Source organism: Bacillus sp. S2(2019), from assembly GCF_005144805.1.
In the GTDB taxonomy this organism is placed as follows: Bacteria; Bacillota; Bacilli; order Bacillales; family Bacillaceae; genus Bacillus; species Bacillus altitudinis.
The window spans coordinates 55,723-113,393 of sequence record NZ_SWFL01000002.1 but is presented as its reverse complement, the minus strand read 5'-3'; the positions used below and the strand labels follow the sequence as shown (position 1 = coordinate 113,393).

Annotated in this window: 64 protein-coding genes and 1 pseudogene (2 of these 65 only partly in view); 39 read left to right on the top strand and 26 right to left on the bottom strand. The window is 41.0% G+C overall.

What is annotated here, in order from left to right:
* The 4 genes from esaA to FBF75_RS05745 form a co-directional block, all read left to right on the top strand.
* Positions 1-2,852: the 3' portion of a type VII secretion protein EsaA gene (gene esaA, locus FBF75_RS05760; RefSeq protein ID WP_136944516.1), read on the top strand. Its footprint begins 46 nt before the window's first position; only the last 2,852 of its 2,898 coding nucleotides appear in the window; the start codon falls outside the window, past its left edge; the stop codon is at positions 2,850-2,852.
* Positions 2,833-3,330 carry a type VII secretion protein EssA gene (essA, locus tag FBF75_RS05755; protein WP_017367967.1) on the top strand — a complete coding sequence of 166 codons (498 nt, stop codon included), beginning with the start codon at positions 2,833-2,835 and terminating at the stop codon, positions 3,328-3,330. Before esaA ends, essA begins: the two co-directional genes overlap by 20 nt.
* A gap of 97 nt (positions 3,331-3,427) precedes the next feature.
* On the top strand, positions 3,428-4,171 hold the full coding sequence (locus FBF75_RS05750) for a (S)-benzoin forming benzil reductase (RefSeq protein ID WP_026050140.1): 744 nt from the start codon (positions 3,428-3,430) through the stop codon (positions 4,169-4,171).
* 144 nt (positions 4,172-4,315) lie between these two features.
* Entirely contained in the window at positions 4,316-4,849 is a 534-nt protein-coding gene (locus FBF75_RS05745) for an HD domain-containing protein (RefSeq protein WP_007500462.1), read from the top strand.
* Here the strand turns inward: FBF75_RS05745 and FBF75_RS05740 are convergent.
* A complete protein-coding gene (locus FBF75_RS05740) occupies positions 4,846-6,330 on the bottom strand; it encodes an esterase/lipase family protein (RefSeq protein WP_017367965.1) in 1,485 nt (494 codons plus the stop codon). The genes FBF75_RS05745 and FBF75_RS05740 overlap by 4 nt on opposite strands.
* Before the next feature lie 180 nt (positions 6,331-6,510).
* Between FBF75_RS05740 and FBF75_RS05735 the strand changes: the two genes are divergently transcribed.
* From FBF75_RS05735 to FBF75_RS05695, 9 genes are all read left to right on the top strand, one after another.
* The gene (locus FBF75_RS05735) at positions 6,511-6,747 is read left to right on the top strand and encodes a YuzF family protein (protein ID WP_135226218.1); all 237 of its coding nucleotides are present in this window, start codon (positions 6,511-6,513) and stop codon (positions 6,745-6,747) included.
* Between the two features lie 184 nt (positions 6,748-6,931).
* Positions 6,932-8,035, top strand: coding sequence for an AI-2E family transporter (locus FBF75_RS05730; RefSeq protein WP_008345881.1), 1,104 nt, complete (start codon positions 6,932-6,934; stop codon positions 8,033-8,035).
* A 68-nt stretch (positions 8,036-8,103) separates the two neighbouring features.
* Positions 8,104-8,325: a spore germination protein gene (locus FBF75_RS05725; RefSeq protein WP_008345880.1), complete on the top strand. Its 222-nt coding sequence runs from the start codon at positions 8,104-8,106 to the stop codon at positions 8,323-8,325.
* A 101-nt stretch (positions 8,326-8,426) separates the two neighbouring features.
* Positions 8,427-8,648: a spore germination protein gene (locus FBF75_RS05720; protein WP_076821018.1), complete on the top strand. Its 222-nt coding sequence runs from the start codon at positions 8,427-8,429 to the stop codon at positions 8,646-8,648.
* Positions 8,649-8,742: 94 nt separating this feature from the next.
* Positions 8,743-8,991 carry a YueH family protein gene (locus tag FBF75_RS05715; RefSeq protein ID WP_008345876.1) on the top strand — a complete coding sequence of 83 codons (249 nt, stop codon included), beginning with the start codon at positions 8,743-8,745 and terminating at the stop codon, positions 8,989-8,991.
* A 27-nt stretch (positions 8,992-9,018) separates the two neighbouring features.
* Entirely contained in the window at positions 9,019-9,426 is a 408-nt protein-coding gene (locus FBF75_RS05710) for a YueI family protein (RefSeq protein ID WP_007500468.1), read from the top strand.
* Between the two features lie 60 nt (positions 9,427-9,486).
* A complete protein-coding gene (locus tag FBF75_RS05705; RefSeq protein WP_025207909.1) occupies positions 9,487-10,038 on the top strand; it encodes a cysteine hydrolase family protein in 552 nt (183 codons plus the stop codon).
* A 17-nt stretch (positions 10,039-10,055) separates the two neighbouring features.
* Positions 10,056-11,525, top strand: coding sequence for a nicotinate phosphoribosyltransferase (locus FBF75_RS05700; protein WP_007500472.1), 1,470 nt, complete (start codon positions 10,056-10,058; stop codon positions 11,523-11,525).
* Positions 11,526-11,665: 140 nt separating this feature from the next.
* Complete coding sequence (locus FBF75_RS05695; protein WP_025207907.1) at positions 11,666-12,892, top strand: EAL and HDOD domain-containing protein; 1,227 nt, start codon at positions 11,666-11,668, stop codon at positions 12,890-12,892.
* 36 nt (positions 12,893-12,928) lie between these two features.
* On the opposite strand, the gene FBF75_RS05690 is transcribed toward FBF75_RS05695, so the two are convergent.
* A complete protein-coding gene (locus tag FBF75_RS05690) occupies positions 12,929-13,282 on the bottom strand; it encodes a YuzC family spore coat inner layer protein (RefSeq protein ID WP_019744042.1) in 354 nt (117 codons plus the stop codon).
* Between the two features lie 505 nt (positions 13,283-13,787).
* Between FBF75_RS05690 and degQ the strand changes: the two genes are divergently transcribed.
* The 6 genes from degQ to FBF75_RS05660 all read left to right on the top strand — a co-directional run bounded on the left by degQ (position 13,788) and on the right by FBF75_RS05660 (position 18,606).
* A complete protein-coding gene (gene degQ / locus FBF75_RS05685) occupies positions 13,788-13,928 on the top strand; it encodes a degradation enzyme regulation protein DegQ (RefSeq protein ID WP_003213123.1) in 141 nt (46 codons plus the stop codon).
* Between the two features lie 151 nt (positions 13,929-14,079).
* Positions 14,080-15,003, top strand: coding sequence for a polyprenyl synthetase family protein (locus tag FBF75_RS05680; protein ID WP_008345863.1), 924 nt, complete (start codon positions 14,080-14,082; stop codon positions 15,001-15,003).
* Positions 14,981-15,151 (top strand): competence pheromone ComX, encoded by a 171-nt coding sequence (gene comX, locus FBF75_RS05675; RefSeq protein WP_008345861.1) that lies wholly within the window; start codon positions 14,981-14,983, stop codon positions 15,149-15,151. The genes FBF75_RS05680 and comX overlap by 23 nt, the downstream gene beginning before the upstream one ends.
* A gap of 13 nt (positions 15,152-15,164) precedes the next feature.
* Positions 15,165-17,471 (top strand): sensor histidine kinase, encoded by a 2,307-nt coding sequence (locus FBF75_RS05670; protein ID WP_017367961.1) that lies wholly within the window; start codon positions 15,165-15,167, stop codon positions 17,469-17,471.
* Positions 17,472-17,551: 80 nt separating this feature from the next.
* Positions 17,552-18,193: a two-component system response regulator ComA gene (comA, locus tag FBF75_RS05665; protein WP_007500477.1), complete on the top strand. Its 642-nt coding sequence runs from the start codon at positions 17,552-17,554 to the stop codon at positions 18,191-18,193.
* A 23-nt stretch (positions 18,194-18,216) separates the two neighbouring features.
* The gene (locus FBF75_RS05660) at positions 18,217-18,606 is read left to right on the top strand and encodes a hotdog fold thioesterase (RefSeq protein ID WP_017358943.1); all 390 of its coding nucleotides are present in this window, start codon (positions 18,217-18,219) and stop codon (positions 18,604-18,606) included.
* Positions 18,607-18,696: 90 nt separating this feature from the next.
* Here the strand turns inward: FBF75_RS05660 and mnhG are convergent, their stop codons facing one another.
* From mnhG to FBF75_RS05625, 7 genes are read right to left on the bottom strand one after another with little or no spacing between them, the layout of a single operon-like run.
* Entirely contained in the window at positions 18,697-19,071 is a 375-nt protein-coding gene (gene mnhG / locus FBF75_RS05655) for a monovalent cation/H(+) antiporter subunit G (RefSeq protein ID WP_003213369.1), read from the bottom strand.
* Positions 19,055-19,336: a Na(+)/H(+) antiporter subunit F1 gene (locus tag FBF75_RS05650; protein ID WP_008345849.1), complete on the bottom strand. Its 282-nt coding sequence runs from the start codon at positions 19,334-19,336 to the stop codon at positions 19,055-19,057. The genes mnhG and FBF75_RS05650 overlap by 17 nt, the downstream gene beginning before the upstream one ends.
* The gene (locus tag FBF75_RS05645) at positions 19,336-19,815 is read right to left on the bottom strand and encodes a Na+/H+ antiporter subunit E (RefSeq protein ID WP_008345848.1); all 480 of its coding nucleotides are present in this window, start codon (positions 19,813-19,815) and stop codon (positions 19,336-19,338) included. Before FBF75_RS05645 ends, FBF75_RS05650 begins: the two co-directional genes overlap by 1 nt.
* A 6-nt stretch (positions 19,816-19,821) precedes the next feature.
* On the bottom strand, positions 19,822-21,300 hold the full coding sequence (locus tag FBF75_RS05640) for a Na+/H+ antiporter subunit D (RefSeq protein WP_025207904.1): 1,479 nt from the start codon (positions 21,298-21,300) through the stop codon (positions 19,822-19,824).
* Entirely contained in the window at positions 21,293-21,634 is a 342-nt protein-coding gene (locus FBF75_RS05635; RefSeq protein ID WP_003213576.1) for a Na(+)/H(+) antiporter subunit C, read from the bottom strand. Before FBF75_RS05635 ends, FBF75_RS05640 begins: the two co-directional genes overlap by 8 nt.
* Entirely contained in the window at positions 21,634-22,065 is a 432-nt protein-coding gene (locus FBF75_RS05630) for a Na(+)/H(+) antiporter subunit B (RefSeq protein WP_008345843.1), read from the bottom strand. Before FBF75_RS05630 ends, FBF75_RS05635 begins: the two co-directional genes overlap by 1 nt.
* Complete coding sequence (locus tag FBF75_RS05625) at positions 22,062-24,473, bottom strand: Na+/H+ antiporter subunit A (RefSeq protein WP_136944515.1); 2,412 nt, start codon at positions 24,471-24,473, stop codon at positions 22,062-22,064. Before FBF75_RS05625 ends, FBF75_RS05630 begins: the two co-directional genes overlap by 4 nt.
* Positions 24,474-24,692: 219 nt before the next feature.
* Between FBF75_RS05625 and FBF75_RS05620 the strand changes: the two genes are divergently transcribed.
* Positions 24,693-24,902, top strand: a complete 210-nt coding sequence (locus tag FBF75_RS05620; RefSeq protein WP_017358947.1) for a hypothetical protein — start codon at positions 24,693-24,695, stop codon at positions 24,900-24,902.
* A 71-nt stretch (positions 24,903-24,973) separates the two neighbouring features.
* Here FBF75_RS05620 and FBF75_RS05615 read toward each other — a convergent pair whose 3' ends face one another.
* The 7 genes from FBF75_RS05615 to malK all read right to left on the bottom strand — a co-directional run bounded on the left by FBF75_RS05615 (position 24,974) and on the right by malK (position 33,964).
* A complete protein-coding gene (locus FBF75_RS05615) occupies positions 24,974-26,311 on the bottom strand; it encodes a 2-hydroxycarboxylate transporter family protein (protein WP_017367956.1) in 1,338 nt (445 codons plus the stop codon).
* A 179-nt stretch (positions 26,312-26,490) separates the two neighbouring features.
* Positions 26,491-27,450 carry an ABC transporter permease gene (locus FBF75_RS05610; protein WP_008345835.1) on the bottom strand — a complete coding sequence of 320 codons (960 nt, stop codon included), beginning with the start codon at positions 27,448-27,450 and terminating at the stop codon, positions 26,491-26,493.
* Positions 27,451-28,497: an ABC transporter permease gene (locus FBF75_RS05605; protein ID WP_017367955.1), complete on the bottom strand. Its 1,047-nt coding sequence runs from the start codon at positions 28,495-28,497 to the stop codon at positions 27,451-27,453.
* Positions 28,490-30,025, bottom strand: coding sequence for an ABC transporter ATP-binding protein (locus FBF75_RS05600; protein ID WP_008345830.1), 1,536 nt, complete (start codon positions 30,023-30,025; stop codon positions 28,490-28,492). The genes FBF75_RS05605 and FBF75_RS05600 overlap by 8 nt, the downstream gene beginning before the upstream one ends.
* Positions 30,026-30,184: 159 nt before the next feature.
* Positions 30,185-31,267 (bottom strand): BMP family lipoprotein, encoded by a 1,083-nt coding sequence (locus tag FBF75_RS05595; RefSeq protein ID WP_008345828.1) that lies wholly within the window; start codon positions 31,265-31,267, stop codon positions 30,185-30,187.
* Between the two features lie 395 nt (positions 31,268-31,662).
* On the bottom strand, positions 31,663-32,370 hold the full coding sequence (locus FBF75_RS05590) for a response regulator (RefSeq protein WP_008345826.1): 708 nt from the start codon (positions 32,368-32,370) through the stop codon (positions 31,663-31,665).
* Positions 32,363-33,964, bottom strand: a complete 1,602-nt coding sequence (gene malK / locus FBF75_RS05585; protein WP_017367953.1) for a malate sensor histidine kinase MalK — start codon at positions 33,962-33,964, stop codon at positions 32,363-32,365. Before malK ends, FBF75_RS05590 begins: the two co-directional genes overlap by 8 nt.
* 185 nt (positions 33,965-34,149) lie before the next feature.
* Between malK and FBF75_RS05580 the strand changes: the two genes are divergently transcribed.
* The gene (locus FBF75_RS05580; RefSeq protein ID WP_017367952.1) at positions 34,150-34,707 is read left to right on the top strand and encodes a YufK family protein; all 558 of its coding nucleotides are present in this window, start codon (positions 34,150-34,152) and stop codon (positions 34,705-34,707) included.
* A gap of 43 nt (positions 34,708-34,750) precedes the next feature.
* On the opposite strand, the gene FBF75_RS05575 is transcribed toward FBF75_RS05580, so the two are convergent.
* The 3 genes from FBF75_RS05575 to FBF75_RS05565 all read right to left on the bottom strand — a co-directional run bounded on the left by FBF75_RS05575 (position 34,751) and on the right by FBF75_RS05565 (position 38,368).
* On the bottom strand, positions 34,751-35,161 hold the full coding sequence (locus FBF75_RS05575) for a thiol-disulfide oxidoreductase DCC family protein (RefSeq protein ID WP_017358953.1): 411 nt from the start codon (positions 35,159-35,161) through the stop codon (positions 34,751-34,753).
* 18 nt (positions 35,162-35,179) lie between these two features.
* Positions 35,180-37,081 (bottom strand): transglycosylase domain-containing protein, encoded by a 1,902-nt coding sequence (locus FBF75_RS05570; protein ID WP_017367951.1) that lies wholly within the window; start codon positions 37,079-37,081, stop codon positions 35,180-35,182.
* Between the two features lie 108 nt (positions 37,082-37,189).
* A complete protein-coding gene (locus tag FBF75_RS05565; protein ID WP_241698631.1) occupies positions 37,190-38,368 on the bottom strand; it encodes an MFS transporter in 1,179 nt (392 codons plus the stop codon).
* A gap of 218 nt (positions 38,369-38,586) precedes the next feature.
* Between FBF75_RS05565 and kapD the strand changes: the two genes are divergently transcribed.
* Entirely contained in the window at positions 38,587-39,204 is a 618-nt protein-coding gene (gene kapD / locus FBF75_RS05560; protein ID WP_008345814.1) for a 3'-5' exonuclease KapD, read from the top strand.
* Here kapD and kapB read toward each other — a convergent pair.
* Positions 39,201-39,593, bottom strand: a complete 393-nt coding sequence (kapB, locus tag FBF75_RS05555; protein WP_017358956.1) for a kinase-associated lipoprotein KapB — start codon at positions 39,591-39,593, stop codon at positions 39,201-39,203. The genes kapD and kapB overlap by 4 nt on opposite strands.
* A gap of 93 nt (positions 39,594-39,686) precedes the next feature.
* Here kapB and FBF75_RS19630 point away from each other — a divergent pair, with 93 nt between their 5' ends.
* Positions 39,687-39,863, top strand: coding sequence for a hypothetical protein (locus FBF75_RS19630; RefSeq protein ID WP_008345810.1), 177 nt, complete (start codon positions 39,687-39,689; stop codon positions 39,861-39,863).
* Here the strand turns inward: FBF75_RS19630 and FBF75_RS05550 are convergent, their stop codons facing one another.
* Positions 39,864-41,156 (bottom strand): sensor histidine kinase, encoded by a 1,293-nt coding sequence (locus FBF75_RS05550; protein ID WP_136944514.1) that lies wholly within the window; start codon positions 41,154-41,156, stop codon positions 39,864-39,866. It abuts the gene before it with no gap.
* Between the two features lie 133 nt (positions 41,157-41,289).
* Positions 41,290-42,465 (bottom strand): MalY/PatB family protein, encoded by a 1,176-nt coding sequence (locus FBF75_RS05545; RefSeq protein ID WP_025207896.1) that lies wholly within the window; start codon positions 42,463-42,465, stop codon positions 41,290-41,292.
* An 83-nt stretch (positions 42,466-42,548) separates the two neighbouring features.
* Between FBF75_RS05545 and FBF75_RS05540 the strand changes: the two genes are divergently transcribed.
* Positions 42,549-42,809, top strand: coding sequence for a DUF1871 family protein (locus FBF75_RS05540; protein ID WP_025207895.1), 261 nt, complete (start codon positions 42,549-42,551; stop codon positions 42,807-42,809).
* Here the strand turns inward: FBF75_RS05540 and FBF75_RS05535 are convergent.
* A complete protein-coding gene (locus tag FBF75_RS05535; protein WP_017358960.1) occupies positions 42,806-43,630 on the bottom strand; it encodes an alpha/beta fold hydrolase in 825 nt (274 codons plus the stop codon). The genes FBF75_RS05540 and FBF75_RS05535 overlap by 4 nt on opposite strands.
* 178 nt (positions 43,631-43,808) lie before the next feature.
* Here FBF75_RS05535 and FBF75_RS05530 point away from each other — a divergent pair, with 178 nt between their 5' ends.
* The 3 genes from FBF75_RS05530 (at position 43,809) to yugI (ending at position 46,094) form a co-directional block, all read left to right on the top strand.
* Positions 43,809-44,309, top strand: coding sequence for an Lrp/AsnC family transcriptional regulator (locus FBF75_RS05530; protein ID WP_007500517.1), 501 nt, complete (start codon positions 43,809-43,811; stop codon positions 44,307-44,309).
* The gene (locus FBF75_RS05525) at positions 44,310-45,503 is read left to right on the top strand and encodes an aminotransferase (RefSeq protein WP_008345797.1); all 1,194 of its coding nucleotides are present in this window, start codon (positions 44,310-44,312) and stop codon (positions 45,501-45,503) included.
* A gap of 198 nt (positions 45,504-45,701) precedes the next feature.
* Positions 45,702-46,094 (top strand): S1 domain-containing post-transcriptional regulator GSP13, encoded by a 393-nt coding sequence (gene yugI / locus FBF75_RS05520; RefSeq protein ID WP_008345795.1) that lies wholly within the window; start codon positions 45,702-45,704, stop codon positions 46,092-46,094.
* Between the two features lie 66 nt (positions 46,095-46,160).
* Here yugI and FBF75_RS05515 read toward each other — a convergent pair whose 3' ends face one another.
* Positions 46,161-46,397: a DUF378 domain-containing protein gene (locus tag FBF75_RS05515; protein ID WP_008345792.1), complete on the bottom strand. Its 237-nt coding sequence runs from the start codon at positions 46,395-46,397 to the stop codon at positions 46,161-46,163.
* Between the two features lie 144 nt (positions 46,398-46,541).
* Between FBF75_RS05515 and FBF75_RS05510 the strand changes: the two genes are divergently transcribed.
* The 5 genes from FBF75_RS05510 to FBF75_RS05490 all read left to right on the top strand — a co-directional run bounded on the left by FBF75_RS05510 (position 46,542) and on the right by FBF75_RS05490 (position 51,244).
* Positions 46,542-47,705: an iron-containing alcohol dehydrogenase gene (locus tag FBF75_RS05510; protein ID WP_017358962.1), complete on the top strand. Its 1,164-nt coding sequence runs from the start codon at positions 46,542-46,544 to the stop codon at positions 47,703-47,705.
* Between the two features lie 119 nt (positions 47,706-47,824).
* Positions 47,825-48,997 (top strand): iron-containing alcohol dehydrogenase, encoded by a 1,173-nt coding sequence (locus tag FBF75_RS05505; protein WP_058213663.1) that lies wholly within the window; start codon positions 47,825-47,827, stop codon positions 48,995-48,997.
* A 126-nt stretch (positions 48,998-49,123) separates the two neighbouring features.
* Positions 49,124-50,479, top strand: coding sequence for a glucose-6-phosphate isomerase (locus FBF75_RS05500; RefSeq protein WP_017367943.1), 1,356 nt, complete (start codon positions 49,124-49,126; stop codon positions 50,477-50,479).
* Between the two features lie 115 nt (positions 50,480-50,594).
* Positions 50,595-50,813, top strand: a complete 219-nt coding sequence (locus tag FBF75_RS05495) for a spore germination protein (protein WP_008345782.1) — start codon at positions 50,595-50,597, stop codon at positions 50,811-50,813.
* 29 nt (positions 50,814-50,842) lie between these two features.
* Positions 50,843-51,244, top strand: a complete 402-nt coding sequence (locus FBF75_RS05490) for a YugN-like family protein (protein ID WP_008345780.1) — start codon at positions 50,843-50,845, stop codon at positions 51,242-51,244.
* Here the strand turns inward: FBF75_RS05490 and FBF75_RS05485 are convergent.
* On the bottom strand, positions 51,241-52,227 hold the full coding sequence (locus FBF75_RS05485; RefSeq protein WP_017358964.1) for a potassium channel family protein: 987 nt from the start codon (positions 52,225-52,227) through the stop codon (positions 51,241-51,243). The genes FBF75_RS05490 and FBF75_RS05485 overlap by 4 nt on opposite strands.
* Positions 52,228-52,353: 126 nt before the next feature.
* Between FBF75_RS05485 and FBF75_RS05480 the strand changes: the two genes are divergently transcribed.
* From FBF75_RS05480 to FBF75_RS05455, 6 genes are all read left to right on the top strand, one after another.
* Positions 52,354-52,578 carry a YuzI family membrane protein gene (locus FBF75_RS05480; protein ID WP_008345775.1) on the top strand — a complete coding sequence of 75 codons (225 nt, stop codon included), beginning with the start codon at positions 52,354-52,356 and terminating at the stop codon, positions 52,576-52,578.
* A gap of 81 nt (positions 52,579-52,659) precedes the next feature.
* A complete protein-coding gene (locus tag FBF75_RS05475; RefSeq protein WP_024719711.1) occupies positions 52,660-53,334 on the top strand; it encodes a zinc metallopeptidase in 675 nt (224 codons plus the stop codon).
* Positions 53,335-53,382: 48 nt separating this feature from the next.
* Complete coding sequence (locus FBF75_RS05470) at positions 53,383-54,675, top strand: hemolysin family protein (RefSeq protein WP_007500537.1); 1,293 nt, start codon at positions 53,383-53,385, stop codon at positions 54,673-54,675.
* A 135-nt stretch (positions 54,676-54,810) separates the two neighbouring features.
* Positions 54,811-55,212 (top strand): secondary thiamine-phosphate synthase enzyme YjbQ, encoded by a 402-nt coding sequence (locus FBF75_RS05465; RefSeq protein ID WP_008345770.1) that lies wholly within the window; start codon positions 54,811-54,813, stop codon positions 55,210-55,212.
* A gap of 14 nt (positions 55,213-55,226) precedes the next feature.
* Positions 55,227-56,258, top strand: a complete 1,032-nt coding sequence (locus FBF75_RS05460) for an NAD(P)H-dependent flavin oxidoreductase (protein ID WP_017358965.1) — start codon at positions 55,227-55,229, stop codon at positions 56,256-56,258.
* Between the two features lie 24 nt (positions 56,259-56,282).
* Positions 56,283-56,531 (top strand): hypothetical protein, encoded by a 249-nt coding sequence (locus tag FBF75_RS05455; protein WP_017358966.1) that lies wholly within the window; start codon positions 56,283-56,285, stop codon positions 56,529-56,531.
* Positions 56,532-56,552: 21 nt separating this feature from the next.
* Here FBF75_RS05455 and FBF75_RS05450 read toward each other — a convergent pair whose 3' ends face one another.
* Complete coding sequence (locus FBF75_RS05450) at positions 56,553-57,293, bottom strand: protein-glutamine gamma-glutamyltransferase (RefSeq protein ID WP_008345763.1); 741 nt, start codon at positions 57,291-57,293, stop codon at positions 56,553-56,555.
* A gap of 156 nt (positions 57,294-57,449) precedes the next feature.
* Between FBF75_RS05450 and FBF75_RS20040 the strand changes: the two are divergent.
* Positions 57,450-57,671, top strand: a pseudogene (locus tag FBF75_RS20040) (cache domain-containing protein); its annotated part runs 828 nt beyond the window's last position; the annotation flags it as partial.

The following is a 57,671-nucleotide window of genomic DNA, read 5'->3' as shown; positions in this document are numbered from 1 at the left end:
TACTGATTCTCGTCTTGCCGGTTCTATTTTTCCATCTCATTGGGGATGATCCGGCAAAACAGAAAAAGAATGCCACACGTAACATAGCCGTGGTCAATGAGGATATGGGGGCGAGCGAAAGTGAAAATACCGCTCGTTTCGGACAGGATGTGGTGGCGGCATTATCAGAGCGTCCAGATTACACATGGACAGTCGTCAATCGAAGTGCGGCAGAAAATGGCCTGAAAAATAGAAAGTACGATGCAGTTCTCTATATTCCATCTGACTTCTCTAAAAATGTGCTGAGCTATGATAAGGATCATCCAGAGAAGGCATCTATCCAATTCTCAATCCAAGATCAGCTCAATGCAGTGAATAAAGAAAAAGTACAAAGAGAGCTAGAAAATGCTCAAAAGAAAATGAATGAACAAATGTCGACTTTATATTGGAGTTTTGTATCACAGGAAATCGGCAATGTCAGAGAAGAGTTTGAGCATATTGTTGGCAAAGAGGTCGAATTCCAAAACACGATGTACAACTTCTATAAGCCAAATTCAAACAAACTATCTGATGCCGTCCAGCAGCAGAAGAAACAAATACAAGAACTAAAAAATGCGATGGCCGATTCACAAAAACAGTATAAAGACGGTTTAAGTACAACAGAAGAAGCGAAAAGCCAGCTAAAGGATTTCGTAAAAGTAGTCGATCAATATCAGCAGTATCAAGACAAACAAAAGGATCTCTTGATCAAAGCGCAATCGACAAGTAAAAAACAAATCCAGCAAGGACTCAAACAGCTTGCGGAGATCCAAAACCAAAATGCCCGCAGCTTTAGCGATCAAATGGGCGGACTCAAAACCGACATCAATGGGGTCCAAAGTCAGCTCAAAACAACGGACAGCGCAATTCAATCTGTTCAAAAGGCAAGAGAAGACGCAATCCCTAAGCAATCGTCGGGATTAACGGACCTTGTGAAGGCGTCTCAAGAAGAACTGTTGAAGAATTATGAAGGTCAATACTTAGAGGCCTATAAAAGTAAGATCATCGCCTTGCAGAATAAGCTAGAAGCAAAAAGGCAAGAGCTAATCAACGCACCCGAGCAGCCAGCTGATCCTGATGATGACGGGCAATCAGATCAAGATAACGAGAACCCAGAAGAGATTGGCATTAACTTAGATGATGAAACAAATGAACTCTCGCAAATTTCATCGGAAATGAAAGATCTAGCCGATCAATTAGAAGATCAGACTGCACCTCCTACTAATGAAGATGATAAAGAGAGTGAAAATGGTCAGGATGCTGTTCAGCCAGATAACAGCGGCACGAATCAATCAAAAGACGACCTAAAAGCACTGTCTAATCGTTTAGAAGAAGTGAAAAAGAAGATTCAAGAAAAAGCGGCCGCTCATAACGACCAATTGAAAGACAAAGTAAGTCAAATGAGTAAGGAGCTTGAAAGCCTCACGAAAAAAGTAGAGAAGCTTGAAAAGATGATTCTAAGGTTACAAGATCGATATAACGTCATTCCGAATGAAATCAAAAATCAGGAATCCTCTATTTTAAACAAAGTGCAAGAGCTGAAACGAGTAAACTCGCCGATTGGCAACACTGTGAATACGAAAATATTTGATCAAGAGTTTAAAACAAATTCAACAAGCACCAAAAAGTTAATGGAATACTCCAATCAACTGTCTCAGCTAGAGATGATGCTTGGGAACCTATATCAACCAACAAACAATTCATCTCTACTAGACACAAAAGGAGATGAAATCCAGTCCATCCTTTCCATCAAAAAAGAAGAAACGGAAAACTGGGATACACTCAAAAATCAAATGCTGACGTCAAATGATGATGTGTCTACCTTTATTGATGAGATGCAAAAATTCTCAGATGGCTACGCAGAATACATTTCGACTCAGCAGGCAAGCATGGAACAGGAGTTAAATGCCATTTCTGAAAGTGCGGACACAGTAGCTGAACAAATGGCTGATCAAGGAGATGCGGTGTATACGGCAGACCTTGCGGGCAGTTCGATTGTTGTGAGTGCACAGGATTCAATTGGTCAGGAAGTGCTTCGTCTTTCTGAAAATATGAGTTCGTTAACCGACCGCCAAAAAGGGGTGGCGGATTATACGAATAATATTGAAGAAAGTGTCACAACCGTTCAAGAAAAAGCAGATACGTTGAACGAAAACTGGAGTAAGAATGTCAATTCTACGAAGCTTGTTCAACAAGATTTGAAGGGTATTTTAGGCAACACTTTAGACGATCAAGGCAACAGCAACTATGTGTATAACCATTTAGCCAATCCGCTGAAAATTAGCGGCGATGTGCCAGAAGAAAAAACGCAGACTGTACCGCCAGTAGTCATTTTGGTTATTGTCATGATCAGCAGTTTGTTGATTGGCTTTTTTAGCTCGTACTATACGTCAGCGCCAATGCTGGTCAAAGGTGCACTGTTTGGTATTTTAAATCTGTTAGTCGGGCTCATGATCAGCCTGTTTGGACTCAACATTTACAAACTAGCTGATGACCAAGCCATTCAATGGTCCATCTTTACGATTTTGCTGCTAGTGGCATGCTCTGCCTTTATTCGCACAGCTTTCCTTTTCGGTTCAATTGCCGGATGGATGGCAGCAACGGCGCTTATATTCTTCTTTGTTGCACCGTTAATTGATTTGGTCATGCCAAACTTCCATTTTACAAATCCAGTGACAGACGTGTATCTGTCTATCCAATATGGAAATGGAGACAACTTCGGTATGGGCATCACAGGGCTACTGATTTTAACGATATTGTTCATGGTCATTCCACTAGTGAAGAAGCTATGGAAAGACAAAACAGAGGAACGTGATGTCACTCATGAGGCTTAATCTATTCGTCAAAGGGATGGCACTTGGTGTCATATCCCTTTTTCTCCTCAGTCCTGCTGCTTTTGCTGCTACAGGTGAAGATACGGATACGAATGTCAAGCCGAATGAATATCAAGAAAAGAACCTCAATATTAATTCGAGTATATTGAGGGATCAAACGAAATACGAACAAAGCAAAACAACATCTAAAGTCAAAACGGACATTCACTTTGCTGACCCGCCTAAGACCTCTGGTGGTCAACTTTCGCCACAAATTTTTAGTGATCTGAAAGAAAATCCGCCTAAAACGCCAGCTCGTATGATGAAAGAGATGAATATCTCTTTCAGCGATTCGGCTGTATCAACGCCTTCTGGCGATGATCATGAAAAGCAGAGATCGGCGCTTCTGCCAATCATTTTTGGCATCTTGATCGCCTGTGGCATCATTGTCATGATCATTCTGATTCCAAAAGTGAATGTGAAGACGGAAAAGAAATAGCCTGCCTTTTGAAAAGGGCAGGCTTTTCTTTATGCAGATTGCTTGATGTGATACCGATTCACTATTTAAAATAGTGTTATCAAGGGAGGAGATTGTCATTCGAATTTCAATCGTCACAGGCGGATCAAAAGGATTTGGTTTAGCACTTGTCAAACAGCTACTTTCACGTGGGGATAACGTGTATACCGCTGCAAGAAGTGAGTCGCCACTATCCCACCCACACCTCACGCATTCACAGGTTGATCTCACTGATGAGGAATCGGCTGCAAAGTGGCTTCAGGGCATCTTGTCCTCGCAAACTCTCGCAGACGCTGATGACATCTTGCTTGTCAATAATGCAGGAATGGTGACTCCTATCAAACGTGCAGGGCAAGGCGGAGAGGATACGCTTCATCAGCATTATACGCTGAACCTTGTCATCCCTGTTTTGCTCAGCCATGTGTTTGTGAGGGAGACACAATCTCTTGATGGGAAGAAAACCATCGTGCATCTTTCTTCTGGGGCAGCTAAAAACCCGTACAAAGGATGGAGTGCCTATTGCAGTTCAAAAGCAGGGCTTGATATGTTTATGAGGACTTTACATGAGGAACAGCAGGACGAAGCATATCCTGTCACCACGTTTTCCTTTTCACCCGGTACGATTGATACGGATATGCAGGGAGAGATTCGGAAATCTTCCAAACAGGACTTTGAACAAATTGAGCGGTTTCAGCAATTACATGAAACAGGTACGCTAAAGAGCCCAGATGAAGTGGCCGGTATTTTACTAGACCTACTAGCAGATGACCCAGCTAGCGGTTGTGTATACGATGCCCGTGAGTATGAAAAAAAGCAGTCATAACGGCTGCTTTTTTCGTATTGTACAAGCAAAGACAGCTTATCGAGCATAAGCTAATTTTGAGACTCATCGGAAATATGACAGAACATTTGAGTTTCTTTTCAGAATATGTTAGGATGCTAAAAATATAGATAAGGAGGGGTTTCCATGAGAAAGGTTACATTAATGGATGTTTACACCCATCCAGTCGCTCAAAAATATTTAAATCGTTCAGGAAAAGCCCACGCCATTGCTTGTGCTTATCACGCATTCAAACTGGCGATGCAGGCGGGGATTAACCCGGATCTTGCTGTGAAAGCAGCACTCTTGCATGACATCGGCCACTATGAATGGTATACAGCAGGCGGAGAATGGGATTACGAGACATATAGACGAAATGATATTCATGCCATTAAAGGGGCAGAGCGGGCACATAAACTGCTCATACGGCTCGGCGAGGAACCAAAAGCAGCCAAAGAGATTGCCCTTGCGATTTTGCTTCACACAGATTCATATTTGCCAGAGGGCGACCTGCATAAGGACACACTCCAGCAAATTGTGAAGAAAGCAGATGAAATGGACGAAGAGCCTGGTGGACACCATCATTACAGACAAATAGATGAATCACTTGCGCTCAAAAAAATTGCTGATTTGGATGAGAAGGTGCAGCAGGCGCTTCAGCCCATGAAACGCTCTGTTTAATATGGAATATCTCCATGAATCGTTCCGTGCTGATCCACATACAATGTGCGGATCACAGTACGGTTAAATGCCGACGTCCCTGACGCAGTGAGACCTGTGTAATGAACCGTGACGGAATAAGCACCTTCTTTTTTCAATTGAACGGCAGATGAAGAGCTCGTTTTCAGTGGATGATCCAACTCGGCATCTTTAAAATAAGTGGTCTCTACAGTTTTGCTTAATCGTTTAATCAGCTTGCTCGAATGTGTCGATGCATCTCCTGATTTCGCTGCAGCGATTTTGATTTCTTCATTCAATGGTGAATCAAAGGATACAAGTAGCAAATAAGGATCCTTTTTTCCTGAATTTGATCGAATCGTCCATTTTCCTGGAACGGGTTTATTGATTTGCACATGGTGTGAATAGGCGCCTTCATATGGGAATGATGCTTCGGATGTCGTCAAATTGGTTAAGACATCTCCATTTGGCGCAACGATTTCCGGATTGGCTTCCTGTCTTTCATTTAACCACTGAATCGATAGGCCATTCGTTCCTTCCTCTACATAGAACGCTTCTGTTTTATCCTTTTCACTTTCTCCACCTTTCACATAAACGTTTGTATTTAGCTCCGAAGAGACTGGTTCTTGCTCTTGTTCGTCTTCACTTTCAGCGCTTGCGGTACTTGCACGCAGCTGTGCCTGAAATACGGGGAACATGCTTGTGCCGTTTTTGATCGAAAAGTGATCCCATTTTCCTGTTAAAATATTGTTTGCATATGCTAGCTTTGTGCTGCTGACCGTCACAGCGCCATCGTTTGCACCAAAGCTTTTTAAATACATGCCGCCTAAATAAAGCACTCCGCCAAAGGTTCCCCAATCTGAACCAGAATAGGTTACATACTTATGAGGGAACGTCTCCAGCTGGTCGGTTTCACTTCGAAAAGCTGCCATCATCCCGGTTTGCAGAGAATAGAGCGCGTCGCTCTTTTGTCCAAGGATTTGCGCAAGCCAGCTTCCGCCTTTGCTATAGGCTAAATCCGCAAGCGGCGTCCCATAGTGTGGAGAGCCAAGTGTGATGACTTTCTCTACATATGGATGAGCGTTGTAATACACGAGGGCAGCCTGCGTATCCACTCCGCCTTTACTATGACCGATTATGATCAGTTTTCTGCCGAAAAATTCATAGATTTCTTTTAACTTTTCTGCTAATAGTTTCCCATTCTTTTTCATGTCCTGATCTGGATACAAATCTATGAACGCGCTTTCGTATCCGTTCAGAACAGCTTGTTTTGCCATATCGTTTCGATCAGACCATGTGGAGGAAGAACTGTTTATGCCATGAACAAAAACAAGTGGGGGTTTTGACAGGTCTTTTTGTACCGGTTCTTCTCCTTTAAACCACTTCCCTGGTGTACCAGGTGCATCTCCAATTGTGCCTGCGTGCGCATAACTTGCAGAGGATAGTAAGAGCATGACAGCAACGATACAGATTAATTTTTTCAAGATCATTCACCTCTTCAAATAATTTAAGATGTTGGCAGCACCAATCTATTATACTTCTAAAAATTGTAAAAAAATATGAAATGTAAAAATACGGTAATAATGTTGTGGGTTTGCTGAGTGACACTCACATGGGTCATTGCATACGCTGTGGGTAAATACACAAGTAAAGGGGCAGGTAGCATGGCACAACAAGGAAGACCACAGCTTGTTTCATTAGTTGATCCATATGTTTATCAAACATTGCAGAAAGTAGTCGGTATGAGATTGATTGTTCAAACAGTGAAAGATACAGTACGTGGAAAGTTGAAGGAAGTGATGCCGGATCATATTGTGATTGAGGCGGGGGCAAAATCAGTGTTTTATGTGCGGATCCAGCAAATCGTGTCGGTGATGCCTGATCACAGTGAAAGAGTGTAACAAGCAGACGCACAGGTGTCTGCTTTTTTCAATGCTTACAGAATGTATATCTGGAAAAAGTGCATGATATACCAATTGTTCTTTTTTTTTCAAAAAATATGGTTCTAAAACAAGAAGCAGTTGACAGAAGGTGGGTTGAATAGTAGTTTTTTAATAAGGTCAATACGTAACAGGAGGAGCATCTTTGTTAAAATCTAAAGTTCATTTTTGGACATTCCAAATATTACTGGTTTTACTGATTGTGTATGTATCAACAAAAGTTTCATTTTTATTTCAGCCGATCATTTTATTTGCTTCAACGTTGTTTGTTCCTATTTTACTGGCAGGTATTCTCTTTTTCATCTTTAATCCGATTGTTCGATTTTTGTCGAAGAAGATACCTAGGACGCTCGCCATTCTGATTATTTATCTCCTATTCATCGGGCTTATCACGTTTGTTGTCAATGCTGCTGGACCTGTCATTGTCACGCAGGTGGGTGGACTTGTCAAAAGCTTCCCGGGGTATGTCACGGACATGCAGAAATTTATCAACGATTTCTCGCATTCTAAAACATTTACGTGGATGATGAACCAAGATTATGTGTCTGTTTCGAAGTTTGAACAGTCGATCGTTTCGACATTAAAAGATTTACCGGAAAATATTGCTTCCAGTATGTCGGCGGTGTTTGGCGTGATTGCAAATATTGCCCTCGCTGTCATTACCGTTCCATTCATTTTATTTTACATGCTAAAAGACGGGCATAAGTTTCCGGACAAGCTCGTTCAATTTTTGCCAATGCCTTACCGTAAGGAAGGATTGAAGATTTTTAAAGAATTAAACGATACGCTTGCTGCTTACATACAAGGGCAAATCGTTGTTTGTTTATTTGTCGGAGTTGCTTGTTTTATCGGATACTTATTAATTGGTGTGAAATATGCGCTCATTCTCGGCATCATTATTGCGGTGACAAATGTCATTCCATATCTTGGGCCATATCTTGGTGCGGCGCCAGCTGTGCTCATTGCTTTTCTTGATTCGCCTGGAAAAGCGGTTGTGACTGTTATTGTCATTCTTGTTGTTCAGCAGATCGATGGAAACGTCATTTCTCCATTGATCATTGGAAAACGTCTCAACACACATCCGTTAACAATTATCTTGCTATTAATTGGGGCAGGAAGTTTTGGCGGAATCCTTGGCATGATTTTTGCCGTTCCTGTCTATGCGCTGCTGAAAGCCATCACACTCAATATTGTCAGATTGGTTCAGCTGCGTCAGCGCTCTCGAAAAGAACAGCATTTAAACGTTTAGGGCAGATGCACAACTTTTCCCTTTTTGCATAACATAACTCACATAAGCGAATAGGGAGGAGAAGGAAGATGCCTGCGATTGTTGGACCCATCCATATTGAGTCTTTAGGCGGAAACGGCTCGGCTACTTTTGGTGACGTTCTCGCCATTGCCCCTTTGGCTGTAGATCACTCGACCGGTGGAGCGGGCGCTTTTAATTCAGGTGATTATATGTCCCTGACAAGCGATCCGAATGCCACCATGCTTTGGGACTTTACACTGTTTGGCCAGCCTCAATCATTTAATGCATAAAAGACAGCTGATCATATGACATATCAGCTGTCTTTTTTATGTTGGATAGACACGTATTGTTCCGCTAGGCATATGATGAGGGTAGTAAAGGTGGTGGAAAGATGCCAGCAATTGTTGGACCCATTCATATTGACCGTGTCATAGGAAACGGTTCTGCACATTTCGGCGATGTGTTTGCCATTTCGCCAAAAAGTGTAGATCATTCCGCTGGTGGTTCAGGCACCTATAATGCAGGAGACTTTGTTCAATTTTTCAACAATCCGAACGTCACATTTGTGTGGGATTCAAACCTGATCAGCCAGCATAAGAGCTTTAACGCATAGCCAGCTTTGAAAGGGTCTCCTTTTCAGAAGCTGTCTTTTTTTATGGTACAATGGATAGAAGAAGGAAGAAGAAAAAGGGGGGAAAACACGTCAAATGAAAATAAGAAAAGCGCATCTGACAAGCGGGCAACCAACAACCTACAATGTATATTTACATGAAAATAAAAAAGAATATAAAACGCTTGTCGCTGTACCTGATATGGAATGGAGTATTTCTATTGCGTATGAAGACGAAAAAACGCAGCTTGAGCAAGCACTAGAACAATCTTTAAATAAAAGAGTAGAAATAGACGAAGCCCGTGAACTCGCACAAAAAATTGTGCACTGGGTCACAGAAATGTAAATTCAGAAACCAGGAGTGAACACAGCAATGAAAGAAGAATCCGTAGACTTTTATTTGCAGCAAGGGATATTTGGACATGCTGAAACAAAACCAGATGAACGAAGAATGTTTCTCGGCTCATTAAGAGAACGTGCACTTCTCGCTCTGACAAAAGGACAAGTATCGAGACATAAATCGTATCAAGAGGTAGAGCAAGTATTGAAGGCAAACCGAGAGGCCACTGTTCTTTTAAATGGTGAATTGTCATATGCTTCTTATTCTCCATATGTCAAAATGGCAAATGCCGCTGGTTGTTCTTTTAAAGTGGTCAACCATCACGAGTCACATTCACCTTTTGGGCTTGTGATAGAGGTGCCGCATGCGATCAATCAAGAGCACATCTATATAGAAGATGAGCTTTTTCAAAAAGCTTTTTCTCGTGAATCTGTTGAATAGGTTTCCCTAGTGAAATGAATAAGCTATAATGATTCAAAAGAGCATATGGGAGAGATGCGGATGGGCAAAGCATTGATTTGTATTGATTATACAGTTGATTTTGTTGCAGACGATGGAAAACTGACGTGCGGAAAGCCTGGACAGGCGATTGAGTCGAAGATCACAGAGATCACTTCTTCATTTATTGATGAAGGACACTTTGTTGTTTTTGCCGTCGATCATCATGAAGAGCAAGATCCATATCATCCAGAGACAAAGTTATTTCCGCCCCATAATATTCGCGGGACAGAAGGAATTGAACTTTACGGAAAACTAAGTTCACTATTTCACACGTCAACACATTTAAAACATGTCTATTATATGGAAAAAACAAGATACTCTGCTTTTGCAGGCACTCAATTAGAAATGAAACTGCGCGAGCGTGGCATCACTGAACTTCACCTAGCCGGAGTGTGTACCGATATTTGTGTACTTCATACAGCTGTTGATGCGTACAATAAAGGCTTTGAACTTGTGATTCATGAGAATGCCGTGGCGAGTTTTAATGAAGCGGGGCACGAGTGGGCACTTTCTCACTTTGAGCATACGCTTGGTGCGAAAGTGGTTAAGTAAGGGAAGGAGAATGGAAGTTGGAGCATCGGTTTATTGACGACAGTTTATCACTACATACAGATCTTTATCAAATTAACATGGCAGAAACGTATTGGAGAGACGGCATTCATGAGAAGAAGGCAGTCTTCGAACTCTTCTTTAGAAAGCTTCCATTTGACAACGGCTTCGCTGTATTTGCTGGTTTAGAGAAAGCGATTGAATATTTATCGGACTTCTCCTTCACCGAGAGCGACCTTGCATATTTAAAAGATGAACTCGGTTATAAAAGCGATTTCATTGAATACTTAAGCGGATTGTCTTTTACAGGGACACTTCATTCAATGCGAGAAGGAGAAATTGTCTTTGCGAATGAACCTATTATGCGCATCGAGGCAACACTTGTTGAAGCGCAGCTAATTGAAACGGCGCTGCTCAACATCGTGAACTTCCAGACGCTAATTGCAACAAAGGCGGCTCGTATTAAAGGAATCATTGAAGATGAGACAGCATTAGAATTCGGAACAAGACGTGCGCATGAAATGGATGCAGCCATGTGGGGAGCAAGAGCAGCACTGATCGGCGGATTTCAGGCAACAAGTAATGTCCGTGCAGGGAAACGCTTCAATATTCCCGTATCAGGCACACATGCCCATGCCCTTGTACAAGCATATCGCGACGAATATACTGCATTTAGAAAATATGCCGAAACACATACAGACTGTGTCTTTTTAGTGGATACATATGATACGGTCAGATCAGGCATTCCAAATGCGATTAAGGTAGCGAAAGAATTCGGAGACAAGATCAACTTTATTGGGGTCAGACTTGATAGCGGAGACCTTGCCTACTTGTCTAAAAAGGCGAGAACGATGCTGGATGAAGCTGGATTCCATGACGCAAAAGTCATTGCATCAAGCGATCTTGATGAACACACCATTATGAACTTAAAAGCACAAGGTGCAAAAATTGATGTATGGGGTGTTGGAACGAAACTGATTACCGCATTCGATCAGCCAGCTCTTGGTGCTGTATATAAGCTTGTATCGATTGAAGAAAACGGTCAGATGAATGACACGATCAAAATTTCTTCTAACCCAGAGAAAGTGACAACACCAGGCCGTAAACGAGTGTATCGCATTATCAATCAATTGAATCATCACTCTGAGGGAGACTACATTGCCCTTGAAGAAGAAGATGTTCAAAGTGAAGATAAGCTGAAAATGTTCCATCCAGTTCATACATTTATCAGCAAATTTGTGACAAATTTTGTGGCAAAGGACCTTCATGTCCCAATTTTTGAACAAGGGAAGCTGGTGTATGATAATCCAGATATCCAAACGATTCAAGCATATGTGCAGGACAGTCTCGGACTCTTCTGGGAGGAATACAAACGAATCAGCAAACCAGAAGAATACCCAGTCGATTTGAGTCAAAAATGCTGGGATAATAAGATGCAGTTTATCCATGATGTGAAAAATAAAATCAAAAAAGAGCTTTATGAAAGCTGATTACCCCGGGAAAGGAGATCATCAAGCCAGATGGTCTCTTTTTTTTCATGTTGGACGATTCAAAATGAACCTTATGGGCAATCATTTGGTATACTGAAAGCACATCTTGTTTGTCATTGCATAAAGGAGGAATGGAGCAGTTGAGGGTGTTTGTTGCAAGGCAGCCTATTTTTAACAGAAAAGAACAAGTCGTATCATACGAGCTGCTTTATAGAGATAGTGAAACCAATACATATAGCGCTGAAGATGGTGATCAAGCGACAACGGACCTCATTATCAATAGTTTTTTAAACATTGGCATCGAAACACTGACAGAAGGAAAACGATGCTACATCAATTTCACCGAAAGCTTGCTTTCGTCTGATCTGCTCACTTATTTTGATCCACATCAGCTTGTGATCGAAATATTAGAAAATGTACCGATTACCCCGGCACTTATTATGAGATGTAAGCAATTAAAAAAGTGGGGATACACGATTGCGCTCGATGATTTCTTTCTGAGCGGAACACATTTTCATGACAAGTTACTCGATGAACTCCTCTATTGCATTGATATTTTAAAAATTGATTTTCTGAAAACAACATGTAAAGAACGAAGAGACATTTTACATACATATAAAAAGTATCGACTTCGATTCCTTGCTGAAAAGGTAGAAACGCGAAAAGAATATGAAGAAGCGTTAGAAGCTGGCTTCCATTTGTTTCAAGGATATTTCTTTAGTGAGCCGCACGTCATTTCGGGACGAGCCTTATCGACTAGCTTCCACGCATACCATCAGCTATTGAATGAGCTGAGCAAGGAGCAGCCGAATATTCAGACCGTGACGCATTTTATAGAAAGTGATCTTTCTCTTTCATATCAATTATTAAAAATGCTGAATTCTGGCGGCATGAGACGTCTTTATCAAATCAAGAGTATTCGTCAGGCGATTATCCTGCTTGGGTTTAATGAAATACGGCGATGGATCTTTATCCTTTCATTTAAAGAACTAAATGTCCAAGCCAACTCAAGCCAAAAGGAAATCATCAAAATGTCGTTCATTCGTGCCAAAACGTGTGAACTCATTGCTAGTCGGACTGAACGAGAGCATCCCGCTTCTTATATGCTAACAGGTATGTTTTCACTCATTGATACGCTTGTCAGGGCGGACATTACTGAACTTGTGAAAGAACTGCCTCTTTCGGATGAAGTAGGTGAGGCACTGCTTGGCTATGAAAATGACTATTTCCTTGTGTTAGAGATTGCCAAACGTATTGAACGAAATGAATGGGATGATGAGATGTTAGGTGGAAGTCTCCCTAAGCAGGAAGCCTACGGCTGTTATATAGAAGCCATTGAATGGTGTCATAAAATGTTTGAATCTTAAGAAAAGCCGCTCCCACTAGAGCGGCCTTTTTCTTTGTTATCCCCACTGTAAAAGTAGAAAAAGCCTACTGGAAGAGAGGGATAAGTAGATGCGGATGCCTTCTGGACTAAAGCGGATATCGATATTGCTTTTCACCCCAATCTGCTTCAGCATTCGAATCACACTTGCGGTGTCAGCACGTTCAGCAGCTTCCATGATTCGCTGTCCAAACGAAAGCGAACCGGAAATCTGCTGTGTAATGAGGGATGCATCAGCCACGAGACGGGTTGATTCCTTTGCAGCCTTTTGAAACGCATGAGCATCTACTGGAGGAAAAGTCATAGGTGTTCGCGGGTATGCGTTCCCCATTGCGGGAACCTGCAAAGGCGGATAAGGAACATAGTAAAACACATGGTCACCTCTTCTCTCATTGAAGTGAATTTGGACGGATATCTGTTCTAAATGTATGAAGAAAATCCGAATAAAGAATCAAAATGATCTTTCTACCTTTGCATATTCATCATAAAAATAGGTACTTTTGCGGTCAATTTCGGTGAATGTCGCCAAAAAATTGCGGTGTCTACAGTAGAGCCTGTCGTCTGACCTATAACATGAAAAACCGAGGAAATAGAGGGGATCGTATGTTCTGTATCGTGAGAATTGTGACGAATGATGCCTGTTCATGTCGGAAAAATGACGTATTTCCTTTGAAATTGAGATAAAAGTATCATTTGAAAAGTCTGAAAATGATGAAAAAAGACCTATTGAATTTTGCGGTATCACGCACACATTTTGTGCATACTTTTCGGTGAAAAAATACTCAATAGCATTTACACTGTTAGTAACAGATCAAATACTTATGACCCAATCAACATACACAAATACATTGATCTTCCAAAAAAGGAGAGTGGAATCGATGGAAAAGTATGAAATCGAAGAACTTAAACAACTATTATGGAAACTTGAAAACGAAATTAGAGAAACAACGGCTTCTCTTCATAACATTAACAAAAGCATTGATCAATACGACAAATATGAATATGTGAAAATTTCTTAAAGACTTGATAACCATCAAGTCTTTTTTTTATCCAAATACATACAAAAAAAGGATATATTATTATATAATTGTTAAATAGTGATGTCAGTGGACATTTGCTTATTTCTTTTTAGTAAAATAAGAGGCGAGAGGGTGAGGATCAAGATCGAGTATGCTAAACTATCTAGAGAATACAAAAATCAAGCAGAAAATGTCTGATTTTATTCAACATGCAGTCAGGCAAAATGATTTACAAAAGCTGCTTCTCGAATTTACAGATATAAAGAATGAATTTCCTTTTGGGCAATTGGCTTACCAACATTATGAGGCATTTGGCGGACAAGACAAGCAAGCGATTACAAAACTGGCAGCAGGGATTGAACTTCTCATCTTATCTGCCGATATATTAGATGATATTGAAGATCAGGACAATGATTCGTATCCTTGGATGAAATGTCAGAGCGGAATTGCGATTAATGCGGCGAATGTTCTCTTTGCATTGAGTTTTGATGTGTTTTCAAAGCTTGATCATGGAGCGAAGCTTTTAAACAATGTATATTCTTATTCCATTCAGTCAATGCAAGGGCAGCATATAGATATGACACTGGAGCCAGAGAATGAGCAGGATTGTTTAAATATCATGAAGTTAAAAGCAGGGTCACTGTTTGTATTACCTTGTGTGTTAGGTGTTGTTTTGGCAACAGGTTCTTTTGAAAAGAAGGTAGAAGAATATGCTTATTACCTAGGAATGGCGGAACAGCTTGAAAATGACTATCTAGGTCTTTTTAATAAAGATAATATTGACTTTAAAAGAATGCAAACATTACCGCTAGTTTACTTGAAAAATGAATTTAATCCTTCCAGTTCTGACTTGCTCAGTTATTTTCAATCAAAGGATAAGAGTGCCGGCTCTGAAGAATTAAAGGATAAATTAAAAAAATCTGGTGCTCAGCAATATGTATTTATTATGAGAAACCTTCTCAGAAATAAGTTTAAAGAAGCATTCAAGAAACTACATTTAGAGGCTTCAAAAAAGAAAAAACTGATACTTTTTTTAAATGGAGATGGAGAAGATGAAAATTCAGGAATTGGTTAGTTATTTAGTGGAGAATCCTTCAACATTAAATCAAATCGCTAATGGGAACGCATCATTGCTTCACGTTGATCAAGAAACTGCAAGTATTATTGTTGACGGATTTCGGAAAGAAGACGTTATTAAAGCAATCATATGGGCAACTGCTTGAGTAGATAAATATTATGAGAAAGTTTTACTCTAAGTTAACAGTTATATTAGTTATCCTTAGCTTCATCTATGTGATTTACATCTCTTATATCAACGTATTTAATATTTTTGTTGGAGCAGCTGTTAAGGAAAATAGTCAGGGTCAACTTGAGGTAGTGGATGTCGATAATTTTACAGATAGCTATCTAGCTGGAGTTAGGAAAGGCGATATCATACTTGAAGTGAATGGGAATAAAAAACCAGTTGAAGAAGTTAAAAGAGGTTTTTTAGCTAATGTTAAAAGTTTAGTCGTTGATAGACATGGTGATAAAATTGATTTAGAGAATGTAAGGTTATTGAGTCAAGCGAATCTGTTTATTTATCTAATACCAGTCATTCTTTATTCCATCTGTCTATTTTGTATATTTATGATTTTAAAAATGAATAAAGCAAACCAAAAAGAGTCAGCTTATATTTTAGCTTTATTTCTTTTGGCGGTGTCTATAGGTTATGTAAGTTCTGGTGGTTCTGGAAAAGGTGAGGCTATCAGTCGTATTCTTGTAATCGTTACAATGAATATTGTACCTCCACTATATATGCACTTTATGTATCAATATTTAAAAGAATTAGGAACAGAGATTATTCGTCGTCGAGTTCTTTTTTATTTGTATCTAGTTCCAGTGACTAACGTTTTATTAGTTTTATTCTATAAAAATAAAGCAGGACCAGTAGATCTATTAGCATATGTCAATTTACTTTCATTTTTTGTTCTGGCTTTCCTTTCGATTATTATCACTATAAGGGCTGCTAAAAAATTGAAAGACAATGAAGTCAGCAATGTACTTCGAGCATTTGCACTCATTTTAATCTCAGCATTCAGTCCATTCATGCTATTTTTTATCATTCCTTATTTTTTTGGTATATATTTTATTTCACCGTATGTTGTTGCATCGTTTGTTCTTTTAATTCCTTTTTTCTTAGTCTATCAATTTATGTCAAATAAGCTATATAATGTTGATTTCTTTATGGGAAGGATTAAATACTACGGTTTTTTAGCAATTACACCAACAATACTAGTGGTTGTTCTTTTTGATTTTATTCAAAAGCCAAATGCAAATTTCTATACAGTGAAATTTACGATTATCACGTACATTCTTATGCTTACCGTCTTCTACTTTAAAGAAATTATCGATTTCCGTTTTCGATTGAAGCGTTTTTCAGAGAAGCATAATTATCAGGATAGTGTATTTAAATTTACACAGCTTATTCGTGAGGCGTCATCACTTCATCAAGTATTGTATCATTTAAAATACACCATCTTAGAAGTACTTGTTGTGAACAAAGCCTTTGTGCTTGAAGTGAAGGCAGATGGACAAATTGTTGAAATTGATGAATCAATAGAAGAAAGCCAGCTATGGAAAGAGTATGTGGACCAATTTCAAGATATTTTAGGTGAAGTTGGTAAAATCATCGGGCTTGATAAAGGGTTTATGATGAAAATTGGTGAGCGGGGCGGTCACTCGTTTGTGATTTGCTGTTTATCTAATTTACGGACACCTAAGCTGACCCGCGATGAAATTTCATGGCTGAAAACATTGGCATTTTACACAAGTGTCAGTTTAGAAAATGTCGTCAAGATTGAAGAATTGATGGAGCATCTTGAGGATTTGAAACAGCGGGAAGCCAATCCCGCCTGGCTGAAGAAAGTCATGTTCGCCATGGAAGAAAAGCAGCGCTCAGATTTAGCGAGGGATCTTCATGATTCTGTGCTGCAGGATTTGATTTCACTGAAGAGACAGTCCGAGATGTTCTTAACCAATTTCCAAAACAACCAATGCCCAACATCTATTGAAAATTCGCTGATCTCTTGGAATGAACAAATGTCTAAGGTGATTCAAACCACGAGAGAAACATGTCATGAACTTCGGCCGCAGCTCCTCTATGATTTGGGGTTAGTGAAGGCAATTTCGAAGCTGACTTCGCAAATTCAAGAGGAAGCGCCATTTCATATTAGGCTGAATACAACCCGCTTTGATAAAGAACTGGACATTGATATTGACTCACAGCTGAATATTTACCGGATTGTGCAGGAGCTGTTATCCAATGCGTTGAAGCATTCTAAGGCCAGCCAAGTCTTAGTGATGCTCATTTGTATTAAAGATCAAGTTGTTCTCCATTATGAGGACGATGGAGTCGGATTTGATGCAAGCCAGCTTGATCAGCACACGATGAGCATGGGTCTTTCTGGCATAAGGGAACGAGTCAAAGCTCTAAATGGAAAGCTTCAAATTCACACAGCACCTGAAAAAGGGCTCAAGGTGAAAATTGAAATGGAATTGTAACGATTTCTTAAGGAATAAGACTTGGCATCTGCCAAGTCTTTTATATAAAATGGAAGTGAGTGATTTAAAGGGAGGAAGACATGAAGAAGATATTGGTCATTGATGATCATCCGGCTGTCATGGAAGGGACAAAAAGCATATTAGAATCAGATCAGCAGCTATCAGTCGATTGTTTAAGTCCTGATGCAGAAGGCGCCTTTTTAAAGACGCATGACTTTTCCATCTATGATGTGATCTTGATGGATTTAAATCTCGGGGATATCAATGGAATGGACATTGCCAAACAAATTCTAGAAACGAATCAACAAGTGAAAATTATCATTTATACAGGATATGAAGTAGATGATTATTTCGAAGAGGCCATTCGAGCTGGATTGCATGGTGCAATAAGTAAAACAGAGACAAAAGACAAAATTATTGAATACATACACCGCACATTGCAAGGAGAAGTTGTCATTCAGCTATCCTATTTAAAGAAATTAATTTCACAGCAGCAAGAGAAGCCAGAACAGGCGCAGCAGACGGATCATGAGCTGTTAACAGAGCGTGAATGCTTAATCTTAAGAGAAGTGGAAAAAGGGTACACAAACCAAGAGATCGCCGATGTGCTTCATTTGAGCAAACGCTCGATTGAATACAGTTTGACCTCCATCTTTAATAAGCTGAATGTTGGATCTCGAACAGAAGCGGTGTTAATTGCAAAATCGGAAAGTGTCCTGTAAACGTGTGAAGGGAGAGGGCCTTGATGGATGTGAGTGGTTCAAATACACTGCTTGAGGCACTGGGGATTGAGATTGTGGAATGCAATACGTCACGATGCGTGGCGACAATGCCAGTCGATCACCGAACAAAACAGCCATTTGGATTACTGCACGGAGGAGCATCAGCTGCTCTAGCAGAAACAGTGGCAAGCATGGGTGCTGCTGCTCATTTGGATTTAACGAAGCAGGTTTGTTCAGGTATTGAAATCAATGCCAATCATTTAAAATCTGTACGTGATGGAGTGGTGACAGCTACAGCTGTTCCTGTACATGTAGGACGGCGTACAATGGTATTCCAAATCGATATAAAAGATGATCGAGACCGTCATATCTGTACGTCAAGATGTACACTCGCTGTCATTGATCGCATATAAAAAAGCTCCCGGTGCAGCGGAAGCTTTTTTTAATACCCTTTTATGAACATGCGGGTAAAGTGAACAAGACCTGAATGTCAGGTTCTTCATTTATAAATAAGAGTCTTCTTTTCGTTTAATGACAAAGTTACGGAAACCGCCATAATCATCTTGGACACTTCGTTTGTCCATTTTCACACCAGTGTTGTAAGCGGCTCTTCCGATCAAATGAGCGCCGACTGGTGCGGTCAGAAAGATAAAGACAATCCCAAGCAGGATTTTCGCAGAGATGATCCCTGCAAGAAACCATTCATGAAAGAACACACCAACTAAAATGAGAACAACACCAAGTGTCGATGCTTTTGATGCAGCATGCATACGTGTGTAAACATCCGGCAGGCGAAGGACACCAATGGCTGAAATTAAACAGAGGATGGCGCCAAGCAGAATAAAGAAAATTACGATCGCTTTAGCGATGACGATCATTTTCAATCACTTCCCCTTTCTCAAGGAATTTGGAAAAAGCGACAGTGCCGATAAAGGCAAGAATACCGAGCAGTAAAATAATTTCAAAGAACGTCGTGGTTTTCAGTAAGATAGACACGATGGCTGTCATCCCAATTAAATTGATTCCTATCGCATCAAGCGCACTAACGCGATCAGGGATAGAAGGTCCTTTGATGACCCGTATGACAAAAAGCAAAGTAGACAGCGCAAGAATTCCAAGTGACATTTGCAAGATCAGTTCCATTACTTACCGCTCACCTCCTGAATCGCTTTTTCAAATGATACCCGAATATCGTGGATGGCTTTTTCAGCATCTTCAATATCCATCGCATGAATATATAAAATCGAACGATCATCCGAAATATCGATGACCAGTGTACCAGGTGTTAATGTAATCATATTAGCCAGTATGGTGATTTCCCAATCTGTTTTTAAATCTGTACGAAAGGCGAAAATACCAGGCTTGATCTTAAGCTTTGGAGATAACACCGTCTTAAGTACACTCAAATTGGCAAGAAGCAGCTCTCTGATAAAAATGATGACGAGCTTGAAAATCGCATAAAGGGCATAGCCGTAAAAACGTTGCGGGAAGAATCGCCGTAGCATAAAAATGGCGATCATCCCTAGTGCAAAGCCTGATACAAAGTCTGCAGCTCTGTATGTATCATTCATAAACATCCATGTAAAGGCGAGGAGAGCGTTTAATAATATTTGAAAGGCCATGTTCATCTACTCCTTCAGCACAGCTTGAATATATTTTTCTGGTGTTGAAAGCATTTCCGCAGCTTGATTGATATAAGGTGCAATGAATTCTGTGCCTAATCCAATCGCAAGCGATAAGATAACAAGCAGTACCCCAGGATACACCATTCCTCTAATGGATGGCTTTCTTCTTCGCATATCCTGTTCCTCTCCCCAAAACGCGAGCATGAAAATCCTCATAACAGAATAAAGGACAAGAAGACTGGACAGTAAAACAAGGATAGAGAACGTCATGTACCCAGCAGAAAACCCACCTTCAACAATTTTCAGCTTGCCAACAAATCCACTTAGCGGAGGAATACCCGCAAGTGATAAAGCCGATATGAAGAACATCCAGCCGAGTAGAGGCTGGGATTGAATCAGCCCACCCATTTTTTTCAGATGGTTGGTTCCAGCATACACAAACAGTGCCCCTGCAAGCATAAATAGAGCTCCTTTGATCACCATATCGTGAATGAGGTAATAAATGGCGCCTTGGAGTGATGCCGGTGTATTGGCCGCAATCCCAAACAAAATGACACCAACAGCTGTGACAATGTTATAAATCACAATTTTTTGCACATCAGAATAGGCGATAGAGCCAATGACACCGAATATAACCGTTAGAGCGGCCAGCCAAGCCATTAGTGTATGTGTAAAACCTGTATCATGTATAAAGATGAGCGTAAAGACCCTGGCAATCGCATATAGCCCGACCTTTGTCAGCAGTGCGCCAAACAAAGCTGAAATCGCTGCCGGCGGTGCATGATAAGACCCTGGCAGCCAGAAATAAAGCGGGAAGACCCCAGCTTTTAAGCCAAATACGATCAGGAACAGAATGGCAATCACGGTGATTAACCCTGTTTGCCCAGATTCAGCTATTTTCACACTTAAATCAGCCATGTTCAGTGTGCCTGTGACTGCATATAAACACGCTACGCCAACAATAAATAATGCCGATGAGATAATATTAAACACAATGTATTTCAGTGATTCACGAAGCTGAGGCTTTGAACCACCCAGAACAATGAGCATATAAGATGCCATCAGCAATAATTCAAAGAAGACAAACAGGTTGAAAATATCTCCCGTTAAAAAGGCACCGCTGACGCCAGCTAACAAGAATTGGACACCAGAATAATAGAACAGCCGCTCTCTTTCTTTCCCAATCGTTTGAAAAGAAAAAAGAACTGTGACAAATCCAACAATGGAAGCGGTCAGCACAAGAAGCGCAGCAAACTGATCGGCCACAAGGGCAATGCCAAACGGTGCTTTCCAGCCGCCCAAATAAAGGGTTTGTATGCCGTTTGTGAAAATCGTTTGGACCAAATAGACATTACAGATAATGGCTAAAAGAGATGCAAACACACTAAAGCCTCTCGACAGCATGGTGTTTTTATTCATAAAGATCAATAATGTAGCAGCTAGTAATGGTATTAATATAGGCAGGATCACGAGATTATTCATGCTGATCATTTCCTCTCATTTGATCCATGTCATCTGTTCTCAGCTCTTGGAAGGCACGGAAGGCCATCACGAGCAAAAAGGATGTTACACCAAAAGCAATGACAATGGCTGTTAAAATTAATGCTTGTGGCAATGGATCTACATAGGATGTGAGCCCCTCTTTCAAAATAGGAGGTGCTCCCTTTTTTAAGCCGCCCATTGTTAATAGAAGCAAATGGACGCCGTGACTTAAAACGGCAGTACCGACGATGACCCGCAGAAGGCTTTTTGAAAGCATTAAATAGGTCGCTGCCATAAAAATGATTCCGACGATAATAGACATTAGAAATTCCATTATTCCTTCTCTCCAATCGTTTGAATAATGGTCATGGTGACACCAACAACAACTAAATACACACCGATATCAAACAGGACCGCTGTCGCCAGTTCTGTTTTCCCTAGAAACGGCAGTTGGAAATAATCAAATGCATGGGATAGGAAAGGTGCTCCGAACAGAAAAGATCCCATACCTGTTAGGATGGCAACGAGCAAACCGACACCAGCCACATAAATAAAGTCAAATGGTAAAATGCGTCTGACTGTTTTAAGGTCGTAGGCTAAAAGCAGAAGGACGACAGCACCAGCACTCATCAAACCGCCAATGAATCCTCCGCCAGGATTGTTATGTCCTGCAAGAAATAGGTGAAGTGAGAAAAGCAAGATGATGAATGCTGTAATTTTAGTTGTGACTTGTAAGAGCATATCATTCGTATCAATCTTTCTCATCGCCGTACGCCTCTCTTCCGTTTTCCTTGTGCTTTTACCTTCAATAATCCATAAATACCGAGTGCCGCAATGGCCAGCACTGTAATCTCAAAGAGTGTATCAAAGCCCCTGAAATCGACAAGAATGACATTGACAATATTGTCTCCGCCAGCCAGTTTGTAGCTGTTTTCAATGAAGTACGTTGAAATCGTGTCAAGAGACTGCTGGCTTGTTGAAGCGAAAGCAAGACAGGTGACAACGACTCCAACACCTAATGAGATGATCAAATTTGTTAATTTAAACCTTCGTGTTTTTTGCTTCAGACTCAGCTTTGGCAAATGATAGAAGCAAAGTAAAAACAGCGCGACAGAAATGGTTTCAATAATGAGCTGTGTCAGCGCAAGGTCAGGTGCTCTGAAAATCACGAAGAACAATGACAGCGTGTAGCCCATAACACCTAGCGCAATAATAGCTGTTAAGCGTGAACGAGCAAATACAGTCGTGACTGTCGCTGCGACCATCACAAGTGAAAGGATGGCTTCGTACGTGCCGATTGATGCAGCGTGCTCAGTTTGAAATGAGAAGGCTTGCTTGTAGAACATCACGCTGCCAAGCACGATAATCATAAACCCAAATACATAGACAAGATAGTCACGAAGGAATCCTGTCATATAACTGTTTGTTAGGCGGTAAGCCCCTTTTTCTACACCTATAAGTGAACGATCATATAAAGCGTTAAATGACCATTTTTCCTTAAATATGTTGTACATTGGGCGCCATTTTGACAGCGTTAAATAGCCAATGGTACCGAGCGCAACTACACCAATTGTCATGTAAAGCTCTGGCTGGAATCCATGCCACGCTTCAATTTTTACGGCAAAGCGGCTTCCTGTTTGAATGGCTTCAGGAATGATCGCTTGCATGGCAGGTTCAATGACTGAATAGGCAAGAATATTAGGGAAAAAGAAGAACGTGACCACAAGTGCAGCTAAAATAATTGGCGGGATCAGCATACCAATTGGTGCTTCATGCGGTTTTTTCTCCAATTGATCGACATTCAGACGGCCTCTAAATGTTTTGAAGACGATCATCATACTATAGATGAACGTAAACACACTAGCGAGCCAAGCGATAGCAGGGAAGATAGCCCCCCATGTTGACACATCCGTAAAGCTGATCTCAGAAATCCGGATCATACTTGTGAAAAATAGCTCTTTACTTAAAAACCCATTAAAAGGCGGGAGTCCAGCCATCGAGAATGTACCAATTAACGTAATCGTAAAGGTAATTGGCATGATGGTCATTAATCCACCTAATTTGCGAATATCACGTGTACCTGTTTCGTGATCGATAATCCCTGCTGCCATAAAGAGACTACCTTTAAAGGTTGCGTGGTTAATGAGATGAAAAATAGCAGCAAGAACGGCTGCGCCAAAAAAGGCAGGGTTGTTTTCATGAATGGCAGCTGCGCCTACTCCTAGCATGAGCATAATCATACCGAGTTGACTCACTGTCGAGAAGGCCAGAATGGCTTTCAAATCATTTTGCCGAACGGCGTGGAAAGATCCCCAGAATAGTGTGATAAGTCCGACAATCGAAATGGTCCAAAACCACACCTCTGATATAGCAAAAATCGGACTAAAGCGGGCAACCAGATAAATACCGGCTTTGACCATAGTAGCAGAATGTAGATAACTGCTTACAGGGGTTGGTGCTTCCATAGCATCAGGCAGCCAAATATAAAATGGGAACTGCGCTGATTTCGTGAAGGCTCCTAGTAAAATGAGAACCATCGCAGGGATGAAATAAGGTGATGCCATAATGAGCTGAAGCTGATTGACTGCTTCGCGAATACTGAATGAATCAGTGATCAGGTAAATGAGGATGAAGCCACCAAGCATAGCTAATCCGCCAAACACAGTAATAAGCAGTGATTTGGTTGCTCCGTAACGAGAACGCTCACGCTTATACCAATACCCAATTAAGAGGAAGGAAGAGATACTTGTTAGCTCCCAGAACAAATAAAGTACGACCATGTTGTCAGAGAGGACAACACCGAGCATAGCGGTCATAAACATTAATAAATACGTATAGAAAGAGCCAAGCTGTTCTTTTTCCTTTGATAAGTAGAAAATACTGTACAGTACCACAAGTGCACCAATACCTGTGATGAGTAAAGCAAATAACAGGCTGAGACCATCTACATACACAGTGAAATTCATCCCTAGAGAGGGAATCCATTCAGCTTGTGAGAACAACGTTCGTCCATTCGAGGTGATCTGAAGCATTTGGATGAAATAGGTAAATAAAAGAATAGGCAAGATGAGAACAAACCATCCTGTATGTATACGCCTTACGTATTTAAAGAGAAAAGGGACGACAAAGGCAAGTAAAAAAGGTGATAGGATGGCGAAGTGAATAAGCTGCAAGAAAATGAACCTCCTTTGATCAATATAAATTCACGTTCTAAAGAACTGGTAACTAAAATTATAGCGTAAATACAGACATAGTGCATTGGTTTGAACTGATTTACGGCAAATCGAAATTGTTTTGAGTTCTTTTGACCACAAAAAATATTTTATCAAAAATGAAACTCGTTGTATATTGTTTTGTATTTCGTACATGCTTTTCTTAAAGGAGCTGATCAAATGAAACGAAAGATCGCCATCAGCTTAAGCATATTCTGCACGATTTTAGGAGGAGCATTCTTGATTGAACGAAATGATCAAAAAAGGTGGCAGGCCGGGAGTGAATGGCCGCTATTTTCTGAACATCTCCTCCATATGACCTATCCGCAGGCGAAACAGTATCCTTTTCAGCCTCGGGAGTATATACGAATTGTATTAGCTGATGAATGAGGATGTATGGGAGAAAAGAAATATAAAAAAAGCATGTCCCTTATGAAAGGGACATGCTTTTTGTTTCTTTTTTAAGTAAACATTCTGAGTAAGATTGTTGCGCAAATAACGGTTGCTGCTCCGCCAAGACGTGTAGAGACTTGAGCGAAAGGCATAAGGCCCATTCTTCCAGAAGCTGAAAGAATTGCAACGTCACCAGTACCGCCTAATCCACTGTGACAGCCAGTCACAATTGCAGATTCAACTGGATACATGTTCATGAATTTACCAACAAAGTAACCAGAACCAACCATGCCTAGAACAACAGCAATACATACACATACGAAAGGAATCGAAATAACAGTGGCCACATCATCAAGTGGAATGTATAGAATTCCTAAACCAACCATTAGAGGCCATGTAAAGCTTTTCGATACAAACTTGTAGAACTGCTGTGAGCCGTTTTGCAAATGCTGAGGCATCACGTTTAAGTATTTGATTAATGCAGCAAGAACAATCATTAAGATTGGACCTGGAATATGAACAAAACTTTCTAATAAGCCGCCAAAGATAAAGGTTGTACAAGCAACAAGTACACCTGCACCCATTAAGCTGAAGTCAACTTTAGTATCCATGTCAGGCTGTTCAAAGATTTCATTTGCTTCTTTTGATTTAACAAGTCTTCCGTTCCCGTTTAGTTCAGGACGTTTTTCACCAAGCTTTTTCATTGCGCCAGCACAAATGATGGCAATGACGTTCCCAATGACAGCAGCCGGAATCAATTGAGAAATTAATGACTCTGCTGATACACCAAGAATTTGCGAATAAGCAATTGATAATGGCAATATCCCTTCACCGACACCACCGGCAATAATCGGTACAATGATAAAGAAGAACGAATGATGTGGTGTGTAACCAACTAGAAGACCCACTAGAATTCCAGCAGCTACAGCTGTAATTGTACCTGCAACAAGAGGAACAAACATACGAATAAGGCCTTGTACTAAAACAGTTCGTTGCATCCCAAGAATACTACCTACTACAAGAGCAGATATATAGAAGTATAGGAAGTTCGACGTTTTCATCAGAGACGTAACCGCTTCCAACGAGTTTGGATTCAGAACATGAAAAAAGACCAGGAACGATGGTACGAATAAAGAAAGAATCGCCGGTCCACCAATATCTTTTAAGATTGGAATACGTTGTCCTACATCTCCTAGGAAAATCCCCAAAATCATAATAACAGCGAAACCACCAAGCATATTTGCTGGAATTTTATTAAAATAAGCGGCAGTTAAAATAATCGCTGCAAGTACTATATACACAGGTAGATCAATAACACCAATTTTCCAAGAAAGAATTTTTCGGAAAACGCTTTTATTATTGTCAGAATCGTTTGTAATCGATTTCAATTGTTGTGTATTAGCCACATAAACACCCCCAAATGCTATTTGTCTCAATTGTAGAAGATTCTGTGACACTCATCTATTTATTAAACTAAATTAAGTGTAATAAAAGTAAAATAAACAGGGGTTTTGTCGTTTTTATCATACAAAAATCCCCTGAAGATAGTTTGTCCTTCAGGGGAGTGCTCATACATGGTATTTATTTATCGTTTTCCTTTTAAATAAGGAGTACCAAGTGCTTTTGGAGCGTCTGCTCGTCCAATGAAGCCAGTAAGAGCTAGGATCGTCAGCACATATGGTGCAATGAGCATGTACACGTTCGGGATATCTTGAAACAGCGGAAGCAGAGAGCCAATGATGCTTAAGCTTTGTGCAAATCCAAAGAATAAAGCAGCGCCCATAGCGCCAAATGGGTGCCATTTCCCGAAAACAAGGGCGGCTAACGCAATGAAGCCTTGTCCTGTAATGGTGGCGTGTGAGAAATCAAGAGCGATGGTCGATGCATACACAGCTCCGCCAAGACCGCCAAATAGACCACTAATGAAGACGCCGATATAGCGCATTCGGTATACCTTGATTCCCATTGTATCAGCTGCCATTGGATGCTCTCCGACTGCACGAAGTCGCAAGCCAAACGGCATTTTAAATAAAACAAACCAAGCGACAACCGCAAGAACTAATGCGAGAATGGACGTATAATACACATCTTTAAAGAAAATATCACCAATGATCGGAATGTCACTTAAAAGGGGAATATCTCCTTTATAGAAAGGTTCTGTAATTTTATCCGTTTGTGCTTTGCCATAAATCAGTTTGACAACAAACAGCGTAGCACCAAGGGCAAGCATGTTAATCGCAACACCACTGACCGTTTGATCTGCTCTGAACGTAATAGTGGCCACAGCGTGAATGAGTGAGAACACGCCGCCAATGGCCATACCAACAAGTAGACCGAGCCACGGGGTCAAGGCACCAAACGTATCAGCAAACATTAAGTTAAAAATAATACTAGAAAATGCTCCGACGACCATCAAACCTTCAAGACCGATATTGACGACACCTGATCTTTCTGAAAAGACGCCTCCAAGAGCGGTTAAAATAAGTGGTGCAGCATATACAAGTGTAGCCGGGACGATGATTTCAAGAATTTGCAGAAATCCCACTTATTTTCCCCCCTTTTTCTTCAATTGTTGAATGACAAGACGGATGATATAGCTTGAGGCAACGAAAAGAATAATGATCGCAATCACAATATCAACGACCTCAGTCGGTACGCCAGATTCAAGCGGCATGTTTAAAGCACCGACTTTCAATCCACCAAGCAATAATGCCGCTAAGACGACACCAATAGCTGTGTTTCCGCCTAATAAGGCAACAGCGATTCCGTCAAAACCAACGCCAGTGAATGATCCTTTAATCGAAGCATATTCAAATGTTCCGAGTCCTTCCATCGCACCTGCAAGACCTGCAAAGGCACCAGAAATGAGCATCGCATAAATGATGTTGCGTCGAACGTTCATCCCAGCATAATGAGAGGCCTGCTGGTTCATCCCAACTGCGCGTAATTCAAACCCTTTAGAGGTTTTCTGGATAATAACCCACATGACAACAGCCGCAATAATGGCAACAAAAATCCCATTATGCATTCTAGAGAAATCAGTGATCTGCTCAAAAAAACCAGATCGAAGGGAAGCTGTTGCATCAATTTTTTCTGTTTTATCTTTATTGTTTGTTAAGACATTTGAGATTAAATAATTTGTGACATGAAGGGCAATGTAGTTCATCATGATGGTGACAATGACTTCATGTACGTAAAAACGAGCTTTTAAAAATCCGGGAATAAAGCCCCATAATGCACCAGCAGCAGCTGCTGTGATCAGTGCAAGAGGCAGATGGATATACATAGGTGCATGGACAGTTGTGCCGATCCATACAGCAGCTACCCAGCCAATCAGCATTTGACCTTCTACCCCGATATTAAATAGGCCTGTCCGAAATGCAAAGGCAACAGCAAGTCCTGATAAAATATAAGGAGTGACTTGTCGGATGGTTTCTCCCATATAATATGTTTCACCGAATACGCCATTCCAAAGGGCGCTATAACCTTCGATGACACTATAACCGCTTGCCAGCATAATGATGGCCCCAACGAAAAGACCAAGTACAATGGCTATAAGCGGAATCAGCAGATTTGTTAAGCGATTAGACATTTGCTTCTTTCCCCACTTCCTGTTGCGTACTTCCAGCCATTAACAGACCAAGTTCTTGCTCTGTTGTTTCTTTTGGATCAACAATGGCAATAATGCTGCCTTCGAAAATAACAGCAATCTTATCACTGACATTGATAATTTCATCAAGCTCAAAGGATATGAGCAGAACAGCTTTGCCTGAATCCCTTTGTTCAATCAGACGTTTATGAACAAACTCAATGGCTCCGACATCAAGTCCACGTGTCGGTTGTGCGGCAATTAATAAATCAGGATTTCGGTCAACTTCACGGCCAATAATGGCTTTTTGCTGGTTACCGCCTGATAGCGCACGTGCTTCTGTATATTCACTAGGTGTCCGTACGTCGTATTCAGCAATGATTCGTTTTGCTTTTTGATAAATATTTTTCATATTCATCAAGCCAAACTTCGAATATGGACGCTGATAATACGTTTGTAAGGAAATATTTTCTCCAATTGAAAAGTCAAGGACAAGTCCGTGCTTATGACGGTCTTGAGGAATATGTCCGATACCAGATTCTGTGACCTTACGAGGCGGGAGATTTTGAATGGCTTTCCCGTTTAGCATGATCGTGCCAGATTCGGATTTTTTCAGACCTGTAATGGCTTCAATTAATTCAGATTGACCATTTCCGTCTACACCCGCAATTCCGACAATCTCACCAGCTTTCACTGATAAATTGAGTTGTTTCACGGCTTCAATTCCTCGCGCATCTTTGACAGTGAGATCTTGAATTTGCAAGACTTCTTCAGCAGGGGAGGCTGCTTTTTTGTCTGTTTTAAATGAGACTTCGCGGCCGACCATTAAACTGGCAAGCTCGTCTTTGTTTGTGTGTTCCACATCAAGTGTACGAATACCTTGCCCTTTTCGGATAATGGTCACGCGATGACAGGCATCCATAATTTCTTTTAGCTTGTGGGTAATTAATATAATGGATTTGCCTTCATTAATTAAGTTTTTCATAATTTGTATGAGTTCTTTTATTTCTTGAGGTGTTAAGACGGCTGTTGGTTCGTCGAAGATCAAGATGTCAGCGCCGCGGTATAGTGTTTTTAAGATTTCTGCTCGCTGCTGCATACCGACTGAGATGTCAGATACTTTAGCGGCAGGGTCTATTTTCAGTCCATAACGGTCAGAAAGTTCCTGCACTTGCTGAATGGCTTGTTCTTTGTCAATCTTTCCAAATTTCTTTGGCTCTTTTCCTAAAATGATGTTTTCAGCCACAGTAAATGTATCAACTAGCATAAAATGCTGATGGACCATTCCAATGCCTAAATCACTTGCATCATTTGGACTAGAGATTGTAACCGGTTTTCCGTGTACCTTGATTTCACCTTTTTCAGGCTGATACAGTCCGAAAAGCACGTTCATGAGCGTTGATTTTCCAGCGCCGTTTTCACCAAGCAGCGCATGAATTTCGCCCTTTTTTAGCTGCAGCGTAATGTTATCATTTGCTACAATGCCAGGGAATTCTTTGCGTATATTCAACATTTCAATGACATAATCCACAGGTTTAACCGCTCCTTTTTTAGGGTGCTGATGAAGATAAAAACTAGCAAAAGAAAAGCTGCAAAACAAGGCTGCAGCTTTTCTTTTACCACCTTTTACGAATAAAGAGGAGGTAAAGGAGAGGCAAGGGGATAAGGCGCGCTTATCCCGATGCACAAATTAAGCTTTAAAATCTTTTAGTTCATCACGTGTTGCAGGGATTTTCACTTCACCCTTGATGATTTTTTGTTTCCATTCTTCGACTTTCTTCAATACATCTTTATCAAGATTCTCTTGAGATGGAGAGATGTCAACGCCGCCTTCTTTCAGACCGTAAGTGATCACTTCGCCACCAGGGAATTTACCTTCTTTTGCTTTTGTTGTTAAGTCTTGTACCGCTGTGTCTACTTTCTTAATCATAGAAGTAAGAGTGACACTTTGTTTTGTTCCAGGTACTTTACCTTCATCATACTGGTCTTTATCAACACCAATGACCCACACTTTGCGGTCAGGATCAGCTTTTTTCAGGTTTTTCGCTTCTGTGAAGACACCAGTTCCAGTTCCGCCTGCTGCGTGGTAAATGACGTCAACGCCAGATTTGTACATACTTTCAGCTGTTGCTTTACCGATGTCTGCTTTATCGAATGCCCCAGCATATTTCACTTCAACTTTTGCTTTTGGATTAGCTGCTTCAACGCCTGCACGGAAACCAACTTCGAATTTTCTGATTAATTCAGAATCAACGCCGCCAACAAAACCAATTTTGTTTGATTTTGTAGAAAGAGCCGCTGCAACACCTACAAGGAATGAACCTTCGTTTTCGTTAAATGTAATGCTTGCTACGTTGTCTTTTTTTACAACTGCATCAACGATGGCAAAGTGGTTTTTCTTACGTTGATTCGCAATTTCAGTAATAGAATCTTGCATTAAGAAACCAATTCCGTAAATCAAATCAAATTTCTCACGAGCAAGTGTGTTTAAGTTTGTTGTATAGTCAGCGTCTGATTTAGATTGTAAGTAATCAAAGCCGTTTTTACCTTTTGTTAAATTGTTGTCTTTCCCAAATGCTTGTAAACCTTCCCAAGCAGATTGGTTAAACGATTTGTCATCGACACCACCGACATCAGTTACCATTGCAACAGTGAATTGATCTTTATCTTTTTTGTTTTCACCGCTGTTTGAGCCAGAGTTGCCGCATGCTCCAAGGATGGTTCCTGCTGCTACGACTAAGGACAATGCAAGTCCAATTTTGCGCTTCTTCAAAACATAACCCCCTATAAAATTTAAAAGTTTCAGAAAAGTCTCGCGAAAAAAGACCGACTCTTGCCTTCTCCTATCCTTCTGAAAAGGGTATTTTATCCTGCATTCTTTTAAAATTGATGGAAACAGGAGAGAAGATGTAAGACATCAGACTTATATCTCGTTGAACTAATCAATCATAATTTATCATTTCCCATCGAATAAATAAATAGAAATTTGTTTTATTTTTAAAAAAATGTTAAAAGGCTAAATTCGATGTCTTTTTATGTGCTGAAATATGATATAATGCCGCTTTTATGATGTGCTCTACTACAGTGAAACCGCTGATATCAAGGGGTTTGTGACATCGTATGCCATAAAAAAACATCTGGCCTTTGTGAAAGGTCAGATGTGTCAAATTAAAGATATTGCTGTATCAAATTCATGTTGCTTGTATTCAGTTTATATTGGAAAACAGGGCGGCCGATTGTCCCGTATGCCATCTCCACATCAACCACTTCGATATCCTCAAGAAATTTCAAGTATTTTCTAATCGAAACTTGGGAGATTTCTGTATGATTGGCTAGGTCTTCGGTCGTGAAAGCCTGCTGACCGAATGATTGAATGCTTGTCCAGATGAGTTTGAGTGTGCTCTTCGTTAAGCCTTTTGGCAGCAGGACTTTTTCCGCCTCTGCTTTTTTATGAAAAAGCTTCGCGTCTAAATCATTTTGAGAGATGCTGTTCATCGTTTGGTATAGGGCATGTTTTCTTTTATATTCTGCCAGTGCTGATTGGAAGCGTTCGAACTCAAAAGGTTTGATTAAATAGTCGACAGCTCCGTTTCGCATCGTTTGCTGTACGACATCCACTTCATTTGCAGCTGAAATGACGATGACGTCAACGGAATGATTTTGCTCACGAATTTCTGATAATAGGGCGAGCCCATTTTGTCCAGGCATATAAATATCAAGCAATACAAGGTGAATGATTTCTGATTTTAAGATGTCTAGTGCCTTCTGAAATGAGGTGGCAATCCCTTTTAATTCAAAACCTTCTATTTGGGTCAAGTAGCGTTTATTCAGCTCCCCGACCATTGGGTCATCTTCTACGATCAACACATTAATCATGTGAATCCTCCTTTTGTTTATATGGAATACGGAGACTAAAGGTCGTTCCTTCTCCTTTTTCGCTTGTGACGATCATATGTCCGTTCAGTTTTTTGATGCTTTGGTCAACAAAGTAAAGGCCAAATCCTCTGTCTTCTCCTTTTGTTGAAAAGCCCTGATCAAACATGATGTCCTGTTCTTCTTTTGTCAGACCGACACCTGTGTCTGTAATTTCAATATGAAGCTGCTCTTGGACATATCTGAATGAGATGGAGATATTTTTGTTCTCTGTATGGGAAACGGCATCGAGTGCGTTATTTAACAGATTACCGATGACCGTAATAAGGTCATGTGTGACTGCTGGGTCCTCCGAGTTTGGTACCTGTGTACTGCAATTGACTTCTAAAGCTGCGCCTTGTTCTCTGATATAGCTTTGTTTTCCTAGTAAAAACCCGGCTAAGACTGAGTTTTTCACATGGTTGATGATTTCATTTGTTTCTGTCTGCTGATAAATTGCAATATCTTTAATATAGGTGCCAAGGTCATCATAGTTCTTTAGCTGGACCAATCCTAAAATGACATGGAGCTTGTTCATAAATTCGTGTGACTGGGCACGAAGTGCATTGGCATACATCTTCACCCCGCTCAGCTGCTCAGCCAGGTGTTTGACTTCTGTTTTGTCACGGAAGGTTGCGATCGCTCCGACAATTTCCCCTTTTACCGTAATCGGCACCTCATTAAAGACCAGCTCCAGTCCGTTCATTCTGACATCGCGATCAAGCAGCGGTTTCCGTGTTTCGATTACTTGCTTTAAGCCGCTTGAAGGAAGAAGGGCCTGTACATCTTGTTCTCTAGGGTCAACCATAATGCCCATATTATGAAAAAGACGTTTAGCTTCTGCATTTGCCAGCTTGATTTTACCGTGCTGATCGACGGCAAGAATGCCTTCTTTTGTTGATTCTAGCATAGCGCTTCGTTCTTTTAATAATGTGGCAATTTCATCTGGCTCTAGTCCAAACATAATCTTCTTTACTTTACGTGCCACAATGAGTGCACCGATAATGCCAGATAAAAGGCTTAGCGATGTGACAAAGTAGAGCGGGAGCAGGCTTTGATGAATAATTAAATCAATTTCCTTTAATGTAATCCCAACTGCCACAGCCCCGAGCTGCTTGCCATCTTGGTTATAAACAGGAACAAAGGCACGCATGGACTTGCCAAGTGTTCCAGATGCGGTACTAATATGTTCTTTACCCTGTAATGCCGGTTTTTCATCACCGCCAGCAAACCGCTTCCCAATCTTTTGCGGATTCGGATGTGTTTTGCGGATACCGTTCATATCCATGACGACAACGAATTCGGTTTTGGTAATACGCTGAACACTTGTTGTATATTTTCGCAGTGCTGTATATGATTGATCTTTTTCCAATGATTTTGCTGTGATCGGAGCCTCTGCGACCATTTTGGCAGTGGAGAGGGCGATATCACGTTCCTGCTGATGAATATTTTTGGCTGTTTCTGACCAGATCGTAAAGAATGTGATACAGAGGGAGATCAGGACAACAATACAGACAAAGATCGTCAGCCGTGTTTGCAGTCTTAAAGTTTTTTTCACGAGTATACCCCTAACGCGCAATTTTTTCGTAATAGTAATACTTTAACGGGAAAATGTAAGTTTGTGAAGGAATGTACGTGCAAAATCACAAATTTGATTTAGATTCCAGTTTACTTGGAAAGCATCTTGTCAATCCGTTTTAAGTGAGCCATAATAAAAATGAGCTTATGAGAAAGGATCTATTTATGAAAAATACATATTTGACTGGATATTTTCCGCTGATTTCAATTTTGCTATTCAGCTCTGCCTTTTCTATTTTTACAGTAGGTATCACGACTGACTTCTTGACCCAAGCAGGGATTTTAAAAGGAATGCTGGAATTTTTCTCTGAACAGGGCATTCGTCTTGCTTTATTTGCCGCATTTGCACTTGTTTATTTTATGATTTTATCTGCTTTAAAACTCATTGCAGATACGGTGTTAGAGTTGGCGCTGCTCTTTTTTGCAAAGGACCCTGAAGGGGAGAACTTAAAGAAAATTCGGATTGCATCGGTTGTCTATTTGTTTGCCAGCTTACTTGCATTTCTATTGACGCAGCAGCTCATTTTGCTTGTTGGGCTTTTTGTTTTAGCAAGTCTCGTCTATTTTATCTGGGTTGTGGTACGCATTTATCAATCACTTTCCATGCTGAATTTAATTGGGTTTATGATGTTTAATCTGCTGTTTTGGGCCACGTTTTTGATCGGCATTTTGTACTTATTTATTAAGCTTTATAACAGTGTGATGGCGAGTCTGCCAGCTTAATCAGACGAAAGAAAGCATCCTCCGATGATGGAGGATGCTTTTTTTATGGAAGAAACCGCTTCTGAATATCAGGTGTAGGCATCATACAGGATGTTTTTTGACCAAACCATTTGTAGCGATTCTTTGCAATGAGTTGATAAAACCAGTCACGGATTGGTCGAGGGATCGCGAGGAGTAAATAGCTCCATCTGTATATCCCTTTTAAATGGCGCGCCGCTTTTAAGATGCCTGTTGACTTCATATAAAGGGTCCCATTTTCAATATAAATGAATGAATTGAACTCATCTAAAGGCAAGCCGTTTTCTTTTAAAATACGCTGCCCTGTATCTGATTGTAAAGAAGCAAACATCATCCGCTCATTCGGGTCGCGCTTGATGATAAACTGAACAGCACCACTGCACACGTTGCAGACACCGTCAAATAAAATGAAGTGAGAGGGTTGTGTTGAATGCATCGCAATCAAACCTCCTGTTTATCTAGCGTATTGCATAGTTTGTTTCCAAATACGTAAGTGCGGACTTGAACTATAAATAGATTCAACGGTTCCTCTATCTCTTCCTACCCATACACCCATTGTGTATTGATCTGTCAGGCCAACAAACCAAATGTCTTTGTAGTCATTGGATGTGCCTGTTTTTCCCCCAATGTAAGGAGAATTGAAATTCGCCTTTTTCCCTGTTCCACTTTTCACAACAGAGGCAAGTAGCTTGCGCATTGTTTCATTTGTACGCTGAGAATAGATTTGCTTCGGCGACTCTTTCCACTTGTAAAGGGTTTTGCCGTTTAAGTCTGTGACCTTTGTAATGGAGTGATTTCGCGTATAGGCACCTTGATTGCCAAACACGGTATATGCATCGGTTATTTCTAGCGGCGAGAAGCCTTTTGTAAATCCTCCAAGTGCAGAAGGGAGGCGGTAATCATCTGCGACAATATGTTCGAATGAGAACTTTTCTAAATAGCTGAAGCCTTTTTTGACACCGACTGTATCAAGCATACGAATCGCTGGTGTATTGTAAGAGTTCTTAAAGGCTGTTTCAAGTGTTACAGTTCCATACGTTTTATGATTATAGTTTTGCGGGCAATATCCGCTACTGCAAAACTTGCCGGCACTGATTTTACTTGATGCCGTGGCACCGGTTTGATCAATATAAGGGCCATAATCTAACAGCGGCTTAATTGCGGAACCTGGTTGTCTTTGCGCTTGATAGGCGTAGTTGAAATCAAACTTTTTATAATTCTTCCCGCCAGCAAGTGCGACGATTTGATGGGTTTGGTGGTTAATGACTGCTGAACCGCCTTCCACACCTTGATAAGGCAATTGTGCATTGAGCTGATAAACCGCTCTTTGTTGTAAGGAAGGGTCTAGTGCTGTATAAATCTTCACACCATCTTGAAGCAATGCACTGACCTTTTCTGATAATTCTTTTTGAATTGCCTTTTTTGCGCCAGCTGTTTTGGCTTTTTTCAATCGTTTTGTAAAGCCTTCCTGATCAGACACCAGATCGGTAAATTCTTCATTGGCGTAGGTCACATAGTCAGGGTAAAGATTTTTCTTTTCACTTAAGGACAAGCTGATTTTTTCTTTCACTGCTTTTTTGAATTGCTTCTTCGTAATGACACCATCTTTTTCTAAAATACCAAGCAGCCGTTCCTGGCGTTTCTTTGTATGTTTGAATTTTTTCAATGGGTCATACAGCGTAGGGTTGTTAGGAATCGCAGAAATAAATGCCATCTGTGCAAGTGTCAAAGAACTAAGCGGCTTATCAAAATAGTAATTAGCCGCAGAACCGACACCGTAAACCCCGTTACTGAAATAAATCGTATTTAAATAGCTTTCGAGTATTTCCTCTTTTGTGAATTTTCGCTCGAGCTCATAGGAATAGAGCAGTTCTGTAAACTTTCGGCTGAATGAACGTTCATGACTTAAATATAAATTACGGGATAACTGTTGTGTGATGGTGCTAGCGCCTTGGCTAATGCCATGGTTTTTCACATTTGCGGCAAGGGCACGAATCACGCCCATAAAGTCAATGCCTTTATGGTCATAAAAGTTGCGGTCCTCTGATCGGAGGAACAGCTCCTTGACGGAATCAGGAATTTTATCGTACTTCACGAAAACACGGTTCTCATCGTTTGATACGATCTCAGAGATAAGAGAACCATCTCGATCATACATATAACTGTTTTGGGAAAAGTCTACCTTTTCCAGCTTGATTTTTTGATCAAGCACTTCGTTAACAGGTTTTACACTTGCGGCTTCTTCCTTTGATAGATAAAAAGTCAGAACAAATAATGGAATGAGGGCAGCAAGTAATAACCATCCAATGATTGCACGAAACATGAGGTCACTCACTTTCTTCGGATTTCTAGCCATATCGTACCATTCTTTTGCGATTACGAGAAGGTTATTTTTAGAAAAGAATAGACGTGAAGTCTAGTAAACAAGGCATTTAGACAGAAGAAAAGAGTATCTGATGATGGATCAGACACTCCTCTCTTTTGACTTTGATTGTGAGCGGACCGCCCATAAAAATAATGCCCCGAAAAGGAAAATGCCGGCGGTGACATAAAAGACAGCTGGAATTCCGTAATGACTCGCCACAATGCCGCCTATAACGGGTCCGACGACATTTCCAAGAAAGCGGAAGCTGACATTGTAACCAAGCACTTCCCCTTGCATAGAGGCAGGCGCTTTGATGCGAATATAGGCAGTCGTACAAGGAATGATGCCGCCTAGTGCCATCCCGTATAAGAAACGGAAGATGACTAACATCCCGTAGGAATCTGCCATCGCTTGCGGGATAAATAAAATGGAGGAGAGGATGAGAAGGGCGAGCAGCACCTTATCGTGACCAATACGATCTCCAAGGTCTCCCCATTTCCGTGTAAACAGCAAATTGCCAAGCCCCGTTGCAGAAAACGCCAGCCCTGCATAAAAGGCAAGATTGACGGGGCCGTGTAAATCATGAATGTACAAGGCTAAAAGCGGCTGAATACTAAAGTTCCCGACTTGCGTAATAAATGTGAGAAGCATGGTGACGACAAGTAAAGGCTGTTTGAAAATATGGACAAGGACGTCCTTCCGTGAGTAAGAAACCCGTTTTGCTTCTTTTGAACGGATCGGCTGTTCTTTCACACCGAAGATAATGACAATCGCTGACACATATATGACAGCAGCTGTTAAGAAAAATGTATAAATGAATCCGACACTGTCTGCCATAAATCCACCCATTAATGGACCGAATAACCCTCCGGCGACATTACTCATCTGCATCGTACCGAGGGTCTTACCGGCTGTTGCCTTTTCGGTCTGTGCAGAAATCAGTGCCATCGAAGTCGAAATAAAGCCTGTCACAAGCCCCATGAAAAGCCTTAACGCAAATAGTTGATAAACGGTTTGAACAAGCCCCATTAATAAAATGCTTGTTGCAATCCCAATACCGTTAATGAGCAAAATCTTTTTATAGCCATGCCGGTCACCAATCCGTCCCCAAATTGGAGAAATGAGAAAGGCTGTTAAAAACGTAACCCCAAAGACATAGCCGCTCCATCTTTGAACAAATTCATTCGAATAACTGCTATCAAGAGACTCTATGTAAAGTGATAAAAAAGGGACGATCATTGTAATGCTGGCAGATACAAAAAAGTTCACAAACCACATGATGTACAAGTTTTTCTTCCTGTTTGTGATAAAGACCACCTTCTTTATTTATTTCGTGTTCCTTAATAATTATAAAGGAAAATAAACGATCTTTCATCTGATGAATAGGTTGGGCATAGTGAATCTGCATTATTTTCACGAAAATGAAGTGATTTCAAAGTCCGTCTTAATATAATAGTAGCAGGATGGAAAACAGACGAGAAAGTGGGGTGAGACTGATGGAACAGAAGACGCTGCTTGTGGTCGATTTTGAATTTACGATGCCTGATGGGAAATATCATCCGCAAAATTTTTTCCCGGAAATCATTGAAGCCGGTGTCGTCAAAGCATCAAATGAAACGATCATAGACACATTCTCAAGCTATGTCAAACCGAAAAAGTTCCCGAAGCTGACAAAGCGCTGTAAATCGTTCCTTGGCATTACGCAGCAGGATGTAGAAAGCGGGATTTCTTTTGAGGCGTTTATCGAGAAGCTCGTGTCACTCGATGGGGGAGAAGACTGTGAGATTATCACATGGGGAAATATGGACATGAAGGTACTGAAGCAAAACTGTATGCTCAATCATATTGGTTTTCCTTTTAAGGGGAATCAAAGGGATCTGGCTTTTGAATATAAAACCTTTTTTGGGGATAGAACACTCACAGGACTTCGGAAAGCAGCTAAGGAGTACGGCAGTGAAGGAGCTGGTAAGCATCATAAAGCACTCGATGATGCCATGACCACTTATCAGCTGTTCACCCTTTTTGAAAAAGATCGATCCTATGTGGAAAATCCGCAAACAACCAAAATTGGTGAACTCATTGACTTCTCTCACTTTTTTGATTCGGCAGATTAGCGGGCGTCTTCTGGAAAATAATCTTTTTCAAGAGAAGAGAGGCACGCTCTTGATTTTTCAGCCCACTTGGAATCATCCGCACTGAGCCCTTTTTTCAATTTGTCTACGGCGTCTTTCAGCGATACTTGATAATCAGGTATGTCGCCATCATAAGGCTTGACCATATGATGAGGGATATTCGTCTGTTCCCTAAAGGCCAAAGCCCGTCTTTCCTGAAAAAAAGGTACGTCCGCTTCTTTTGGATGATGCAGGTCACCTTGAGTGGGGTGTGTTAAAACCGCTTTTACTTGAACGAGATAAGTAGATGGTTTAACGGCTGTCACTTCCCCAATGTAAACACCTGTTTTGTAAAAACCTTTCACGATTTGTCCAATCTGAATGTCTGTCATATGAAATTCCTCCATTTCCTTCGCATAAGAAGGTATTTCCTTTCTTTTAGCCAATATAGTGAAGTAAACGAGCAAAAGGGGGAAGAGCGAATCATGTCGTTCATCATATTCTTTCTACTGTATTTTCCTGAAGATAAAAGGGAGTATATCCCTGCGGCAATCACGACGGTGCTTTTCTTTGCTGCTGCATTTATTTGCTTTCGTCTGATCGTTCGTGCTTCTAAGAAGCAGGAGCAGATCGATGAAAAAAGGACAAAAAAAATGGATTGATCATTTTCTTCTTGTATCTTCAGGAAACTTCACGGTGACTGTTGTACCAGACTGCAATGAGCTTTTGAAACGAATGGTTCCATGATGATTTTCAATGATGGAAAATGTTACTGTCAGCCCAAGCCCTGTTCCTTTATTTTTCAATGTGTAATAGGGTTCACCAAGCTTTTTCATTTGGCTTTCTGACATGCCTACACCGTTATCAACGAAATAAAGGCAGATTCGATGATTTTCTTTTGAAGCAAACAGTTCGATTTTACCTTCGTGTTCGGGCGCTGCTTCAATTGCATTTTTGATTAAATTAATCATGACTTGTTTGATTTTCGTTTCATCACCTTGGATGTATAAGTCTGGTTCAATCGATTGATGAATCGTGACCGACTTAAAATTCGCATAGGATGTCATCAGCGACGCACACTCTTCAAGTAATTTAGATAAATTGAGAGACTCAATTTGATAATAATTTTGTTTCGCAATATCAAGATAGCTCGTAATAATATCCTGCGCACGGTCAAGTTCAGATAAAACGAGATTTTTATAATCTTTATTGGTTGACGGCTCTTTCGTATTGTCACTTGAAAAGAGCAGTTGGATAAATCCTCTCACCACCGTCAGTGGATTGCGGACTTCATGGGCGACACTTGCTGCAAGTTCACTCACAATCGTCAGTTTCTCTGATTGGACAAGCTGTGTTCTCATTTGCGCATTCTCTTTCACAAACTCAATGGAATAAATACTCAGCACAAGAAAGAATATGTAGTAAAGAGTTGAGAAAAATAATTCAAGCAGCTTTTGCTGCATAATGAATGCAGGGCTGTACTCTATTAAGCTGACCACAAGCAGTCCAATGTAAATAAACATCCCTTTTGATAACGCAATCATGACTCCGTATAACAGCTTTCTCTGCTTAGAATATTGGCGCCATTTCCGGTAAAGCAGGAAAGGAATGAAAAAGTAAATCGGTACAACAATCAATCCAATCCATAAAAAAGAGCCATACATCACGAACTTTACGGTTGAACTAACTAAGATAGCGACGATTCCGGCGGTATATCCCCCGTATAAAATAGCCAGTACAAGGGGAATCGATTGAAGCCCAGTCTGCAAATCTAAAATCGAACCAACTGGATACATAATACATAGTGCTGATGAAATGGATGCAAATATGGTGATGAGCAGTTTATTCGTTTTAGGGAAATGAGCAGGGGTCCGGCTTAGCCATAGTGCATGATATAAAAAGATTGGAAATAGAATAAAAGATACATGGAGCAGAAAATCCTTGAACATTTCCATTTAAATGCTCTCCTCGTAAATAATTGTAATTCCTCTCATTATATCATTTCATGTACAAAGTAGATATGATAATAGGAGGGTTTTTTTCTTTAAAAAGAACACCCGTTAGGATGTTCTTTTGATAGAAATGGTTTTATTCGGATGATTGAGTGAATGCTTGGTGAAGGCGCTTCAGACCTTCTTTCACTGTTCCGGCAGGACAGCCTAGATTCATTCGAATAAAGCCGTCTCCTTCGTGCCCATATACGTTTCCGAGCTCTAGTATGACCTTGCCTTTTTTCAGCAGATTACGTTTCAATTCTGCTTGAGTGAGCTCATAATCACGAATATCCAGCCACAATAGATAAGAAGCATCTGGTTTCATATAACGCATGCTCGGCAGATAATCATCAATATAATCCATTGCGATCTTCATATTATTTTCGAGATAAAGAACAAGTGAATCAAGCCACTCATCTCCGTGGCGATAGGCCGCCTCCATGGCAGGAATCGCAAAGGCATTCAGTTTAGACAATCCATTTCTTTGCACTTCATTGGTGAAAAGAGTTCTTTTTTCTTCATCAGAAATGATAATGGCAGATGCCTGAAGACCAGCTAAATTAAATGTTTTACTCGGTGCAATACACGTTACCGTGATGTTAGCTATCTCATCAGAAAGGCTGGCAAAAGGCACATGCGGCTGCCCGTAAAGCATCAGATCGGAATGAATTTCATCTGACACGACGGTGACACCGTACTGTACACATAAATCTCCTACACGCTTTAATTCCTCTTTTGACCAAGCTCTCCCTGAAGGATTATGCGGATGACAAAGAAACATCAGCTTTGCTTCTGGCCTGCTTAATTTCTTCTCTAAATCATCAAAATCCATCATGTAACGGTTGTTTTCTATTTTTAAAGGGTTGGTTGAGACGATACGTCCGTTTCTTTCAATCATTTGATAGAAGGGCGTATACACCGGTGACTGAATGACCACTTCATCATTCGGAGCTGTAAAGGCTTGTACCGCAAAACTAAGTGCTGTCACGATACCTGGTGTGAAGGTGACGGCATCTGTTTGTATCGTCCAACCGTGTCTTCTTTTGACCCAGTCAGCTACTGCTTGCTGCGTATCCTGATCCTGAAATGCATAGCCGAATACGCCGTGATCTAATCGTTCTTTTAAAGCATCAAGCACGACTTGGGGCGCTTTAAAATCCATATCTGCTACCCACATTGGCAGCGCATCTGTTGTCAGGAATAAAGACTCTGCTTGATCCCATTTGACTGATTTTGAACCTTTACGTATGATCTGTTCGTCGAAATTCATGAAACCCACCTCTAGCCGTTTTTCAACCATTCTTGGTTGTGCTAAAATAAACATCACAAAATTTATTATAAGCGGTGATCCCCATGAAAGATAGTCAAGCTGTAGAAGAGATGATTCAAATCATTAAGGCATGGGACCCTTTTCAGTATGGAGAGGACTTTTACGAAACGGAGCCTGCTGACGTCATCAGTGCCTTATACGACGCAGAAGACCCGTTATCTTTCGCGAAAGACATTCAAGCCATTTACCATCACTCATTTGATCAGCTTCTTCCGATGGAAAGCTGCCAGCATATCGCAAATCAGCTTTTTATCATAAGAGAAAGTAGCTCCTGTTCGTTTTAAGACAGGCTGAAATGACCAATTTGATCAGACACAAAGACCGGATTTTCCTCAGGGATGAGGTGCCCGGTTTTTTTTAATGCGTGAAAGGTTGAATGCGGCAGATCCTTGTGCAGTCTTTCGCCAATTTGAATAGGAACGATCCGGTCTTCCTCCCCCCAAATCAGCAGGACAGGTGTCTCCATTTTCTTTAAGACATCTGACGCTAAATCGCCTTCCCTATGCCGAATCAAACGAAAAATACCTCTGAAAATTTGGTCATCTGAAAAAGGCTTTAAATATCCGTCCACCATCTCTTGATCAATAATCGAATGATCATGCACAACAGCGGTTAAATTTTTCATAATACCTTGCTTGAACAACTTTCTTTTTAAATAGAGATAAAAATAAGGAATATATGTGCTGTAAACAAGCGACTTTTTGGACTTATTCATATACCCTGAACTGCATAAAAGAACAGCTTTTTCAAATAGGTCGGGACGCTCAGAGGCAGCATATAAAGCAATTTGTCCCCCCATGGAATGCCCCACGAGGATCGCATGCTGAATCTGCAAATAACCAGCTAGTTCAATGATGATTTTTGCCATGTTGCGATAGCTGTAAATGAACGTATTCGATTTTTCGGACTGCCCGAATGGAGGCAGATCAATCGCAATTAAATTGAAGTCTTGTTTCAGAAGCGGGATGAGCTTTCGATAGCTGAAGGTAGATGAGAAAAGGCCGTGAATCAAAATCAATGTCTTCTTACCTTCATTTGGATAGTGTTCGTAATAGATATCTAAACCGAATTTACTTTTCATATAGGATGGCTGTACAATGTCCACACTCATCAACTCCGATATTTGATACTCACTCTCTGTTAGGTGACTGTATTGTACCCTAAAAAGTGGATTTTAAGCTACGATTAGAATCTTTTCCCTGCTTAGCATAATGGGAAAAACGTGCTATAATGTTCAGAAGATTTTTTAAAACTAGCTTTTTACAATCAGAGGTGTGAAATCAATGAAACTAACCGAAAAAGAAACTGAAATATTAGAGATTTTAGATGAAAACAGCCGCGCCGATTTAAATACAATTGCAAAAATGGCAGGTGTGACATCAGAAGAAGCAGAAGCCATTATTCAAAAGCTGGAAGATCAAAAAGTCATTATTGATTATTCGACCATGATTGACTGGCGAAAAGTAGACGGACACGAAGGCGTTACAGCGATGATTGATGTGAAAGTGACCCCAAAAAGAGGCGTCGGTTTTGATGAAATTGCTGAACGCATTTACAGGTTCCAAGAAGTGGAGTCCGTGTATTTAATGTCAGGCGTGTATGATTTATCTGTTGTGATCAGAGGAAGATCCATGTCTGATATCGCCCGCTTCGTATCTGAAAAATTATCGACACTTGATTCTGTTGTTTCAACCACTACCCACTTTATTTTGAAAAGATATAAGCATGATGGGAAAGTCTTTGAAACAGGGGACGATGACAAAAGAATCGTGGTGTCTCCTTAAATGAAAAAGTCTTATTTATCTGAAACGGTACAAAGCATTCAGCCGTCAGGTATTCGGAAATTCTTTGATTTGGCAGCCACAATGGAAGGGGTTATCTCCCTCGGGGTCGGCGAACCGGATTTCGTGACAGCTTGGAATGTGAGAGAAGCCAGTATTATGTCTTTAGAGCAAGGACTGACCTCTTATACAGCAAATGCTGGGCTGCTCTCTTTGCGAAAAGAATTGAGTCATTATTTATATAAGCGGTTTCACATTGAGTACAGTCCTGAAGAAGAACTCATTATTACGGTTGGTGGTAGCCAGGCGCTTGATTTGGCCTTTCGCGCCATTTTAAACAGCGGGGACGAAGTGATCATCCCAGAGCCTTGTTTCGTCGCATATGGGGCTCTTACGACACTTGCGGGCGGTGTACCGGTTTATTTAAGTACATCGGCTGAAAAAGATTTTAAAGCCGATTCTGCTGATCTTCGTACGAAGCTGACGCCGAAAACAAAAGCCATCTTGCTATGCTCTCCATCAAACCCAACAGGGTCTGTTTACTCGAAAGAAGAGCTTGAAGATATTGCTCAGTTTGCAAAGGAGCATGATCTTTTAATCATCACAGATGAGATTTATGCAGAGCTGACGTACGATGAAGCTTTTACGAGCGTAGCGGCGATTCAAGATATGAAGGAAAGAACGATTTTGATTTCAGGCTTTTCCAAAGGGTTTGCTATGACGGGGTGGCGCTTAGGCTATGTGGCAGCACCGCCAGTCCTCCGTGATGCCATGCTGAAAATACATCAATATTCTATGATGTGTGCACCAGCTATGGCACAATATGCCGCAGAAGAAGCATTAAAAAATGGACTTGAAGATGTGGAGAAAATGAAGAAAAGCTACAGAAGGCGCCGTAATTTGTTTGTCGGCTCTCTCAATGAACTTGGACTCACTTGCCACCAGCCAAACGGAGCGTTTTACGCTTTCCCGTCCATTAAAAGCACAGGCATGACTTCAGAACAATTTGCCGAGGAGCTGCTGCTTAGCGAGAAAGTAGCGGTTGTCCCTGGAAATGTATTCGGTCCAAGTGGTGAAGGACATATTCGCTGTTCATATGCATCATCACTCGATCACTTGCAGGAATCACTTTCAAGAATCCAGCGTTTTTTGCAGAATAGACAAGTGCAAGAAGAGGCACCTGCTATCTTAAAATAAAAAAAGGCATCAATCCATCTGGACTCATGCCTCTCAAATTAGGGGGGAATACTAGAAAGCATTCTTGTTTTCAGGTATTCCCCCTTTTGAACGGATCTAAACCCAATTAAAAAATATTTTGCGTAAAAGAGCGTTCTGTGATATAGTTTTTAATTGCGTATAAACGAATATTAAAACATTTATTTAGGAGTTGTTATCATGGCGACAAAGTTTGAAGTAGGCAGTGTTTACACTGGTAAAGTAACAGGATTACAAGCGTATGGTGCGTTTGTTGCATTAGATGAAGAAACTCAAGGACTTGTGCACATTTCTGAAGTAACTCACGGTTTTGTAAAAGACATCAACGAGCACCTTTCAATTGGTGACGAAGTACAAGTGAAAGTTCTTTCTGTTGATGAAAATGCTGGTAAAATCAGCCTTTCTATCCGTGCAACGCAAGAAGCACCTGAAAGAAAAGAAAGCAAACCAAAGAAACAAAGACCACAGCAAGTGAAAGAAGAAGCTGCTGCACCACAAGGTTTCAATACACTGAAAGATAAACTTGAAGAGTGGATTGAGCAATCAAACCGTAAAGACCTTATCAAGAAATAAAAAAAGCACCGCTTCAAACGGTGCCTTAGGCTGCCTCATAGGCAGTCTTTTTTTATGTCTTTTTCATTAGCGGACCTCTGGATTTGGCTCGTCACGGCGGACAGCTTCTTCACTAGGTTTGAACAACAGACCAAGATTGACAAGACCTGCAATTCCAACAAGACCATAAATAATACGTGATAATGCAGCACCTTGACCGCCAAAGATCGCTGCTACTAAGTCAAATTGAAAAAAGCCGATTAGTCCCCAGTTAATAGCACCGATAATCGTGAGCACGAGGGCAATACGCTGAATAGCACTCATCGTGATTCCTCCTTTCGCTACAGTATCAATACATTTATATTTTGCAGATTTTTAGCCAAACTATGCGTAAGAAAATGGATGAAAGCAAATTACTTTACTTTTGGAATGAAAGAGGCGCATAATGTAGCGCGAGGAGGAGATCACATGGATCGATTTACTTATTGGAACCCAACGAAATTAATTTTTGGAAAGGGAGAAGTATCAGCCCTTTCAGATGAACTAAAACACTACGGAAAAAACGTATTGCTTGTATATGGTGGAGGCAGCATTAAACGAAATGGCCTTTATGACCAAGTTGTCAGCATTTTAAAAGAATCAGGAGCTGCAATCACTGAGCTTGCTGGTGTTGAGCCAAACCCGCGCTTAACAACAGTTAGAAAAGGGGTTGAGCTTTGCAAAGAGAACCAAATTGATTTTATTTTGGCAGTCGGCGGCGGTAGTGTCATTGACGCAACCAAAGCGATCGCAGCTGGTGCGAAATACGATGGAGATGCTTGGGATATCGTCACTCGTAAGCATGTCCCAATGGAAGCCATCCCATTTGGTACAGTATTAACACTTGCCGCGACAGGTTCTGAAATGAACTCTGGCTCCGTCATCACAAACTGGGAAACAAATGAGAAATACGGATGGGGCAGTCCAGCTGTCTTCCCTAAATTCTCTATTCTTGACCCAGTCAATACATTTACTGTGCCAAAAAACCATACGATTTATGGCATGGTCGACATGATGTCTCACGTGTTTGAACAATATTTCCATCACACGGAGAATACACCTTACCAAGATCGTATGTGTGAAGGACTTCTTCGTACAGTCATTGAAACAGCACCAAAGCTGATCAATGATTTGGAAAACTATGAGCTTCGTGAAACGATTTTATTCACAGGCACCATTGCACTGAATGGAATGCTTTCAATGGGCGCACGCGGAGACTGGGCATCTCACAATATTGAGCATGCGGTATCCGCGGTGTATGACATCCCTCATGCAGGCGGACTTGCGATCTTGTTCCCGAACTGGATGAAACATGTCATTCAAGAAAACCCAGGTCGCTTCAAACAATTAGCAGTGCGTGTATTCGATGTAGACCCTGCGGGCAAAACAGACGAAGAAGTTGGCTTAGAAGGAATCGAAAAACTTTCTGCTTTCTGGACAAGTTTAGGAGCACCAAACCGTTTAGCTGACTATGACATCAACGATGAGAAAATTGATCTGATTGCAGACCGTGCAATGGCACGTGGTGAATTTGGCCAATTTAAAAAGCTGAACAAGGAAGATGTTCTAGCTATTCTAAACGCTTCTTTATAATCGAACATGGAAAAGATAGCTGCTTTTAAGCAGTTATCTTTTTTGAGTTCTGCATGTACATATGTTACAGTAGTCTTTCATGTTTTTGGATATATATGTTTTAAGGAGATGTAGAACAGATGGAGAACTTTATTTACTATAATCCAACGAAATTAATGTTTGGAAAAGGACAACTAGACGGACTAAAAAGCGAACTCGCTCGTTATGGAAAGCGAGTGCTTCTTGTATATGGTGGAGGCAGTATTAAGAAAAATGGTCTTTATGATAAGGTCATCAGCACTTTAAATGAAGCAGAGGCTGACGTATTTGAACTGTCAGGAGTTGAACCGAACCCTCGCCTCACTACAGTGCAAAAAGGGATCGACATTTGCCAAAATGAGAACATTGATTTCTTATTAGCAGTTGGTGGGGGAAGTGTCATCGACTGTACAAAAGCCATTGCAGCTGGAGCTGAATATGACGGGAATGTTTGGGATATTATTTCAAAGAAAACGACCGCTCAAAAAGCACTGCCATTTGGCACAGTATTGACACTTGCAGCGACAGGCTCAGAAATGAACCCGGATTCTGTGATCACGAACTGGGAAACAAATGAAAAGTACGTGTGGGGCAGTTCAGTCACGCACCCTGCTTTTTCAATTTTAGATCCTGAGCACACATATTCTGTGCCAGAGAATCAAACGGTGTATGGCATGGTTGATATGATGAGCCATGTATTTGAACAATATTTCCATAATGTCAAAAACACGCCTTTACAAGATCGGATGTGTTTTGCTGTTCTTCAAACAGTCATCGAGACAGCGCCAAAGCTACTTGAAGACTTACAAAACTATGAGCACCGTGAAACCATCCTTTATGCAGGAACGATTGCTTTAAATGGCACGCTGCAAATGGGCTATTTTGGCGACTGGGCATCACATACGATTGAGCATGCAGTATCAGCTGTTTATGACATTCCGCATGCGGGTGGACTTGCGATCCTCTTCCCAAACTGGATGCGTCATACACTTGATCATAATGTCGAACGTTTTAAAAACCTCATGTTGAACATGTTTGACATTGAGACAGAAGGAAAATCGGATCGTGACATCGCATTAGAAGGAATCGACAAGCTGTCAGCCTTCTGGACAAGCCTCGGTGCACCGAGCCGTTTAGCGGATTATGATATTGGTGAAGATCAACTGGACAAAATTGCTGACATCGCAGCAAAAGAAATGGAATATGGTGGTTTTGGTAACTTTATGAAACTTGGCCGTGATGACATTTTAGCGATTTTGAAAGCTTCTCTATAATTTGGATGGCCGCTTCTCTTCATGAGGAGCGGCTTTTTGCTGCATCAATGACGATCACTTGATTTCAATAGCTAGTTCCGCTAAAGTGAAAGGGACAGAACTAACGTAATGGAGGGCTTACAAGCGATGACACATATTCAATTTGACTACTCGAAAGCGTTACCTTTCTTTCAAGAACATGAGCTTACATATTTAAAAGATTTTGTGAAGGTGGCCCATCATAATATTCATGAACAAACGGGTGCTGGCAGTGATTATTTAGGCTGGGTTGACTTACCGAAGCAATATGATCGCGAAGAATTTGCCCGCATTCAAAAAAGTGCTGAAAAGATTAAATCTGATTCTGATGTATTACTCGTTGTTGGAATTGGTGGATCTTATCTTGGGGCACGTGCGGCCATTGAGTTTTTAAACCATTCTTTCTATAATACTTTGCCAAAAGGCAAACGCAAAACACCGCAAATCATCTTTATTGGAAACAACATCAGTTCTTCTTATTTAACAGATGTAATGGATCTGCTAGAAGATGCCGATTTCTCCATTAACGTGATTTCAAAATCTGGTACAACAACAGAGCCAGCCATTGCGTTCCGTATCTTTAAAAAGCTCCTTATCGAAAAATATGGTGCTGAAGAAGCGAAAAAACGCATCTATGCGACAACTGACAAGGCACGCGGGGCACTCAAAACATTAGCAACTGAAGAAGGCTATGAATCATTTATCATCCCTGATGACGTCGGCGGACGCTATTCCGTCTTAACAGCAGTTGGTCTATTGCCAATCGCTGTAAGCGGTGCAGACATTGATCAAATGATGGAAGGTGCTGCGAAAGCAAGTGAAGACTTCGCTTCATCTGAGCTCTCAGAAAATGCGGCTTATCAATATGCGGTTGTTCGTAATGTTCTTTACAATAAAGGACGGACAATTGAAATGCTGATTAACTATGAGCCAGGATTACAATACTTTGCAGAATGGTGGAAGCAGTTATTCGGTGAAAGTGAGGGGAAAGATGAAAAAGGAATCTATCCTTCATCTGCCAACTTCTCAACGGATCTTCATTCACTTGGTCAATATGTACAAGAAGGAAGAAGAGACTTGTTTGAAACCATCGTGAATGTAGACAAGCCACGACATGAACTTGTCATCGAAGCAGAAGAACAAGACCTTGATGGGTTAAACTATCTTGCAGGAAAAACGGTTGATTTCGTCAATAAAAAAGCATTTGAAGGCACAATGCTTGCTCATACTGATGGGAAAGTACCGAACCTGATTGTGACGATTCCTGAAATGGATGCTTATACATTCGGATATCTCGTGTACTTCTTCGAAAAAGCATGTGCGATGTCTGGGTATTTACTAGGCGTCAATCCATTCGACCAACCTGGAGTAGAAGCGTATAAAGTGAACATGTTTGCTTTATTAGGAAAACCGGGCTTCGAAGAGAAAAAGGCAGAACTTGAGAGCCGTCTCAAACAATCATAAGAATAAAAGGCACATCTTTTCATAAGGTGTGCCTTTTTTTATGTTCTCATGGTGTCAGTGCAAGCCTCCCTAAGCTCTGTACATAGAATAATCAATGGAGGAGGTTGATGAAGCGATGAGAACAAATCATATTTATATCCATGACATTTCCGGGCAGGCCATCGTTAATTTTGGGAATGTTGGGCGGATTTGTCCAATGAGTGCTACGAAAGAAACATCAGGAGCGGGCAGTGCGAACGAGACAAATGCATCATCCAGCCAGGCCTTATTTGATGCCGCATTTACAAACAATGTGCAAATCACGAAAGGCAAATGTATGAATTCCTCTCTTTAACGAACCCTATACAAAAAGGAGGGTTCTGTATGATTCATGTACCATCTAGGCTAACTGGTGAAAGCTTTTCACTGTACCATTTAGAAGAAAACATGAAGCCGCTCGGATATGTCATTAATGGGAATTGGGATTATGATCATGGATATTTTGATTATAAAATTGACAACCGTGACGGCTATACCTTTCTCAGAGTTCCGTTTACAGCCGAGAAAGGACAGCTGGATCAGCCAGGCGTTGTGGTGAAAATGGGACATCCATTTCTCTTAAAGCATGTCTATCAAGATAAATTAGATGACCATGCGATGGTTGGAAATGTAGGGGCATCTTTTAACCAATTCCAAGAACCGAAAGAGAAAGACGGAGATGTGTCAAAGGCTTATGCCGAAATTGGCTTTTCACTCGTCAAAGAATTAGAAGATGCACTGCTTTAAAAGCTGATCAGCTCATCCTCTGGATGAAGCTCATATCCAAAAGGAGGATTCATCATGGGTCCTTCTTTTTTTTGTACGCCTACAATGATGACATGGTGCTCTAGAAAGTGATGAAGTGCCGTTAAGAATGTCTCTCCAGCTAATGAAGCCGGTACTGGAATGATGGTGATCTGTTTATGGAGGGTCATGTTTCTTTTGATTTTTAACGCCATGAGCTGTTCTTTTAAAAGAAAATGCTCCACCATTAAATGATTCACGGCATCAGAAGTATGGATGACTTGATTGGCTCCAGCCCGCTCAGCATTTTTCACATAGCGATCGGTTAAAATTTCAATTAAACAATATAACGAAGGATTTAATCCTTTTGCCGCAAGCAAGGTTAAGACACTCTGCATATCAGCCGTCACTTCATTTTCATGCTGGTCGGCGGTAATCATCAATGTATCAGCACTCATAATATTTGCTCTGCGAAGTGTGGCATCCTCTGTACCATGGCCTTTAATAAAATGGACATTCTCTAAAAGAGGTCCTTCCTTTAAGGAATCATCAATGAGTACAATCGGCATGGCGGGATCAATGGTTTGAAACGATTGAAGCAGTTTGTTCGTTTTCTCATTCCAGCCGACAATGATGAGATGTCCCTTCCCCTTGAAAGCCACCTTCCCCTCTACATAATGGTGCTGTTTGCTAAATACAGCGGCAGCAAGCGTGGCAAAATAAGCCGTTACAAAGCTTGCCCCGATCAGAATCAGCGCCATACCTGCGATTTGTCCGGGTATGGTTTGCGGCACAAAATCACCATAGCCTACCGTCGCGACTGTAATGAGAGCCCACCAGATCCCATCAAAGATCGTATGATACTGCTTTGGTTCAAGTATGACGATTAATTGTCCAAAAAAGAGAAGCAAGAAACAGATGATGATCGCAATGCGAACATAAAGAGGCCATCTTAGCCAGGCAATGAAGATACGGTTTGATTTCATCGAACTCGTCCTTTCAGGGAGACTGCTAATGTCAGTATGCCCGATTAGGAAACAATTTTTCATCATCGTCATGTATTGAAATAGAACCCATATCTTAAAATAAGAGAGAAGAAGGAGGGAATGCGAATGTCGTTTGTTCAAAAGACCGTACTTCTTTTTATCGGCGCCCACTTTTTATCATCTGCGGTGATTTTACTCGTGTTTGATTTAAATGCGGTGAACCATTTCATGAATGATTTCTCGTGGCTTCGTTTTTTTCAAGACCTATATGGAACGGTGACATTTTATACAGCATGCATCGGAATGTTCTTCTTTTTCATTGGTGTAGTGATTCCCCTTAAAAAGACCTAGTGCTTTTTGCTGTACACGTTACATAAAAGTCATTAAAATTGTAAATAAATATATAAAATAAAAAGGAAGCTGATGAGCATGCTGTTTTTTTATTTTTTAACATTTGCCGCATTGGGATTGTCTTTTTGGGCACAATTTAAAGTAAAGAATAATTTTGAAAAGTATTCAAAGGTTGAAGCTGCCAGTATGAAAACAGGTGCTGAAACCGCTCGATATATTTTAGATCGCAACGGGTTATACGACGTACCCGTTGAACCGGTAAGAGGAACTTTGACTGATCATTACGACCCGACGCAGCGTGTGGTTCGTTTATCTGAACCAGTGTATTATGGCCATTCCATTTCGGCCATTTCAGTCGCATCACACGAGGTTGGACATGCCTTGCAGCATCAGGAATCCTATGGTGCGCTTGTCTTGAGACATAAGATTTTCCCTGTCGTGAACTTTGCATCTGGTGTTGCCCCGCTTCTTTTCCTAGGTGGATTATTGCTCGGCAGCCTTAACTTAATCGGGCTTGGGATCGTTTTGTTCTCAGCTGCTGTGTTCTTTCAGCTAGTGACATTGCCTGTTGAGTTTAACGCAAGTTCTCGTGCAAAGAATATCATTGTTTCAGAAGGAATCATTAGAAGCAGTGAAGAAAGAGGCGTGAACAAGGTGTTAAATGCCGCAGCTCTTACGTACGTAGCAGCGGCCCTTGTCTCCCTGTTTGAATTGCTCCGTTTTGTAATGATCTTCCTAAATGGCCGTAATGATTAATTGACGCCAGAGGAGGTGAGCCCTTACCCGTGTTAGGTAAGGGTTTTTTTGTATATTTTAAACGTATTTTTAGTCCTATTACTCATTGCTGCGACAGCATTTTTTGTTGTCACTGAATTTGCGATTGTGAAAATTAGAGGCTCAAAAATCAATCAGCTGATTGAAAGCGGTGATAAGAGAGCCATTCATGTTCAGAAACTGACAACCAACCTTGATGAATATTTATCTGCCTGTCAGCTTGGTATTACCATCACGGCATTAGGCTTAGGGTGGTTAGGGGAGCCGACAGTGGAACATTTCCTGCATCCGCTTTTTGAAAAGGCAGGGCTTCATTCCGCTTTGACAGACATCATATCGTTTATCATTGCCTTTGTGATCATTACGTTTTTGCATGTTGTCGTTGGGGAACTTGCTCCCAAAACGATTGCCATTCAAAAGGCAGAAGCCGTCAGTCTTGTGACGGCAAAACCTCTTATTTTTTTCTATAAAGTCATGTATCCGTTTATTAAAGCATTAAATGGGGCTGCACGAGGCATTGTGAAATTATTTGGTTTTCATTCTGTCAAAGAACATGAAGTGGCGATCAGTGAGGAAGAATTGCGTCTCATCCTGTCTGAAAGCTACGAAAAGGGCGAGATCAACCAATCTGAATACAAATATGTCAATAAAATATTTGAATTTGATAACCGAGTGGCGAGAGAGATCATGATCCCGCGCACAGAAATCTCTGCCATTGAAATTGAACAGAGCTTGGAAGACGTGACGCATTATATGCTGAACGAAAGGTATACACGTTATCCTGTCATTAAAGAAGATAAAGATCATGTCATTGGTGTGATCAATAGCAAAGACGTATTTAAAGCAAGTTTTCTCAATCAAGAGGTGTCCATTGAAGACTTAATGCGCCCTGTTATTCGTGTCATTGAAAGTACACCGGTTCAAGAACTGCTGATTTTGATGCAAAAGGAACGGATTCATATGTCGGTGCTTGTAGATGAATACGGCGGAACAGCAGGTCTCGTCACAGTTGAAGACATATTAGAAGAAATTGTGGGGGAGATTCGGGACGAATATGATCAAGATGAAACCCCTCATATTGTGAAAAAAGGTGACTTTCATTATGTGATGGATGGGAAAGCCTTGATCGATGAAGTAAATGATTTATTGGATTTAGCGATTGAAAATGATGATGTTGATACAATTGCAGGGTGGATGATGACGCATAAAATTGATTTTGACATTGGAGATATCATTGAAGCAGAAGGCTGTGAATTTAAAATTGTCGATGCAGAAGATCATCATATTCGAACCATAGAAGTAAAAAAGGTTCACTTTTCCTAAAAACCTCGGAGCTATTGACGAGGTTTTTTTGCTTGGTAAACTTTAGGTAAGAAGATTTGTTTCTGCCAACCGGCAGTGATTGGTTTCACATAAAAAGGGTATGGTTTTATAGACATGATCAAAAGGAGCAGAGAAATGAAAAAAATCAACGTACAAACAGACAAACACGATGACATGATAGACATTACCCATGAAGTTCAGCAATATGTCCGGGAAACTGGGATTCAAAACGGAACGGTTATGGTCTATTGTCCACATACGACGGCTGGAATCACCATTAATGAAAATGCCGACCCAGACGTCAAACGAGATATGCTGCGCCGGCTTGACGAAGTCTTTCCGTGGGAACATCCAAAAGATCGTCATATGGAAGGCAACACAGCAGCACACATGAAAGCTAGTTATGTGGGGGCATCTCAGCACGTTCTTGTCCATCATGGTGATCTTGTGCTTGGAACGTGGCAGGGAATCTATTTTTGTGAGTTTGACGGACCGAGACATCGTCACTTTTATATACAGGTGTCAACTAACGAGTAAGGAGCGGGGAGAAGATGGGAGAATTCACAGCGTTACTTCAAATTGAACATGGCATCATCCAAGCACCAATGGCAGGAGGAGCGGTGACGTCGCAGCTTGTCGCCGCTGTTTCACAATATGGCGGTCTCGGTAGCTTAGCAAGTGGTTATGTACAGCCAGAAAAGATGAGGCAGCAAATCAGACAGGTCAAACAGCTGACATCTCGTCCATTTCAAGTGAATGTGTTTGTCCCTGAACCCATTTCAGAAACGAAAACAGAAGATGTATCATTTTGGACAGACCGGCTGCCTGTCATACAAGAAGCACAGATGATCCCTAGAGAAGAAGAATTATGGAAGGACTATGAACAAAAAATCAAGATTCTTCAAGAAGAAGAAGTCCCAGCTGTGTCGTTTACATTTGCCTGTCCAAACGAACAAACAATTCATCACCTGAAACAAAAGGGGATCTTTCTCATCGGAACAGCTACAACAAAAGAAGAAGCACTACTTTTAGAAGAAAAAGGAATGGATGCCGTTGTCCTGCAGGGAAGTGAAGCAGGAGGGCACCGAGGCACCTTCTTACCTTCAAAGGGAGATGCTCTGCAGGGACTTTTCTGCCTGATCAGTGATGTCAGATCCGTCTGTCATATCCCATTGATCGCCGCTGGAGGGATCACAGACCGGACCACTATGAAAGCAGCACTAGCACTTGGAGCGGATGCGGTTCAAATAGGGACACGATTTTTAGCGAGTCAAGAAAGTGCTGCGGCAGATGTTTACAAAAAGGCGCTGTTACAGGCAGAAGGCAGTGAAACAGCGATGACACGGCTTTTCTCTGGAAAAAAAGCCAGAGGCATTGTCAATCAGTGGATGGAGGAAGAAAGACGAAATGAAGACCGGGTTCTCCCCTATCCCATACAGCATGTATGGACAACACCGATGCGAAAAGCGGCAGCTGCTGCAGGAAACCGAGAACAAATGGCTCTTTGGGCAGGTCAGGGGGTTGGCCGCATTCTCTCGATTTTAACCGTTGAAGAGATCATGCATGAACTCACGCAGAAATAATTTGATAATGGGTGGTGTGACAGGATGGAAATCTTAAAACATTCATATCGGAAAAAAGGACAAATTGAATTTCTATTTGATGATTTTCCGCACTCCCCTGCCGTCCTTACCCCCATTCGTCATTACTATTTCGTTCGTTATGTCAAATGGAATCAGCACGACCCTCCAGTCACAAGAAACGATCTAGAAGAAATGGAAATCCTAGCAAACACAATGCTTGGCACGCTCCATGATTACCGCAAACGCAAGGCATACAAAGGCCCCTTGTCATAACCTATAGACAAGAGGCCCTTTTTAGCTACCAAACATTTGCCTGAGATAAATAACATCCATCCTAGTAGTCTGCGGCAGTAAATAAGCGGACTGAACAGCCCCTGGCCGTCTTCTGGCATTTAATTTATCGATAATCTCTGCAGCTGTTAAGATCCCAAGCCCATGCCCATAATATTGATCTTCCCCTAAGTAAATCACATTTTCTCCGCGCCATTGAGACTGTTGATAGCTAAACTCTGGATTCTCGAAATATAGGCAATCCCCATAAATAAAATCATTTCCGCGCTCTGTATAAATGGATAATGTATCATAGTGCCAGTCATACAGCGTTAAACTTCTAAGTCTTCGATTGAACTTCTCGTCTCCTACCGTTTGCAGGACTCCCATATAAAACACAATGACAATCGCTGTGGCACATTCAAAGGCATATTTTGAGCCATTTTCAAAGATGTCTTTAATCCCCGTAGATGGCTCGACTTGATAGCGCAGTTCTAACGCTCCGGCCTCTGATACACGCCAATAGGCGTCATTCGCACGGGACCTTTGAAAGATAGCAAATGAGGCACCGCTCTTGTTCAAATCTCTTGCCGCATTCATGATATTCGATCGTAAAGTCACCTCAAATAACAAATCAGATGCCTGCCTATAACGGAACGTATCATTTGAGGCTTGTAATTGCATCAAAATGATCCGCTTTTGTCCTTCTAGCTGAAACGATGCCAGCTGCTCATTTGTCACTGGCTGTCCTGAAAGGATAATCATATGAAAAGCGCCCCCTTTTGTATTAGCGTATGCGGGATGCTTGGGCAAGGAATCAATTTGTGAAAATAAACAAAAAGGCATCCTTTTTATTTGAAAAACATGAAAATAATATGAAGCTGTCCGATATAAAACATAACGTTTAAAAGGAGGAAAAACATGAAAAGTATCATAAAATGGTTGAAAAAACCATCGATTTCTAAAAGGCTGATTATTTCATTCACACTTGTTCTCGTCTTGCCTATCATTACACTCAGTACGATTTCATATCAGATTGCCAAAGAAGAATTAGATCATGAAATCATGTACGGAGCCAACGCAAGAGTCAATGAGCTGAATGACATGATCGAGCAAAAGCTCTTGAATAAGGAGAACGCAGTC

Coding starts and splice junctions, on each gene's coding strand:
- FBF75_RS05715 (WP_008345876.1), top strand. CDS start 8,743: ATGAAAATAAGAAAAGCGCATCTGACAAGCGGGCAACCAACAACCTAC.
- FBF75_RS05565 (WP_241698631.1), bottom strand. CDS start 38,368: ATGTGGTTTGTGAACTTTTTTGTATCTGCCAGCATTACAATGATCGTC.
- FBF75_RS05530 (WP_007500517.1), top strand. CDS start 43,809: ATGAAACTAACCGAAAAAGAAACTGAAATATTAGAGATTTTAGATGAA.
- FBF75_RS05460 (WP_017358965.1), top strand. CDS start 55,227: ATGGGAGAATTCACAGCGTTACTTCAAATTGAACATGGCATCATCCAA.
- FBF75_RS05630 (WP_008345843.1), bottom strand. CDS start 22,065: ATGAGAAAGATTGATACGAATGATATGCTCTTACAAGTCACAACTAAA.
- FBF75_RS05660 (WP_017358943.1), top strand. CDS start 18,217: ATGGATGTGAGTGGTTCAAATACACTGCTTGAGGCACTGGGGATTGAG.
- FBF75_RS05580 (WP_017367952.1), top strand. CDS start 34,150: ATGAAAAATACATATTTGACTGGATATTTTCCGCTGATTTCAATTTTG.
- FBF75_RS05705 (WP_025207909.1), top strand. CDS start 9,487: ATGGGCAAAGCATTGATTTGTATTGATTATACAGTTGATTTTGTTGCA.
- FBF75_RS05575 (WP_017358953.1), bottom strand. CDS start 35,161: ATGCATTCAACACAACCCTCTCACTTCATTTTATTTGACGGTGTCTGC.
- FBF75_RS05620 (WP_017358947.1), top strand. CDS start 24,693: ATGAAACGAAAGATCGCCATCAGCTTAAGCATATTCTGCACGATTTTA.
- FBF75_RS05495 (WP_008345782.1), top strand. CDS start 50,595: ATGAGAACAAATCATATTTATATCCATGACATTTCCGGGCAGGCCATC.
- FBF75_RS05725 (WP_008345880.1), top strand. CDS start 8,104: ATGCCTGCGATTGTTGGACCCATCCATATTGAGTCTTTAGGCGGAAAC.
- FBF75_RS05525 (WP_008345797.1), top strand. CDS start 44,310: ATGAAAAAGTCTTATTTATCTGAAACGGTACAAAGCATTCAGCCGTCA.
- yugI (WP_008345795.1), top strand. CDS start 45,702: ATGGCGACAAAGTTTGAAGTAGGCAGTGTTTACACTGGTAAAGTAACA.
- FBF75_RS05450 (WP_008345763.1), bottom strand. CDS start 57,293: ATGATTATCCTTTCAGGACAGCCAGTGACAAATGAGCAGCTGGCATCG.
- FBF75_RS05515 (WP_008345792.1), bottom strand. CDS start 46,397: ATGAGTGCTATTCAGCGTATTGCCCTCGTGCTCACGATTATCGGTGCT.
- kapD (WP_008345814.1), top strand. CDS start 38,587: ATGGAACAGAAGACGCTGCTTGTGGTCGATTTTGAATTTACGATGCCT.
- FBF75_RS05545 (WP_025207896.1), bottom strand. CDS start 42,465: ATGAATTTCGACGAACAGATCATACGTAAAGGTTCAAAATCAGTCAAA.
- FBF75_RS05540 (WP_025207895.1), top strand. CDS start 42,549: ATGAAAGATAGTCAAGCTGTAGAAGAGATGATTCAAATCATTAAGGCA.
- FBF75_RS19630 (WP_008345810.1), top strand. CDS start 39,687: ATGTCGTTCATCATATTCTTTCTACTGTATTTTCCTGAAGATAAAAGG.
- FBF75_RS05710 (WP_007500468.1), top strand. CDS start 9,019: ATGAAAGAAGAATCCGTAGACTTTTATTTGCAGCAAGGGATATTTGGA.
- FBF75_RS05570 (WP_017367951.1), bottom strand. CDS start 37,081: ATGGCTAGAAATCCGAAGAAAGTGAGTGACCTCATGTTTCGTGCAATC.
- FBF75_RS05500 (WP_017367943.1), top strand. CDS start 49,124: ATGACACATATTCAATTTGACTACTCGAAAGCGTTACCTTTCTTTCAA.
- FBF75_RS05670 (WP_017367961.1), top strand. CDS start 15,165: ATGAGAAAGTTTTACTCTAAGTTAACAGTTATATTAGTTATCCTTAGC.
- mnhG (WP_003213369.1), bottom strand. CDS start 19,071: ATGATCGTCATCGCTAAAGCGATCGTAATTTTCTTTATTCTGCTTGGC.
- FBF75_RS05550 (WP_136944514.1), bottom strand. CDS start 41,156: ATGGAAATGTTCAAGGATTTTCTGCTCCATGTATCTTTTATTCTATTT.
- degQ (WP_003213123.1), top strand. CDS start 13,788: ATGGAAAAGTATGAAATCGAAGAACTTAAACAACTATTATGGAAACTT.
- comA (WP_007500477.1), top strand. CDS start 17,552: ATGAAGAAGATATTGGTCATTGATGATCATCCGGCTGTCATGGAAGGG.
- FBF75_RS05590 (WP_008345826.1), bottom strand. CDS start 32,370: ATGATTAATGTGTTGATCGTAGAAGATGACCCAATGGTCGGGGAGCTG.
- FBF75_RS05510 (WP_017358962.1), top strand. CDS start 46,542: ATGGATCGATTTACTTATTGGAACCCAACGAAATTAATTTTTGGAAAG.
- FBF75_RS05505 (WP_058213663.1), top strand. CDS start 47,825: ATGGAGAACTTTATTTACTATAATCCAACGAAATTAATGTTTGGAAAA.
- FBF75_RS05605 (WP_017367955.1), bottom strand. CDS start 28,497: ATGTCTAATCGCTTAACAAATCTGCTGATTCCGCTTATAGCCATTGTA.
- FBF75_RS05650 (WP_008345849.1), bottom strand. CDS start 19,336: ATGGAACTGATCTTGCAAATGTCACTTGGAATTCTTGCGCTGTCTACT.
- FBF75_RS05745 (WP_007500462.1), top strand. CDS start 4,316: ATGAGAAAGGTTACATTAATGGATGTTTACACCCATCCAGTCGCTCAA.
- kapB (WP_017358956.1), bottom strand. CDS start 39,593: ATGACAGACATTCAGATTGGACAAATCGTGAAAGGTTTTTACAAAACA.
- essA (WP_017367967.1), top strand. CDS start 2,833: ATGTCACTCATGAGGCTTAATCTATTCGTCAAAGGGATGGCACTTGGT.
- FBF75_RS05720 (WP_076821018.1), top strand. CDS start 8,427: ATGCCAGCAATTGTTGGACCCATTCATATTGACCGTGTCATAGGAAAC.
- comX (WP_008345861.1), top strand. CDS start 14,981: ATGAAAATTCAGGAATTGGTTAGTTATTTAGTGGAGAATCCTTCAACA.
- FBF75_RS05480 (WP_008345775.1), top strand. CDS start 52,354: ATGTCGTTTGTTCAAAAGACCGTACTTCTTTTTATCGGCGCCCACTTT.
- FBF75_RS05635 (WP_003213576.1), bottom strand. CDS start 21,634: ATGGAATTTCTAATGTCTATTATCGTCGGAATCATTTTTATGGCAGCG.
- FBF75_RS05485 (WP_017358964.1), bottom strand. CDS start 52,227: ATGAAATCAAACCGTATCTTCATTGCCTGGCTAAGATGGCCTCTTTAT.
- FBF75_RS05465 (WP_008345770.1), top strand. CDS start 54,811: ATGAAAAAAATCAACGTACAAACAGACAAACACGATGACATGATAGAC.
- FBF75_RS05455 (WP_017358966.1), top strand. CDS start 56,283: ATGGAAATCTTAAAACATTCATATCGGAAAAAAGGACAAATTGAATTT.
- FBF75_RS05735 (WP_135226218.1), top strand. CDS start 6,511: ATGGCACAACAAGGAAGACCACAGCTTGTTTCATTAGTTGATCCATAT.
- FBF75_RS05680 (WP_008345863.1), top strand. CDS start 14,080: ATGCTAAACTATCTAGAGAATACAAAAATCAAGCAGAAAATGTCTGAT.
- FBF75_RS05640 (WP_025207904.1), bottom strand. CDS start 21,300: ATGAATAATCTCGTGATCCTGCCTATATTAATACCATTACTAGCTGCT.
- FBF75_RS05490 (WP_008345780.1), top strand. CDS start 50,843: ATGATTCATGTACCATCTAGGCTAACTGGTGAAAGCTTTTCACTGTAC.
- FBF75_RS05645 (WP_008345848.1), bottom strand. CDS start 19,815: ATGGCCTTTCAAATATTATTAAACGCTCTCCTCGCCTTTACATGGATG.